This window comes from Acinetobacter sp. YH12049, from assembly GCF_013419875.1.
GTDB classification, from domain to species: domain Bacteria; phylum Pseudomonadota; class Gammaproteobacteria; order Pseudomonadales; family Moraxellaceae; genus Acinetobacter; species Acinetobacter amyesii.
In genome coordinates, this window is sequence record NZ_VOZH01000022.1 from 1 (window position 1) to 57,671 (window position 57,671).

52 protein-coding genes (1 of these 52 running past the window's edge) are annotated in these 57,671 nt (G+C 40.2%); 32 read left to right on the forward strand and 20 right to left on the reverse strand.

The window, feature by feature from the left end; all coding sequences use genetic code 11:
- Positions 1–182 precede the first annotated feature (182 nt).
- Entirely contained in the window at positions 183–962 is a 780-nt protein-coding gene (locus FTU05_RS10900; RefSeq protein WP_180165308.1) for a ferredoxin--NADP reductase, read from the reverse strand.
- A gap of 106 nt (positions 963–1,068) precedes the next feature.
- On the opposite strand from FTU05_RS10900, the gene tsaA reads away from it, so the two are divergent.
- The 5 genes from tsaA to FTU05_RS10925 all read left to right on the forward strand — a co-directional run bounded on the left by tsaA (position 1,069) and on the right by FTU05_RS10925 (position 6,383).
- Positions 1,069–1,779 (forward strand): tRNA (N6-threonylcarbamoyladenosine(37)-N6)-methyltransferase TrmO, encoded by a 711-nt coding sequence (gene tsaA, locus FTU05_RS10905; protein ID WP_180165310.1) that lies wholly within the window; start codon positions 1,069–1,071, stop codon positions 1,777–1,779.
- Between the two features lie 252 nt (positions 1,780–2,031).
- Positions 2,032–3,789 (forward strand): GspE/PulE family protein, encoded by a 1,758-nt coding sequence (locus FTU05_RS10910; RefSeq protein ID WP_180027311.1) that lies wholly within the window; start codon positions 2,032–2,034, stop codon positions 3,787–3,789.
- 105 nt (positions 3,790–3,894) lie between these two features.
- The gene (locus tag FTU05_RS10915) at positions 3,895–4,257 is read left to right on the forward strand and encodes a NirD/YgiW/YdeI family stress tolerance protein (protein ID WP_168379331.1); all 363 of its coding nucleotides are present in this window, start codon (positions 3,895–3,897) and stop codon (positions 4,255–4,257) included.
- Positions 4,258–4,390: 133 nt separating this feature from the next.
- On the forward strand, positions 4,391–5,059 hold the full coding sequence (locus tag FTU05_RS10920) for a response regulator transcription factor (protein ID WP_180064109.1): 669 nt from the start codon (positions 4,391–4,393) through the stop codon (positions 5,057–5,059).
- A gap of 4 nt (positions 5,060–5,063) precedes the next feature.
- Entirely contained in the window at positions 5,064–6,383 is a 1,320-nt protein-coding gene (locus tag FTU05_RS10925; RefSeq protein WP_180165312.1) for a HAMP domain-containing sensor histidine kinase, read from the forward strand.
- Positions 6,384–6,558: 175 nt separating this feature from the next.
- On the opposite strand, the gene hemP is transcribed toward FTU05_RS10925, so the two are convergent.
- Complete coding sequence (hemP, locus tag FTU05_RS10930; RefSeq protein WP_078189103.1) at positions 6,559–6,729, reverse strand: hemin uptake protein HemP; 171 nt, start codon at positions 6,727–6,729, stop codon at positions 6,559–6,561.
- Between the two features lie 147 nt (positions 6,730–6,876).
- On the opposite strand from hemP, the gene FTU05_RS10935 reads away from it, so the two are divergent.
- The gene (locus FTU05_RS10935; RefSeq protein WP_180165315.1) at positions 6,877–7,776 is read left to right on the forward strand and encodes an NUDIX domain-containing protein; all 900 of its coding nucleotides are present in this window, start codon (positions 6,877–6,879) and stop codon (positions 7,774–7,776) included.
- A 445-nt stretch (positions 7,777–8,221) separates the two neighbouring features.
- Here FTU05_RS10935 and FTU05_RS10940 read toward each other — a convergent pair whose 3' ends face one another.
- Both FTU05_RS10940 and mrcB read right to left on the reverse strand, forming a co-directional pair.
- On the reverse strand, positions 8,222–8,743 hold the full coding sequence (locus FTU05_RS10940) for a tetratricopeptide repeat protein (RefSeq protein WP_257230116.1): 522 nt from the start codon (positions 8,741–8,743) through the stop codon (positions 8,222–8,224).
- 37 nt (positions 8,744–8,780) lie between these two features.
- Positions 8,781–11,174: a penicillin-binding protein 1B gene (gene mrcB, locus FTU05_RS10945; RefSeq protein WP_180005249.1), complete on the reverse strand. Its 2,394-nt coding sequence runs from the start codon at positions 11,172–11,174 to the stop codon at positions 8,781–8,783.
- 152 nt (positions 11,175–11,326) lie between these two features.
- Here mrcB and FTU05_RS10950 point away from each other — a divergent pair, with 152 nt between their 5' ends.
- Both FTU05_RS10950 and FTU05_RS10955 read left to right on the forward strand, forming a co-directional pair.
- Complete coding sequence (locus tag FTU05_RS10950) at positions 11,327–12,265, forward strand: NAD(+) kinase (protein ID WP_078189100.1); 939 nt, start codon at positions 11,327–11,329, stop codon at positions 12,263–12,265.
- 2 nt (positions 12,266–12,267) lie between these two features.
- Positions 12,268–12,534 (forward strand): YeaC family protein, encoded by a 267-nt coding sequence (locus FTU05_RS10955; RefSeq protein ID WP_078189099.1) that lies wholly within the window; start codon positions 12,268–12,270, stop codon positions 12,532–12,534.
- A 51-nt stretch (positions 12,535–12,585) separates the two neighbouring features.
- Here the strand turns inward: FTU05_RS10955 and FTU05_RS10960 are convergent, their stop codons facing one another.
- Positions 12,586–13,890: an IS4 family transposase gene (locus tag FTU05_RS10960; RefSeq protein WP_168379863.1), complete on the reverse strand. Its 1,305-nt coding sequence runs from the start codon at positions 13,888–13,890 to the stop codon at positions 12,586–12,588.
- A 136-nt stretch (positions 13,891–14,026) separates the two neighbouring features.
- Positions 14,027–15,025 carry a glycosyl transferase family protein gene (locus tag FTU05_RS10965; RefSeq protein ID WP_180095084.1) on the reverse strand — a complete coding sequence of 333 codons (999 nt, stop codon included), beginning with the start codon at positions 15,023–15,025 and terminating at the stop codon, positions 14,027–14,029.
- A 408-nt stretch (positions 15,026–15,433) separates the two neighbouring features.
- On the opposite strand from FTU05_RS10965, the gene FTU05_RS10970 reads away from it, so the two are divergent.
- Positions 15,434–16,780, forward strand: coding sequence for a dicarboxylate/amino acid:cation symporter (locus FTU05_RS10970; RefSeq protein WP_180009487.1), 1,347 nt, complete (start codon positions 15,434–15,436; stop codon positions 16,778–16,780).
- Positions 16,781–16,950: 170 nt separating this feature from the next.
- On the forward strand, positions 16,951–18,093 hold the full coding sequence (locus FTU05_RS10975; RefSeq protein ID WP_180165317.1) for an acyl-CoA dehydrogenase family protein: 1,143 nt from the start codon (positions 16,951–16,953) through the stop codon (positions 18,091–18,093).
- 145 nt (positions 18,094–18,238) lie between these two features.
- Here FTU05_RS10975 and FTU05_RS10980 read toward each other — a convergent pair whose 3' ends face one another.
- A complete protein-coding gene (locus tag FTU05_RS10980) occupies positions 18,239–18,769 on the reverse strand; it encodes a DJ-1/PfpI family protein (protein WP_180041486.1) in 531 nt (176 codons plus the stop codon).
- Between the two features lie 572 nt (positions 18,770–19,341).
- Here FTU05_RS10980 and pheA point away from each other — a divergent pair.
- The 4 genes from pheA to FTU05_RS11000 all read left to right on the forward strand — a co-directional run bounded on the left by pheA (position 19,342) and on the right by FTU05_RS11000 (position 24,349).
- Positions 19,342–20,451: a prephenate dehydratase gene (gene pheA / locus FTU05_RS10985; RefSeq protein WP_180165319.1), complete on the forward strand. Its 1,110-nt coding sequence runs from the start codon at positions 19,342–19,344 to the stop codon at positions 20,449–20,451.
- A 69-nt stretch (positions 20,452–20,520) separates the two neighbouring features.
- Positions 20,521–21,612: a histidinol-phosphate transaminase gene (gene hisC, locus FTU05_RS10990; protein ID WP_180165321.1), complete on the forward strand. Its 1,092-nt coding sequence runs from the start codon at positions 20,521–20,523 to the stop codon at positions 21,610–21,612.
- Between the two features lie 3 nt (positions 21,613–21,615).
- A complete protein-coding gene (locus FTU05_RS10995) occupies positions 21,616–23,865 on the forward strand; it encodes a bifunctional prephenate dehydrogenase/3-phosphoshikimate 1-carboxyvinyltransferase (RefSeq protein ID WP_180165323.1) in 2,250 nt (749 codons plus the stop codon).
- A 112-nt stretch (positions 23,866–23,977) separates the two neighbouring features.
- A complete protein-coding gene (locus FTU05_RS11000) occupies positions 23,978–24,349 on the forward strand; it encodes a hypothetical protein (protein ID WP_180106863.1) in 372 nt (123 codons plus the stop codon).
- A gap of 84 nt (positions 24,350–24,433) precedes the next feature.
- Here FTU05_RS11000 and FTU05_RS11005 read toward each other — a convergent pair whose 3' ends face one another.
- A complete protein-coding gene (locus tag FTU05_RS11005) occupies positions 24,434–24,958 on the reverse strand; it encodes a hypothetical protein (protein ID WP_180005241.1) in 525 nt (174 codons plus the stop codon).
- A gap of 284 nt (positions 24,959–25,242) precedes the next feature.
- Entirely contained in the window at positions 25,243–25,869 is a 627-nt protein-coding gene (locus tag FTU05_RS11010) for an alpha/beta hydrolase (protein WP_078189088.1), read from the reverse strand.
- Between the two features lie 124 nt (positions 25,870–25,993).
- On the opposite strand from FTU05_RS11010, the gene yaaA reads away from it, so the two are divergent.
- The 4 genes from yaaA to FTU05_RS11030 all read left to right on the forward strand — a co-directional run bounded on the left by yaaA (position 25,994) and on the right by FTU05_RS11030 (position 30,555).
- Positions 25,994–26,776, forward strand: a complete 783-nt coding sequence (gene yaaA, locus FTU05_RS11015) for a peroxide stress protein YaaA (protein WP_078189087.1) — start codon at positions 25,994–25,996, stop codon at positions 26,774–26,776.
- Between the two features lie 957 nt (positions 26,777–27,733).
- Complete coding sequence (locus tag FTU05_RS11020) at positions 27,734–29,056, forward strand: NCS2 family permease (RefSeq protein WP_078189086.1); 1,323 nt, start codon at positions 27,734–27,736, stop codon at positions 29,054–29,056.
- 66 nt (positions 29,057–29,122) lie between these two features.
- Positions 29,123–30,124 (forward strand): adenosine deaminase, encoded by a 1,002-nt coding sequence (locus tag FTU05_RS11025; protein ID WP_180165324.1) that lies wholly within the window; start codon positions 29,123–29,125, stop codon positions 30,122–30,124.
- Between the two features lie 56 nt (positions 30,125–30,180).
- Positions 30,181–30,555 carry a hypothetical protein gene (locus tag FTU05_RS11030; protein WP_180163659.1) on the forward strand — a complete coding sequence of 125 codons (375 nt, stop codon included), beginning with the start codon at positions 30,181–30,183 and terminating at the stop codon, positions 30,553–30,555.
- Positions 30,556–30,607: 52 nt separating this feature from the next.
- Here FTU05_RS11030 and FTU05_RS11035 read toward each other — a convergent pair whose 3' ends face one another.
- On the reverse strand, positions 30,608–31,165 hold the full coding sequence (locus tag FTU05_RS11035) for a cytochrome b (RefSeq protein WP_180009411.1): 558 nt from the start codon (positions 31,163–31,165) through the stop codon (positions 30,608–30,610).
- A gap of 212 nt (positions 31,166–31,377) precedes the next feature.
- On the opposite strand from FTU05_RS11035, the gene FTU05_RS11040 reads away from it, so the two are divergent.
- Both FTU05_RS11040 and rnhB read left to right on the forward strand, forming a co-directional pair.
- Positions 31,378–31,764 carry a hypothetical protein gene (locus FTU05_RS11040; protein WP_168379346.1) on the forward strand — a complete coding sequence of 129 codons (387 nt, stop codon included), beginning with the start codon at positions 31,378–31,380 and terminating at the stop codon, positions 31,762–31,764.
- A 93-nt stretch (positions 31,765–31,857) separates the two neighbouring features.
- Positions 31,858–32,427, forward strand: coding sequence for a ribonuclease HII (gene rnhB, locus FTU05_RS11045; protein WP_180165326.1), 570 nt, complete (start codon positions 31,858–31,860; stop codon positions 32,425–32,427).
- A gap of 91 nt (positions 32,428–32,518) precedes the next feature.
- On the opposite strand, the gene csrA is transcribed toward rnhB, so the two are convergent.
- The 3 genes from csrA to alaS form a co-directional block, all read right to left on the reverse strand.
- A complete protein-coding gene (csrA, locus tag FTU05_RS11050) occupies positions 32,519–32,773 on the reverse strand; it encodes a carbon storage regulator CsrA (protein WP_078189080.1) in 255 nt (84 codons plus the stop codon).
- Positions 32,774–33,021: 248 nt separating this feature from the next.
- A complete protein-coding gene (locus tag FTU05_RS11055; RefSeq protein WP_078194395.1) occupies positions 33,022–34,302 on the reverse strand; it encodes an aspartate kinase in 1,281 nt (426 codons plus the stop codon).
- Between the two features lie 346 nt (positions 34,303–34,648).
- Entirely contained in the window at positions 34,649–37,342 is a 2,694-nt protein-coding gene (gene alaS / locus FTU05_RS11060; RefSeq protein WP_180165328.1) for an alanine--tRNA ligase, read from the reverse strand.
- 576 nt (positions 37,343–37,918) lie between these two features.
- On the opposite strand from alaS, the gene FTU05_RS11065 reads away from it, so the two are divergent.
- Positions 37,919–38,947 carry a type I glyceraldehyde-3-phosphate dehydrogenase gene (locus FTU05_RS11065; protein ID WP_180165330.1) on the forward strand — a complete coding sequence of 343 codons (1,029 nt, stop codon included), beginning with the start codon at positions 37,919–37,921 and terminating at the stop codon, positions 38,945–38,947.
- Between the two features lie 200 nt (positions 38,948–39,147).
- Positions 39,148–39,450 (forward strand): hypothetical protein, encoded by a 303-nt coding sequence (locus FTU05_RS11070; protein ID WP_168379360.1) that lies wholly within the window; start codon positions 39,148–39,150, stop codon positions 39,448–39,450.
- Positions 39,451–39,608: 158 nt separating this feature from the next.
- Here the strand turns inward: FTU05_RS11070 and FTU05_RS11075 are convergent, their stop codons facing one another.
- Both FTU05_RS11075 and FTU05_RS11080 read right to left on the reverse strand, forming a co-directional pair.
- On the reverse strand, positions 39,609–39,908 hold the full coding sequence (locus FTU05_RS11075) for an AzlD family protein (protein WP_180003989.1): 300 nt from the start codon (positions 39,906–39,908) through the stop codon (positions 39,609–39,611).
- Positions 39,905–40,651: an AzlC family ABC transporter permease gene (locus FTU05_RS11080; protein ID WP_180165331.1), complete on the reverse strand. Its 747-nt coding sequence runs from the start codon at positions 40,649–40,651 to the stop codon at positions 39,905–39,907. Before FTU05_RS11080 ends, FTU05_RS11075 begins: the two co-directional genes overlap by 4 nt.
- A 142-nt stretch (positions 40,652–40,793) precedes the next feature.
- Here FTU05_RS11080 and FTU05_RS11085 point away from each other — a divergent pair, with 142 nt between their 5' ends.
- The 6 genes from FTU05_RS11085 (at position 40,794) to FTU05_RS11110 (ending at position 46,417) form a co-directional block, all read left to right on the forward strand.
- Positions 40,794–41,249, forward strand: a complete 456-nt coding sequence (locus tag FTU05_RS11085; protein ID WP_180020870.1) for an Lrp/AsnC family transcriptional regulator — start codon at positions 40,794–40,796, stop codon at positions 41,247–41,249.
- Positions 41,250–41,570: 321 nt separating this feature from the next.
- Positions 41,571–42,737: an ATP phosphoribosyltransferase regulatory subunit gene (locus tag FTU05_RS11090; protein ID WP_078189072.1), complete on the forward strand. Its 1,167-nt coding sequence runs from the start codon at positions 41,571–41,573 to the stop codon at positions 42,735–42,737.
- Between the two features lie 66 nt (positions 42,738–42,803).
- On the forward strand, positions 42,804–44,123 hold the full coding sequence (locus FTU05_RS11095; RefSeq protein WP_078189071.1) for an adenylosuccinate synthase: 1,320 nt from the start codon (positions 42,804–42,806) through the stop codon (positions 44,121–44,123).
- Positions 44,124–44,315: 192 nt separating this feature from the next.
- A complete protein-coding gene (locus tag FTU05_RS11100; RefSeq protein WP_078194387.1) occupies positions 44,316–45,119 on the forward strand; it encodes a M48 family metallopeptidase in 804 nt (267 codons plus the stop codon).
- A 97-nt stretch (positions 45,120–45,216) separates the two neighbouring features.
- Positions 45,217–45,525 (forward strand): hypothetical protein, encoded by a 309-nt coding sequence (locus FTU05_RS11105; RefSeq protein ID WP_078194385.1) that lies wholly within the window; start codon positions 45,217–45,219, stop codon positions 45,523–45,525.
- A 112-nt stretch (positions 45,526–45,637) separates the two neighbouring features.
- Positions 45,638–46,417: a M48 family metallopeptidase gene (locus FTU05_RS11110; RefSeq protein WP_111885895.1), complete on the forward strand. Its 780-nt coding sequence runs from the start codon at positions 45,638–45,640 to the stop codon at positions 46,415–46,417.
- 156 nt (positions 46,418–46,573) lie between these two features.
- Here the strand turns inward: FTU05_RS11110 and FTU05_RS11115 are convergent, their stop codons facing one another.
- From FTU05_RS11115 to FTU05_RS11125, 3 genes are all read right to left on the reverse strand, one after another.
- The gene (locus tag FTU05_RS11115; RefSeq protein WP_078194383.1) at positions 46,574–47,056 is read right to left on the reverse strand and encodes a peptidylprolyl isomerase; all 483 of its coding nucleotides are present in this window, start codon (positions 47,054–47,056) and stop codon (positions 46,574–46,576) included.
- A 136-nt stretch (positions 47,057–47,192) separates the two neighbouring features.
- Positions 47,193–48,494 carry an NAD(P)/FAD-dependent oxidoreductase gene (locus FTU05_RS11120; protein ID WP_180165333.1) on the reverse strand — a complete coding sequence of 434 codons (1,302 nt, stop codon included), beginning with the start codon at positions 48,492–48,494 and terminating at the stop codon, positions 47,193–47,195.
- A gap of 104 nt (positions 48,495–48,598) precedes the next feature.
- The gene (locus tag FTU05_RS11125; protein WP_180165335.1) at positions 48,599–49,912 is read right to left on the reverse strand and encodes a D-alanyl-D-alanine carboxypeptidase PBP6B; all 1,314 of its coding nucleotides are present in this window, start codon (positions 49,910–49,912) and stop codon (positions 48,599–48,601) included.
- Between the two features lie 180 nt (positions 49,913–50,092).
- On the opposite strand from FTU05_RS11125, the gene FTU05_RS11130 reads away from it, so the two are divergent.
- The 4 genes from FTU05_RS11130 to codA all read left to right on the forward strand — a co-directional run bounded on the left by FTU05_RS11130 (position 50,093) and on the right by codA (position 55,846).
- Positions 50,093–51,796, forward strand: coding sequence for a M61 family metallopeptidase (locus FTU05_RS11130; RefSeq protein ID WP_078194379.1), 1,704 nt, complete (start codon positions 50,093–50,095; stop codon positions 51,794–51,796).
- A gap of 219 nt (positions 51,797–52,015) precedes the next feature.
- On the forward strand, positions 52,016–53,302 hold the full coding sequence (gene codB, locus FTU05_RS11135; RefSeq protein WP_257230114.1) for a cytosine permease: 1,287 nt from the start codon (positions 52,016–52,018) through the stop codon (positions 53,300–53,302).
- A gap of 3 nt (positions 53,303–53,305) precedes the next feature.
- Complete coding sequence (locus FTU05_RS11140; protein ID WP_180165337.1) at positions 53,306–54,517, forward strand: PucR family transcriptional regulator; 1,212 nt, start codon at positions 53,306–53,308, stop codon at positions 54,515–54,517.
- A gap of 30 nt (positions 54,518–54,547) precedes the next feature.
- Positions 54,548–55,846 carry a cytosine deaminase gene (gene codA / locus FTU05_RS11145; RefSeq protein WP_180042324.1) on the forward strand — a complete coding sequence of 433 codons (1,299 nt, stop codon included), beginning with the start codon at positions 54,548–54,550 and terminating at the stop codon, positions 55,844–55,846.
- 48 nt (positions 55,847–55,894) lie between these two features.
- On the opposite strand, the gene FTU05_RS17935 is transcribed toward codA, so the two are convergent.
- Both FTU05_RS17935 and FTU05_RS11155 read right to left on the reverse strand, forming a co-directional pair.
- Positions 55,895–56,296: a hypothetical protein gene (locus FTU05_RS17935; RefSeq protein ID WP_180184048.1), complete on the reverse strand. Its 402-nt coding sequence runs from the start codon at positions 56,294–56,296 to the stop codon at positions 55,895–55,897.
- A gap of 445 nt (positions 56,297–56,741) precedes the next feature.
- Positions 56,742–57,671, reverse strand: the 3' portion of a protein-coding gene (locus FTU05_RS11155) for an ELM1/GtrOC1 family putative glycosyltransferase (protein ID WP_180165339.1). The gene runs 99 nt beyond the window's last position; 930 of the gene's 1,029 nt are visible here — the last part of the coding sequence; its start codon lies beyond the right edge, outside the window — the gene reads right to left on this strand; the stop codon is at positions 56,742–56,744.

Sequence of the window (57,671 nt, forward strand, 5' to 3'; positions counted from 1 at the left end):
TACTTCATGTACAACCATCATTTTAAAGGCGAAGCTATAATCACGTTGTGTGCGTTTAACTCGTTGTTCTTGTGCATGTTCCATAAAATAAGTCTCTTAAGGTGTAAACTTATTTCAGGACGGGACAGCATATAGATAAAAAAAAAGCGCATGATGACATGCGCTTTTTAATTTTCAGCTAATTATTTTTCAACGAATGCACGTTCAAACACGTAGTCGCCTAGAACGCCCATCTTAGGAGATTCTTTCAGACCGTGCTGGTCAAGTAGTGCAGCAACGTCGTCTAGGAATGCAGGTGAACCGCAAAGCATTGCGCGGTCAGTTTCAGGGTTGAAACGTGGAAGCCCAATTTTTTCGAAAAGTTGTCCAGATTCAATGGCAGTTGTTACACGGCCTTGAGTATGGAATTCTTCACGAGTTACCGTAGGGTAGTAAACCAATTTTTCTTTCGCGCCTAATTCACCAAAGAATTCGTGGTTAGGAATTTCATCTAAGATTAAATCTTGATAAGCCAATTCCGAAATGAAACGTGTACCATGTACAACGATGATTTTTTCAAAACGTTCGTAAGTTTCAGGGTCACGAATTACAGAAAGGAACGGTGCAAGACCTGTACCTGAAGAAAGTAGGTATAAGTTTTTACCAGGGTTTAAGTCATCTAGAACCAACGTACCTGTAGGTTTTTTAGATACTAAAATTTCATCGCCAACTTTTACTTTTTGTAAAATAGACGTTAAAGGACCATCTGGAACTTTAATAGAGAAAAACTCTAATTCTTCTTCATAGTTTGCGCTTGCAATAGAATAAGCGCGCATTAAAGGCTTACCATTTACTTCAAGGCCGATCATCACAAATTGACCGTTTTTAAAACGTAACGCAGTATCGCGAGTGGTTTTAAAAGAGAATAAAGTGTCATTCCAATGGTGGACGTGAGTAATCTTTTCGACGTTAAAAGCAGCCATTAAAGGTCTCAATAAAATTATCAAATTAGAACAGCTTACTATTCTAATCTAAAATCATTCTCGATAAACTGAATATATTTAATTGAACTTATCAGAAAAAGTGATTATGTCTGAGCTTAAAATGCCAATTATCGGGTATATGAAATCTCCCTACCGAGAAAAATTTGGTATTCCACGTCAGCCGAATTTGGTGCAAGTCGAATCTTATATTGAAATGGTGGAACCTTATAACGATTTATTGGCTTTCGAAGGGATTGATGATTTTAGTCATCTTTGGCTGATTTGGCAGTTTCATGAAAATAAAAATGCAGATTCGACAAAATTTCGTCCGCAAGTTCGCCCACCACGTTTAGGTGGTAATCAAAAAATCGGGGTATTTGCGACACGAAGTATGTACCGACCGTCACCAATGGGCTTGTCGGTTGTGCAGCTCAAAGCGGTGAAAAAAATTGGTAAATCGGTTCGCGTCTATGTTGTCGGTAGCGATTTGTTGGATGGAACACCAATTTTAGATATCAAACCGTATATTCAATATTCAGATGCAGTGATGGATGCGCAAAGTGGTTATGCGCAGGATGAGCCAGAAAGAAAATCTGTGATTTGGTCAGAGCACGCTGAGCAACAAAAACAGGTATTTTTGAATAATGGCAATTTAACCGAACAATTAACAGCAGAACTGGAACAAGTATTGAGTTTAGATCCACGTCCTGCTTATCAGCATGATGATGAACGTGTGTATGGCATGTTATTTGGTGGATTGAATGTAAAATTTCAGGTCTGTGATCTACAAATTCTGATTATTGATATATCTCAATAAAAAAAGGAGCTTTTAGCTCCTTTCAATTGCCTTTTGCATTTTTTAGGACTTCATCTTGGATTTCATCAGCCATGCTGTATTCTAGGTCTTTCAGATGGCGTTCAACTTCGTAATATTGTCCTTTTAATTCAGCATAGCCGAGCGTTACATCTTATTTACGTTCTAGGCAATTACACACCTGCTGCGCCCAATTTATCTAATGTGATGTCAAAAACTTGCTATAGTAGTTTTATGTTTGGGGAACATAGAACAATGACTTTTAATTTTGAAATTGACACTTCTTGGTGTTTAGACCAATTACAAAAAGATGGACGTATTACTGAACGGGACAAAATACTGATTCAAACCACGCACCGTCAGCGTGAGCAGTTGAAATGGCATCCTCTACAATGGATTGCCAATTTTAATTTAGTCGATCAGAGTCATCCGCAGTCTACCTTAACATTGAATAGACTTTGCCAATGGTTGGCAGAAAAGTCTGGAGTACCGTTTTATATTATCGATCCTCTAAAAGCTGATGTGCCTGCTTTGACAGCCATTATGTCTCAGGAATTTGCAGTACGAAATCGCATTTTAGCGGTTGAATTACAAAATGAGCATGTGCTGATTGCAACGGATCAACCTTATAAAAATGAATGGATTGCCAATTTAGAGAGAACGGTATTACCACGCAAGATTCAGCGTGTATTACTCAGTCCAGATCAACTACAGCGATATTTGGTTGAATATTACCAAGTGAGTCGTGCGGTCAGTAATTCGCAAAAATCATCGAGTTATGACCGTGAAAATAAAGGCGTTGAAGCGCTATTACAATTAGGTGATACACAAAATCCAGATGCCAATGATCAGCATATTGTGAAGCTTGTGGATTGGGTCTTACAGTTTGCCTTCGAACAAGGTGCAAGTGATATTCACCTCGAGCCGCGTAAAGATACAGGAAAGGTGCGTTTTCGTATCGATGGGGTATTACATACCATCTACAACATGCCCGCAAATACCCTGACAGCCGTGGTCTCGCGAATTAAGATCTTAGGTCGGATGAATGTGGCTGAAAAACGTAAACCGCAAGATGGACGTTTAAAAACCCGTACACCCAAAGGCCAAGAAACAGAGCTACGTTTATCGACGCTGCCAACAGCCTTTGGTGAAAAGTTAGTCATGCGTATTTTTGACCCTGAAGTCTTGGTACGTAGTTTCCAACAGCTCGGTTTTGAAGGGCGTCTGTTGGATGATTGGAAAGCATTAACCAGTCATAGTCACGGTATTATTTTAGTGACCGGTCCGACGGGTTCGGGTAAAACCACCACGCTTTATTCATCGCTCAAGCAATTGGCAACTGAAGAAGTGAATGTCTGTACGATTGAAGACCCGATTGAGATGTTAGAGCCGAGCTTTAACCAAATGCAGGTGAATACAGGGATTGATTTGGGCTTTGCTGATGGTGTACGGGCTTTAATGCGTCAAGACCCTGACATTATCATGGTCGGGGAGATACGAGATCATGATACGGCAAATATGGCGATCCAAGCTGCATTAACAGGTCATTTGGTGCTTTCAACTTTACATACCAATGATGCACCATCGAGTTTGACGCGATTACATGACCTAGGTATTCAGCCTTTTTTAACCGCAGCGACCATATTAGGGGTTTTGGCACAACGTCTAGTTCGTCAACTCTGTCCACATTGTAAGCGTGAGACTTTTATCAATGAACAAGAGTGGAAACATCTGACCTTTGAATATGCGATTCAAATGCCTGATTTTGTTTACGAGGCGGTGGGCTGTGATGAATGCCGTCAAACGGGTTATAAAGGCCGTGTGGGAATTTATGAATTTATGCCACTCAGTATTGAAACCAAGCAATTGATTGGTGCTAATGCAGATCTAACCCAACTACGTACACAGGCTCGTAAAGAGCATGTCGAGCCATTACGAATTGCCGGTGCGCGTAAAGTACTTGCAGGGGTAACCACTTTAGAAGAAGTCCTGCGTGTCGTGCCGCTCAACTAATGGTTCGATCAAAGTAAATAAAAACGTCTTTGCAGCTTAAGATTCGACTCATCTTGCTTTGTTTAAATAGCGCTATCGAAATAGACAAAGTAAGAGAGACCGAAGATGAAAACATTCACTCAATTGGTATGTGGTTTAGCATTTGCAGGTGTGGCATCGGTTGCAGTCGCGAATACAGCCGTTAATCAAACAGCAGTTGCACCGATGAAAACCACATCTGTGAAACATGCCTTAGGCTTAAAAGATGATAGTAAAGTTCAATTGAAAGGTTATGTTGTGAAATCGATGGGCGATGAAAAATATCAGTTCCGCGATAGCACAGGCAGCATTACAGTGGATATTGATGATGAACTTTGGCAAGGCAAAGCGATTTCAGCTAAAACACCGGTAACGCTCATTGGAGAAATCGACATTGATTACAAACCAACAAAACGTGTTGAAGTGGATGTCGATCAAGTAAAATTTTAATTTAGCCTGTCATTCAATACAGTGCTGCGCCATGAAAAAAACCACAGCAAGCTGTGGTTTTTTTATGATATGAGTAGATATGAGCAAAAGTTCGATACACTGAAGTCGGAACCATAGAAATAGGGTAGGTAAGATGCGAATTTTATTGGCAGAAGATGATGCATCCCAAGCAGACAGTATAAAAACATGGCTTGAAATGGATGGCTATAGTGTCGATTGGGTTGAGCGAGGCGATCACGCTATTTTGGCTTTAGAACAACATCAATATGATTGCATACTTTTAGATCGTGGCTTACCAAAAGTAACTGGTGATGAAATTTTAAAACGTATCGTACAGTTGCATCCGCTTACACCAGTTTTATTCATTACTGCTCGTGACAGTATTGCAGATCGTGTTGAAGGTTTAGATCTGGGAGCCCATGATTATTTGGTGAAACCTTTTAGCTTGGAAGAGTTGTCAGCAAGGGTACGTGCCCAATTACGTTTGCATCATCAGCAGCGTGATAATTCTCTGACTTTCGGGGAATTAAGTTTAGATGTACTAGCCAAAACGCTGCGTAAAAATGCGGAATTGATTACGCTGACATCGCGTGAATATCAAATTTTGCATAAGATGATGTTGAATCCTGAGCATATTATGACGCGTAGCCAACTCGAAGAATCGCTCTATGCATGGGGCGATGAAGTGGAAAGTAATGCGATCGAAGTTTTTATTTACCAATTGCGTAAGAAGATTGGCAGTGATTACATTAAAACCTTAAGGGGCTTGGGTTATCGCATGAATCTTCCTCAACAAAGTTAAGTCTATGAGTGATAAAAAAAGCATTTCCTTGCAGTCGCAACTGATTAAAACTTCACTGCTCAGTGCAATTTGGGCGGGAGCAATCTCTCTGTGTCTGATGTTGGGATTTGGTCTGTATCACATCATGAGTGTACATGATGCCCTGATGGACGAAGTGGCTGACATGCTCACTGCTACTGATCTCACGCTGAAGCAAGACGAACAAATAGATGAGTTGAGTGAAGAGTTTGATATGCAATATCAACTCATACAAGGGTCGCAAGTCTTAACCACGTCGGAACAACATACAGCATTTGAACATCAGTCCAATATAAAACAAGGATTACATTATCAATGGAGAGACGGCGCGCTTTGGCGTAGCTATGCACTTCAGGAGGATGGATTAACCGTACAAATCGTTCAACCGATGAAAACACGGCTGAGAGAAACGCTGCAAAGCGTACTAGGCTATGCAGGGATTCTGTTGATTGTCTGGTTGATCCAATGGCTATTACTACATATTTTGATTAAACGTCAATTGAAAGTTTTACAGCTATTTTCAAAACAAATCGCTGAAAAAAATGTAGATGACTTACAAGCCATCGTCTTAGCTGAACCTGTATTACAAGAACTAGAGCCGATCCAAACACAGCTGAATTTTTTATTAAGCCGATTAGATCAAGCCTTAGAGGCGGAACAGCGTTTTACCTCCGATGCCTCACATGAATTACGCTCACCGCTGTCTGCGATTCAAATGCGACTTCAGGTATTAAAACGAAAATATCCCGACATTCAGCAGGATTTATTGAGCATACAGCACGATGTTAATCGAGGAACACGGGTTTTAGAAAATCTACTGATTTTGGCGCGGCTCGACCCGACGCAATCGGAGCAATTAGATAAAAAACAGAACGACTTAGAACAGCTGAGTTTACAAGTCCTTGATGCTTTACAGCCTTTTATTGAAGAAAAGCAGATCGAATTGAAGCTACAGAGTCACACTGTACGGTTTGCTATGAATGCCGAATTGATGTTTAGCTGTCTGCGAAACTTAGTCGATAACGCCATCCGCTATAGTCCTGAGCAAGGACAGGTCAAGATTGATTTAACGGCTTCAGCGCAGCAAGCGACTTGGACGATCGAAAATCAAGGTGCAGGACTGACAGCCGCAGAATTGCAACGCATTGGCGAACGGTTTTACCGCGTATTAGGAACAAAGACACAAGGTTCAGGTTTAGGCATTTCAATTGCACAAAAAATTGTACAGTTACATCAAGGTCATTTAAGTGTGGATGCCTCTGAACTGGGCGGCTTAAAGGTACAACTCACTTTTCCAATCCGCTAAAAACACGATTTGCTCTATTGAATTTGAGCGAAAGAGTGTTGTGAGAGGAAGATGAGTGTTGCGATTTAAATTAAGTTTGAGTAGCTATAAAACTTAAAAAGCAGTAAGCGGATGGCTTACTGCTTGTGTCCACGATTATTTTTATTGCGCTGATAATTATTATTTTTATCAGAAATTATTTGGTCAAAATAAGGCGATTATTTCGTGTTAAACGTAGTCGATATTCTTCACCTGCATGCATAATTCGAATTTCACGTCCTAAGGCAAAAAGGTTGTTTGAATGTAGCATTGGCAGTGAGTGGTGTGCTTCATTGCTACGAGTAAAAAGGCTAAATGGTGCGTTCATTCCGTCGACTCCGTGGTGTATTTCTGAATGGTTTAAATGATAATCATTATCGAATAGGCCTGTCAACGGTAATTTTAGGATTTTATAAAAAAGATAAATTTGCTTACACTTGGATATCAATTGGAACAGAGTAGAGAGCAGGGAACTATGTCGAAACCGCAAATCGATGTCGCCATTGCGATTTTATTGCATCAAGACAAAGTACTGGTGGGTTGGCGTGAAGCAAAACAACATCAGGGCAATAAACATGAGTTTCCGGGTGGTAAAGTCGAGCAGGGTGAAAGTCCTGAACAAGCTTGTCGTCGTGAAATTTTTGAAGAAGTTGGCATTGGTTTACATGACTGGCATGCTTTTGATTTTATTCAGCATGAATATGATGATGTCATTGTGAAATTACATTTATTTCATGCCACTGTCCCGCATGCGTTGCTGAATGAAATCCAAAAGCCATGGGCCTGGTATTCACGTCAACAACTGATGAGCTTGAATTTTCCAAAGGCCAATCAAGCTATTTTGCAGCGTTTATATTGGCAGCAACAGATCAAAATCACTGCTGATCTACCAACATTTGAAACGCTTCAAGAGACGCTGTTGTATTATTGGCGAGTCGATGCCAGCGCAGAAAATGCAGAGGCATTAAATCAATTACCAACAGTGATTTTAAAACAACTGATGATTAATGAAGATCTATGGTCATTGCTCTCTACAGAGGTGCAAGCACATATTTCGGCTTTACATCTTAAGCAGTACCAATTGCTGAAAAAAAATAAAGGTGATTTACAGCTTGGGAAGCGCTATATCGCCGCTTGTCATGATCAAGTTTCTACGTTGCATGCGCAAAAAATTGGCTGTGATGCCATCTTTATTAGCCCAGTTCTGGCGACACAAAGTCATTCAGAGGCGCAAGGAATGGGATGGGCGCATTTTTCTGAGATTGCACGAAGCATAGAGATCCCTGTTTTTGCTTTAGGTGGAATGCGTCCTGAATTGCTAACTATTGCACAGCAACATCATGCTTATGGGGTGGCAGGTATTCGTAGTTTTTAAATTAAAAACTGATGTTACGCAGTAACATAAGACGCACAGTTTGCTTCAGATAAAAGAATGATACGTGGTAAGGTCATCCGCAAGTGTTTGAGACAGGACTCCTTCTAATCAAAAATGGTTTTGCGATACTTTGAATAATTTGACGCTAGTGAACGAGTTTTGCGGTGAGGAGCATTGTTTTGTAAGAGTACCTCCAGCCGAAGGCTAATCCCTTTATTCAAACCCTAGATGTAAGACTCCGTTGAATAGACTTAAAAACCATTTTTAATATGCGAAATTACTTTTAGGTGCGTAACATCAGTTAAAAATACGTGCATTGAATTAAATTTGTATTTGAAAGTCGATATTCAGATTTAAAATAACTTTTAGAAATAAACTTACTTTTAGTATGTAATGAATAAAAAAGCCTGATCTCAATTAAGATCAGGCTTTTTTATGGGGGTGCTTAAAGAGCTTTAATGGCTTGTTGTGCTTTTTGAATGGTGCTGCTTTTCTTTTGCATTTGACCGGCTTTTAAAACAACATTCCAAAGCTGTTGTTTCATCGGCTTGGTTTGAGCATAGCTTAATCCACGCAGTGCCAACGATTCTGCATTCGCAGGCTGATTTTTTCGATTGGCGATCATTGCCAAATATAAAAAAGTTTCCGCAGATTGCGGTGCCAAACGCTGTGCTTGAGTTGCCGCACTTTCAGCTTCATTCCATTTTCCATTGGCATAAGCGGTTTGCGTACTTTTCATCAATTTTTTGAATGCAGGCAAGTCGCGGCCATCATCAAATTTTTGAATTTGGGTTTTCTGCTCAGGAATAACGATGCGTTGACGTTTAATTTCTGGATGGTCATATGGCGTAATAATGACCCCAGAAGAGTCATGGATATCTGCCTTTTTTTCAGGTGGAGCAGGCGGCTTTTGCTCAGGTTCGACTATGGTTTGGCAACCAGCCAAAATGATCGTCAAAACGCTCAGAATACTGAACGTTTTTAAAACTTTAATGTTTTGCAATTTAATTTGTATACTCTCCACTTGAGATGATGCGAGGTTGATCAGATGAACCCTGATCATTATCGACATCACTTTCACGAATGTAGTCACCTAAACTATCATTTTGTTCCTGAGTTGGCTGCGTCTCTTCAGTATCAACTGTGTAAGGTTCTACTTCATATTGTGTCGAACCACATGCCGTAGCCTGATTTGGAATAGAGTTGCGCGACAGAGGAATATACATCGCACCTGTACAATGCTGTGCAGATAAATTACCTGAATAACGGTCTAACCAATGCCACTGTACGCTGTCTGGTTGACGTAAATTAACTGGTTTTTGACGTAACTGCTTCATGACATTGGTCCAAACAGGAAGTGCTCCTGACGAACCAGTTAAGCCTGTGACTTTGTTGTTGTCTAAACCTAACCAAACCACACTTAAGTAATTACCTGAATAACCTGCAAACCATGAGTCACGCGTATCATTGGTTGTTCCTGATTTACCTGCAAGTTTAAGTGAAGCCGGTAATGATGCATAAGCAGAACGGCCTGTCCCTGAACTCATCACTTGTTGTAAACCGTAGTTCAAGATAAAGGCTGCATCAGGTGCAATAGTCGGTTGTACCGTTAAGCTATAACGATCTAATAAACGACCATTGGCATCGACCACTGAACGAATAGCTTTCACTGGATATTTGAAGCCACCGGTTGCAAAGTTTCCATAGACACTCATGACTTCCATCGGTGACATATCGATAGCACCGAGGTAAATCGAAGGGTAGCTTGGAATATTAGAAGTCACACCAAACTTTTTCAGATGGTTAATAAAAGTCGACATACCGAACTCTTGACCTAAGCGTACCGCAGAGAGGTTATACGAGTTTGATAGGGCATCGACCATTGGTACGACACCATGTGCGCCACCACTATAGTTTTTCGGTGTCCAAGCTTTGCCATCACTTTGAATGCTGATAGGACTGTCTTCGATTTGACTCGCCCAGTTATAACGGTTGGATTCTATCGCACTGAGGTAAATCACAGGTTTTAGCAATGAACCGACTTGACGTTTAGCATCCATTGTACGGTTAAAGCCGGTAAAGTCCTGCGTTGAACCGACTGCTGAAACCAATTCACCATTTTCAGGATGAGACACCAATACCGCGCCTTGTAATTCTTTTAAGCGTGCTGGATTGGCATTGCTTAAACGGGCCACAGATTCTTTAAATGCAGTTTGTACACGGGTTTGTGCAATCGGGTCCATCGCGGTGAAAATACGCAGACCTTGATTGGTCAAATCGCTTTCTTGGTATTCAGTACGCAGTTGACGACGCACGATATCCATATAGTCTGGGAAGCGAGAAGGGCCCAATGTTGGTTTTGTAATGACATTTAATGGACGTGCAGACTCAGTTTCATATTGTTCCTGAGTTAAATAGCCCATCACCACCATATTGTTCAACACAATATTACGGCGTTTAATCGCACTTTCAGGGTTTTTCCACGGATTAAATAGAGTTGGACCTTGAACCAAACCGACTAAATACGCCTGCTGAGCAATATTTAGTTCACGTAGGGGTAAACCAAAATAGAATTGTGAGGCTAAACCATAACCATTGATGGAATAGTTACCGTTTTGACCTAAGTTCACTTCGTTTAAATAAGCTTCAAGAATTTCATCTTTGTCATAGTGAAGTTCAATCAGCATGGCCATTAAGGCTTCGTTGGCCTTACGCTTAATGGTTCTCTCAGGCGATAAATAAAAATTTTTCACCAATTGCTGAGTGAGGGTCGAACCACCTTGACGTTTTCCGCCTGTGACATTACTCACAATGGCACGTGCTGTACCACGAATCGAAATACCATGATGTTGATAGAAATTGCGGTCTTCGGTAGCAATTAAAGCTTGGATTAAAGGCTTAGGCACTTTATCAAGTTTGATCAGCACACGGTCTTCATTGTGCTGAGGATAAATACCACCAATTAACATCGGCTCTAAGCGGGCAATACCACTACTTGAAGGCTTGGTTGCACTCACTTCAGTGATTTGATCTTCACCAAAGGTCACTTTAAGGACTTGTTCAGGGTCGACACTATCACCAAAGTCAAAACCACGCGTATGGATATAGGTCACATTGCCAGAAGTAACGTAACTCCCTGTTTTCGCATAGCTATCTTGAGCGTTATAGCCCAAAAGTTTCAGTTCTTGGTTGAGGTCTGCTTGGCTTACAGGCGCATTGGTATAAATTTCTAAAGGACGAGCAAATACCTTGGCTGGAATATCCCAACGTTGACCTTCGAATTTATCCCGTACAATATTATCTAGACGAATAAGATAAATGCTGAACACGAGAAATCCGCCGATAATCAACAGCGAAAAAATCAGTGCAATTATGCCTATGCCACGTTCAGACTTCATAAATAGTGATAATACCCTGAGAAATTTTGCTAATCATGCGAAGCTTTTCAGTATTTTGCAATATTTAAACTGTTATATGTATGCAAAATATTGGAAGCTACTTCACTAAAGTCGAAACTTTAAAGTTTTTTTAAATCATTTCTGTTAGTGATATGATACCAATGAGGCGAAGCGGAGCAAAAGCGCAGGTGCAAATTTCACATAAATCATTTCGAAACATTGGGTTGATTGGTCGTCCAGACAAATCATCAGTGATCGAAACCCTATGTTTGATCCACGATCATATTTTGAGTTTGGGATTACATCCTGTATTTGATACGCAAACAGCGCAGCTGGTTCCCTACAATAATACTCAGACGGTCAGCCGTAATTTATTGGGTGAAGTTGTCGATTTGGTGATCGTTGTCGGAGGTGATGGTTCATTGCTTCATGCCGCACGTGCCTTGGTGAAATATAATACCCCTGTGATTGGGGTGAACCGTGGTCGTTTGGGCTTCCTGACCGATATCAAACCGACAGAAGTGATTTTCAAGTTAGATCAAGTGCTCAAAGGTGAGTTTCAGCTAGACCGACGTTTCTTGTTGGAAATGGAAATTCGCTCGAAAGGCGAGTCGATTTATGATGCTGTAGCTTTAAATGATATTGTGCTGCACTCGGGTAAATCGGTACACATGATCGACTTTGAACTGAATATTGATGGGCAATATGTATACCGCCAACACAGTGACGGTTTAATTGTTTCGACACCAACCGGCTCTACAGCTTATGCATTATCTGGTGGTGGTCCGATTGTCCACCCAAGTATGGATGCGATTGCCTTAGTGCCAATGCATCCACATACTTTGTCGTCACGGCCGATTGTCGTCGGCGGACAAAGCGAAATTAAAATTTTGATTCGTGAAAATCGTGTTCTACCAATGGTCAGTGCCGATGGTCAACACAGTGTATCATTGGGTGTAGGCGATAGTTTACATATCCGCAAACATCCATTTAAGCTCAACTTATTACATCCACCTGGTTATGACTTCTATATGGCATGTCGTACCAAGCTAGGCTGGAACCAAGATTTTGACTCATTAAAGCAGGATTAATTATGAATATTGAACAGATGCTTGCCGTACTCGATCCTGAAATTGTTGGTCGATTAAAAACGGCAATTGAAATTGGTAAATGGCCAAATGGCGTAGCGCTGACTCAAGAACAACGTCAAATTTGTATGCAAGCGGTGTATGCATGGGAAATTAAACATTTGCCAGAAGATGAGCGTAGTGGTTATATCGACCGCGGGACCAAAGAAGAAGATGAGCATTGCGACTCGCATGTGGAAGAACCTGAGTTCAAGCCGATTCGTTTCGTTTAATCCGTTTTCTGTCTGATTGAAAAAGCCAGCTTAATGCTTAATGCCAGTCAGTTAAGAGATTGACTGGCTTTTTCTTGGGTATTTTTGAGGTTTTCCTTTTACAACCCTTGGATAACTCCTCACTCTTCTCTCAGGTATAACATACCGATTAGATTTCTCCATTAAACTTTCCAGATGTTTGGGGAGATTACCTGCAGAAGCCAAAGAGTCGAATCTGAGTAAATTAAGAAGGGCAATAGATGCAATATGAAAACTGATTCTCAAAGGACTTACTTTAGCTCGTTGAGCCATATGTTTCATTTGTCGTCTCAGAACATTATAGGCAATCAAGACACCCCATAATTCTTGATAAATTAAGTCTGGTTGCTTGCTTCTTAAGAGCTTACCTTTCTGCAAATTGCTTTTAATTTCTCGGTAACACATTTCAATTTCCCAACGCTGAGCATATAACTTTGCCAAGGCTATAAGTGGGTATGTCTTTGAATCTAATAATGAAGTAATGTAACGTCTGATTTTTCCTGCCTGCTCAACTTCAATCAAACGTGCCTCCCAATAATCCCCTAACGTTGGGTTAAGCTTCTTGGCTCTAGGTGATATTGGCATCCTGATATGAAAATCATGTGGGGAATTCCGTTTAATAATTTCATAACGTAAATTATCTTTTGCTCGCATCAGCCAATGACTTGATTCTGCACGTGTTTGCCACCCTATTAGAAAATCAGCAGAGAAATAAGCTCGATCAAATAATGTAATACTTTGTGCTGGAGGAGATAATTGATTTGCTAATGTGAGTTCACCCTGATCCATACTGCCTATTTGGGCATCTATGATTTCATGGGTATTGGTATTGACTAGGCACGTGGCTCTCACTTGTGGGTAAGGTGCTACAGCAGTTTTACCTTTAGATGAGCCAAAATGATTAAAGTTCTCTTCGGTCAGCGGCATAGACCAAACCACCCCATCAACAGCACATATGCTAAGTCCTTGAAAGCTTGAATATTGTTGCTGTGTTTCATCAAACCATGCTTGGCTGAGCAGAGAGAATAAGGTACTTAAAGGCTCTTGTCCTAAACGTTGTCGTGCTTGGACTGCTGCACTAGGAACACAATATTCTGTTGTACCAAACACGAGGTTTAATTGCTCTACAACATAGCTGATGGGTTGATTTCGAAACAAGGCAAGCCCAATAACAAGCCAAACCACATGCTCAGCAGGTAATTTTCTCCTTCTGATTGATGCCTTACCTGTTTGATGCAGGCTTGTTTCAATCCAATTTAAATCAATAAGTTCACAAAAATGGTTGAGTGATGGGAGAGAATGTTCAAGAGTGGATTCTAAATGTTCAGATAAAGACATAAAAAAATGAGCGTATTTACATACACTCATTTTTACTACATTTTACTAAAATTTGCTTAACTGACTGGCATTAAGCTTAATGCTGGCTTTTTATTGGCTTGATGCATGCCTAAATTTTTTGCTTCATACTGCTTATTTAAGCGTGACGATTTGCCCACATGGTTTTGGCAGTTTGCATTGCATCATCAAAACTTGCGACGGCGCCCATGGTATACAGTGCGATTCCCATGGTTTCGGTCACTGCGATTTCACCATATTCATGTGTCTGCTGACCGTCCCAAACGGCTTTAAAAACGGCCAAATCAAGTTCTTCTTCGACTGGACTACGGTTGTCCGTCAGTTTAGGCAACTCATGTTCATACATTTCACCATCCTTGATGCCACAAATTAAGGTTTTTGCATCGGGGTTACGTTCGAATTCACCACCTTCACCCTTAATGACAGCACTATTTTGATAACCCAATTGGAATGCCGCACGTTGGTGTGATCCACGATAGGCTGGATGGAAAATCGCTTGCATGGTGGCTTTGGCATTAAATGGATTTATCAGACGCGCAAGGGTGTGAATTGGGGAACGTAAGCCCATGACATTGCGTAGTGAAATTAAATCACTGAGTATTGGTGAAATGACGTCGAGCGGAATATAAGCAAAATGACGTTGTATAAGCTGCTGTTCCACATCTGTATCATTTTGGCAAATAGGAAAACCCAAATACTCTAATACTTGTTCTGTATAAAGGCGGTTAATGGTATGACCTGAAGCGCCATGCATTACGACATTGTAGCCGTGTTTTGCCAGCGTTAATGCGGCCAATAAAAACCAAGGATAATGTTTGCGTTTACCTGCATAAGATGACCAATCTAAATCGACATCAAGCTTTTTAAACTTGAGCTGATCACGTGTGGCTTGGACAAAGCCTGTCAGTTCATCGACAGATTCTTCTTTTACACGCAATAACATCAAGAAAGCGCCCAATTGAACGTCTAAAACCTCATCTTTTAAGATCATGCTGAACGCTTGGTAGGCTTCATCATAAGTGAGAGAACGTGCGCCATTTTTACCTTTACCCACGATACGGACAAATTGCGCAAAAGGATGTTCAAAATCTTTGTAAATATTTCGTTTATTGTTCATGCAAATACTGGGCTTAAAATTAGGACTTAAGGATAGTTTACTTCTATAGTTGGTATTTTTCAGCCTGATAACAGGTTTAAAAAAGGATGTCTTTAGACTATCGTCTAATAAACTCGGTCTATTATTTAACCGAAATTAACATTTGTGGCAGAACAAGCCATTAAAAAACAGGTAAAATTTAACCTACTTTAGTATGTGTTTCATCTCCTGATCAATGCGCTGATTTTATATCAGGTTCTGATGTGATTATTTAATCACCATACATATTTCGTTTTTCTGTATTTGGCTAAGTCAAATACCTTTGGTGCTCTTTTGTCGAAGACAAAGGGGTTTTGGGCTGTTTATTTTTTGAAAATAGACAAAAACTGAATATTTCTTTGAAGCAGAAATATATCGTGAAGTAATGTCATGGCTAAAAAACCAATTTATAAGTCACTATATTTTCAAGTGATCGTTGCCATTATTGCGGGTGTATTGGTGGGGCATTTCTCACCAAGTGGCACACAAATTATCAATGGTACCGAGCAATACGTAAAAGGCTGGGGTGAATTGTTCTATCCACTAGGACAAGGTTTCATCAAGCTTATTAAAATGATTATTGCACCTGTGATCTTCTGTACCGTGGTGAGTGGTATTGCAGGTATGGAAAGCATGAAATCTGTGGGTAAAACAGGTGGTGTCGCTTTACTATACTTCGAAATTGTTTCGACCATCGCACTCATCATTGGTCTTGCAGTAATTAATATTGCAAAACCAGGTGTAGGCATGAACGTAGATCCAGCATCTTTAGATACTTCAGGTATTTCTAAATATGTTGAATCTGGTGCAGCACAATCTACCCAAGATTTCTTTATGAATATCATCCCAAACACCGTTGTTGGTGCGTTTGCTGAGGGTGAGATTCTTCAAGTTCTATTATTTGCCTTATTATTTGGTTTTGCATTACATAAACTTGGTGATGCAGGTAAGCCTGTATTGAAGTTTATTGATCAAATTGCACATGTATTCTTTAACATTGTAAACATGATCATGAAGCTTGCGCCAATTGGTGCCTTCGGTGCGATGGCTTATACCATTGGTAAATATGGTATCGGTAGTTTGGCGCAATTGGGTCAGTTGATCATCTGCTTCTATATTACCTGTTTGCTGTTTATTTTCCTTGTACTTGGCTCAATTGCACGTATTTGCGGTTTCAGTATCCTCAAAATGATTCGTATGATTCGCGAAGAACTCTTGATCGTACTAGGTACGTCATCTTCAGAATCTGTACTGCCACGTATGTTGAAAAAACTCGAACTTGCTGGTGCAGAAAAATCTGTAGTGGGTCTTGTTATTCCAACAGGTTATTCATTTAACCTAGATGGTACGTCTATTTACCTAACCATGGCAGCAATCTTTATTGCACAAGCGACCAATACACCGCTTGATATTTCGCATCAGATTACTTTGTTATTGGTTCTACTCATTTCATCTAAGGGTGCTGCGGGTGTGACAGGTTCAGGCTTTATTGTCATGGCTGCAACACTGTCTGCTGTGGGTCATATTCCTGTTGCTGGTTTGGCATTGATTCTTGGTATTGACCGTTTCATGTCAGAAGCACGTGCATTAACAAACCTTGTAGGTAACTCATTGGCAACGATTGTGGTTGCAAAATGGGTGGGTCAATTAGACAAAGAAAAACTGGATTTTGCTTTGGCAAACCCTGAAGAAATTGACCGTCAGATGCAAGAAGAAGGTAATGCACATCATGCCTAAGGCTGATGCTGTGATGTAAAAGATGTAATTAAAAAGGAAGCTTCGGCTTCCTTTTTTAATGCAAGGTCAAAGCCAAATTTGAACGCTTTAGTTTTTAGGCATGACGGCTGTTCTAAACTGCAATAGGATGGAGCTCAACAAAATAACAAACTCAACCAAGGAAGAAACACATGCTAGCTTATGATGCAGACTTAGAATTATTTCGAGATAACTTTCGCCGCTTTATGGCAGAGCATGTCGCACCACATTATGAGCAATGGGAACGTGAAGGCATTATGCCGCGTTCAGTATGGAATGCTTTGGGTGAAAATGGCTTTTTATGTGTAGATGTACCTGAAGAATATGGCGGCTATGGCGTCCCAACGCATTATTCACTGATGCTAGTCGAAGAATCTGCGCGAGCAGGTTTTAGTGCATTATCGACAGGTATTTCATGCCATTCTGAAATTGCGGCGCCTTATATTTTGCACATTGGTTCAGAAGAACAAAAACAATATTGGTTACCGAAAATGGTCACAGGTGAGGTGGTCGGTGCTATTGGTATGACAGAGCCGGGAGCAGGTTCGGACTTGCAGTCTATGCGCAGTAGTGCAATTTTGCAGGGCGATTATTATCTACTCAATGGCTCGAAAACTTTTATTTCAAATGGTCAACATGCAGACCTTGTGGTATTGGCTGCGAAAACTGATCCACAAGCACGTGCCAAAGGTGTGTCATTACTTTTAGTCGATACACATTTGGATGGATTTAAGAAAGGTACCAACCTCTACAAAATTGGTCTGCATGCGCAAGACACGTCAGAGTTGTTTTATGACAACGTCAAAGTGCCAAAAGAGCAACTTTTGGGTCAAGCTGGACAAGGCTTTGCTTACTTGATGCAAGAGTTACCGCGTGAACGTACCGCAATTGCCTCGACTGCAATTGGTGCGATTCGCGGTTCCATTGATGTGGCAACGCAGTATGTTAAAGAGCGACAAGCGTTCGGACAGGCGATCGGACAGTTCCAAAATACTCGTTTTGTCTTGGCACAGGCTAAGATTGACGAATTGGCTACAGCGGCATTTTATAATCATAATGTTGAACTTTATATGCAAGGCAAACTTGATGTTGAAACTGCAGCAGCACTCAAGAGCTTCTCTACCGATATGCAAATGAAAGTGGCCCATAATCTACTTCAATTATTTGGTGGCTATGGTTATATGACCGAATATCCAATTTCACGTTTCTTTGTCGATGCACGTATTCAGCAAATCTACGGTGGCACCAATGAAATTATGAAAGAAATCGTGGCACGAAGTATTTTAGGTCGATAAACAATTTATCAGGCTGAAATTAAAATAGCGAAGTGAAGACTTCGCTATTTTTTTGACAATGTATTTCTATAGTGACGATGTATTTCTATAGATTTACGTGTTTGAATTAGATTATGCAGTTGAGTGTAAGTGAATATATTGAGATCTATGATAATGACGGTTGCCCCAAAACTTGTAGACAGACTTCAATAAATTCAGGCGTATCTAAAGTACTGCGAGACGATATATACAAGTTATTATCATTCACGACCGATTGATCCGACACCACCACACCTGCGTTTAATAAAGCGGATTTCAGCGTTTCAGATTGGGCGAAATGACGACCTTGTATGACACCAGCTTCTAATAACAGCTGTGGACCATGGCAACTGCTCAAAATCGGCTTTTGGCTATCTGCAAAATTACGAACAAAATAGATAAAACGGTCATCTAAAGCGAGTTTCTCGGGTGAATAACCGCCGGGGATAAACAAGGCATCAAAATCGTGCACAGAGGCATCGTCGATACTTTGGTCAATGGTGATCTGGGAACGGCGTTTCATGCCGTAAACAATTTTTCCAACCTGATCTTCGATATTGATAATGCTGTGCCGAGCGGCTCGAAAGGCCTCCACAGGCTCAAGGTACTCAATATCTTCAAAATCGTAGGTCACTAACACTGCAATTTTCTTGTGCATACTTGTACCTATGGGTCTGTTATTTTTTTTCTGATATTTAGACTACAAAGCCATGATAAAAATTACCTGTGTCTTTTGTAATAAATGCGTCAATGACTGTAAACACTAGATGAAAGTGCCTATTAAGTCACTGAAAAAACGATCAATGACCAAGTGTTTATACAGATCATCTTTAAGTTTCAAATTATTTCTATGCCATGAAAGCCAAGTTTTGAAATTTTTATTTTGCTTCAAGTATTGAGAGCAAAATTTAAAAATGAAACGACCAATGAAACAAATTGATTGATGGGCTTGTACAAGGGGATGGATCTGATGCAAATTTGGAGGAAAAGAGAAGGTCTATTTATTGTTCTAGTTAAGATGAATGATCAATAAAGCTGTCAAAAGGTAAGATTTGCCTTAATTATGGCTTTACCTATCAGTTTGGCTGTTTTGGCTCTTAAGTTAAGCTGATGAAGCTTTAATCAACTGTATGTTTTTAAGGCTGAAACCATCAAAGTCGTATTGCGCAACATTTGAAAGCTAACTATTGTTATACTGTTTGCAAAATTTTTTTGAAGGGCGACATAACAATGATCAACGATGATCAAAACACTCCGACTTCTCTGGACTTAGCTCAAATTCGTGAAGATATCGACTCTGTTGATATGCAGATTCAACAACTTATCAACCGTCGTGCGAAACTAGCTGAAGCTGTGGCAAAAGCAAAATTTGCTGCAGAAGAGAATCCATTGTTTTATCGTCCTGAACGTGAGGCGCAAGTTTTACGTAAAGTTATGGATCGTAACGAAGGCCCATTGTCTGATGTGACAATGGCACGTTTATTCCGTGAGATCATGTCGGCTTGTTTAGCCCTGGAAGCGCCGCAAAGTATTGCGTTTTTAGGTCCAGTCGGAACTTATACGCATTCGGCTGTTTTAAAACATTTCGGTCAAGACGCTGTTGTTCGCCCTCTTCCAACGATTGATGAAGTATTCCGCGAAGTAGAAGCAAGCAGCGCACACTATGGTTTAGTGCCTGTTGAAAACTCATCTGAAGGGGTGGTGAACCATACTTTAGATTGCTTTAAATCTTCACATCTCAATGTTATTGGTGAAGTTGAACTGCGTATTCATCACCAGTTCCTAGTGTCTGAAAACACACGTAAAGACAGCATTAAACAAATTTATGCACATCAACAAACTTTGGCGCAATGCCGTGGTTGGTTAGATGCACATTATCCGGGTGTAGAACGTGTTGCACTCAGTTCAAATGCAGAAGCGGCACGCCGTATTCGTAATGAATGGCACTCTGCGGCAATTGCTTCTGAAGTCGCTGCGAACATCTACAACCTCGAGATTTTGCATAGCAATATTGAAGACAATCCTGAAAACACCACACGTTTCTTGGTGATTGGTCGTGAAAAAGTGCCACCATCTGGCAATGATAAAACATCATTGTTGATTTCAGCGCATGACCGTGCGGGGGCGTTGCTTGAAATTCTTGCACCGTTTGCCAAGCATAATATTAGCTTAACAAGTATCGAAACACGTCCTGCATTACCAGAAAAATGGGCTTATGTATTCTTTGTGGACTTGGAAGGTCATGTTGAGCAAGAAAACGTGAAAGCGGCAATTGAAGAAATTCGTCCGTTAGTAAAAGAAATTCGTGTATTGGGTTCATATCCGATTGCTGTTCTTTAAGATCACAACTGTGATCAATTCCATCAGGAGTTGATCACCTTCATCATTTGAAAAAACTGGAAGTGTAAAATGACGTTTGTCCCAGCCAATGAAGGCATTGCAAAGCTAAAGCCTTACCAACCAGGTAAACCAATTAGTGAACTTGAGCGTGAGTTGGGTATTACAGATATCGTAAAACTCGCATCAAATGAAAACCCATTGGGTTGTTCTGACAAAGTGAAAGAAGCTGTTGCTGCTGAACTTGCAGAAATTGGTCGATATCCGGATGGTGGCGGTTTTATTTTGAAAGACCAAGTTGAAAAACAATTTGGTATTGCACATGACCGCATTACGTTGGGTAATGGTTCAAACGATCTTCTAGAAATTTTTGCTCGTGCTTTTGTTTCAGAGCAAGACTCTGTGGTGTATAGCCAACACGCATTTGCTGTGTATGGTCTGGTGACTCAAGCGATTAATGCTGAAGCGATTGAAGTGCCTGCAAAAGGTTTTTCACATGACCTAGATGCAATGGCTGCGGCAATTAAAGACAATACTAAATTGATTTTTATTGCGAACCCAAATAATCCAACAGGTACATGGTTTGAAGAAGCTGAATTTGAAGCGTTCATGCAAAAAGTACCTGCAAATGTGATCGTGGTTTTAGATGAAGCTTATGTGGAATATTTCCCAGAAAACTTCAACAGCTTAAAATTCTTAGATCAATACGCAAACTTAATTGTGAGCCGCACCATGTCTAAGTGCTATGGCCTGGCTGCACTACGTGTTGGGTTTGCTTTGGCTTCAGTTGAAGTGACGGATTTCCTCAATCGTATTCGTCAACCATTTAACGTGAACCATCTTGCGATGGTGGCTGCTGTTGCGGCACTCAAAGATGAAGCGTTTATTGAAAAATCACGTGTAGTCAATAAAGCGGGTATGGCGCAACTTGAGTCTGGTTTTAATGCTCTAGGTTTAGCGTATGTGCCTTCACGTGCGAACTTCATTTTAGTAAATGTAAAAGCAGATCCTGCACAGACTTTCAATGCTTTATTAAAAGAAGGTGTGATTGTTCGTCCAGTTGGTATCCCTGAGCATTTACGTGTATCAATTGGGACTGAAGCTGAAAATGCTAAATTCTTAGCTGCCTTGGCTAAAGTTTTGGGCTTAGAGGCTAAAGCTTAAGTCATGTCTGTGCCACTATTTGAAAAAGTTGCTTTTATTGGGCTTGGTCTGATTGGCTCAAGCCTAGCTCGCGTCATGATTGCTGAAGGTTTGGCTAAGGAAATTGTAGCGTCTACGCGTTCACAAAAAACTTTAGAAGATGCAAAAGCTTTAGGGCTTATTCAGCAGGGTTATAGCGATCCTGCTGAAGCGGTCAAAGGTGCAGATCTTGTTGTTTTGGCTTTACCTGTTCGTGCGACACAAAAAGTCCTTGAAGCGATCAAACCTTATCTATCCGAACAGACGATTATTACCGATGTTGGAAGTACCAAAGGCAATGTTGTTGATGCAGCTAAAGCGGTTTATGGTGAGCAATTACCTGCTGGTTTTGTACCGGGGCATCCGATTGCGGGGGCTGAACTAACAGGTGTGCATGCCGGTAAAGTGGATTTATTTGCTAATCACAAAGTGATTTTGACACCTTTACCAAGCAGTGCAGATTGGGCTGTAGAGAAACTAATTCAATTGTGGCAAGCTGCCAAAGCGGAAGTAATTTGCATGGATGTGGAAAAACACGATGAAGTGTTGGCCCATACCAGTCATCTTCCGCATTTGATGGCATTTAACTTGGTTGAGCAACTCGCGAACCGAGAAGACAATTTAGATATTTTCCGTTATGCCGCTGGCGGTTTTCGTGATTTCTCACGCATTGCTGCAAGCGACCCACATATGTGGCATGACATCTTTTTTGCCAATAAAAAGGCAATTTTAAATGCGGTAGATGGCTTTGAAAAACAATTGGCTATTCTTCGCAAACTGATTGAAGATGAAAACTCACAAGCGTTGATGGGACTGTTGGGACATGCACAAGCAGCACGTCAACATTTCAATCACATGCTCTCAAAGAAACCACTGATGGAGAAAAATAAAGTGACGACACAGCAATTCAAAATTTTACCGGGTCCAAAGCAATTCCAAGGTAAATTTACTGTGCCAGGTGATAAATCTGTGTCACATCGCTCTATCATGTTTGGTGCTATTGCAGAAGGTACAACGCACGTCACTGGTTTCCTTGAAGGTGAAGATGCCTTGGCAACCCTCCAAGCATTCCGCGATATGGGTGTAAGTATTGAAGGCCCTAAAAATGGTGAAGTCACCATTCATGGTGTAGGCATGCATGGTTTAAAAGCACCGGCAGGCGCTTTGTATATGGGTAACTCAGGCACTTCAATGCGTTTGCTTTCAGGTATGTTGTCGGCACAGAAGTTTGATTCGGTGATGACGGGTGATGCGTCATTATCAAAACGTCCAATGGAACGTATTGCCAAACCATTACGTGAAATGGGTGCGCAAATTCAAACTACAGGTGAGCGTGGTACGCCGCCCGTGTCTATTTCTGGAAGTCAAAACCTGAAAGGTATTCATTACGACTTACCAATGGCATCTGCACAAGTAAAATCAGGTATTTTGTTGGCTGGTCTTTGGGCGGAAGGTGAGACTGTTGTCACTGAACCAGAACCGACACGTGACCATTCTGAACGTATGCTTCGCGCATTTGGTTATGACGTGAAAACAGAAGGTAACCGAATTTCACTTCAAGGTGGCGGCAAGTTAGTCGGTACAGACATTCAAGTACCCTCTGACATTTCATCTGCAGCATTCTTTATGGTGGGTGCAGCGATTACCGAAGGTTCAGATGTCACTCTCGAAGCGGTCGGCATTAATCCAACCCGTACAGGTGTGATTGAAATTTTAAAACAGATGGGCGCTGACCTGACTGTTGAAAATGAACGTATCGCTGGCGGTGAGCCGATTGCAGATATTCGTATTCGTGGTTCACGTACACTCAAAGGCATTCATATGCCAGAAGATCAAGTGCCATTGGCGATTGATGAATTCCCAGCGTTATTTATTGCTGCTGCATGTGCAGAGGGTCAAACCATTTTGACTGGTGCAGCTGAACTTCGAGTGAAAGAGTCGGATCGTATTCAAGTGATGGCAGATGGCCTAAAAATTATGGGTATCGATTGTACGCCAACCGAGGACGGCATTATCATTGAAGGTCAAGGCAAAGCGGGTGAGTGGGGTGCAATCTTCACAGGTGGTCAAATCGAATCACATCATGACCACCGTATTGCAATGAGCTTCTCAATGGCAGGTTTACGTACTTCGGGTGAAATTAATATCGTGGGTACAGAAACTGTTGCGACCAGCTTCCCGACATTTACAGAGCTAGCGACTCAAGCCGGTTTAACGATTGCGGTAAGTGAATAAATAATTCACTAAATTTGTATATTTATTCAACAACAGCCAAGCAAATGCTTGGCTGTTTGGTTTTAATTGCTTATGCTAAAACCATACAACAAGAATGTCTTTGGATAGATACATGAGAAAACTACAATTCACCGCCCATAGCGATTCAAATCGAGTTGAAAGCAGTGCTGATACGCAAACTCAGGTTGCTGAATTATTGGCAAATAAATTAGAGCATTATGGCTTTCAAACGTTATCGCAAAGTGGTGATCAGATTGCAGTCAGTGTCGATCAACATGAATTGCCACTTTCAGTGACATGTCAGGGGCAGGATGAATCAGGTCGTCTAGTCTGTGAAATTACCTCTTATCCAGATGAAGACCAAGATTGGTTAGATCGTATTACTGAGCAAAGTTTGTTGAATCAATTGGCTCAAGCGGTCGAAAACAGTTTAAAAGAAGAAGACTCGTATAGTGAGTTTCAATGGAAACAAATGACGAAATGAACTGAAAAATTGAATTAAAAATCATCTATAAAAAAGCAGCATAGTGCTGCTTTTTTATTTTTTAACAGAATGTATTGAACAAGGTTATAGACATTCAATATTGATTGGATTAATGGTTCGATTGCTCTTTTTCACATAGTCACACATTTTTTCTGACTCTTGTTCATTGAGTCCCCAAAACACGATCACACCACGTTGATCAGTCAATTTACTATCGCTTAAATAAATATAATGGGTGTCATGATAGTTTTTATCGAGCATATCTTTATATTTTTGATCGGTAAAAGGTGAACAAGATGAAATTTCAGCTTCTTTACACACCGAGTCACTCGAACAGCGTTGCTTAAAGGTTGAAATCATATTCATGGTGTCTGTGCTGTTGAGCTGGGCTTCACACACTTGGCTATTGGGAAAGTCGTAGACCATCTTTAAGCTAAAATCACGACCATCGACATTCATCTTGTATGACGCTGTCAAATAGGCTTTGGGACCATCGTTCGCAGCAACCGTAGATGCTGGAAAATTCGTTGTTGTGGAAGGCGTTGAATTAAAATAATAGACCAAAGCTGCAATGCCTAGACTTAAAATCACAGCAACAATAAATTTCATTTTTCCCTCTAAATTTTATCTTAATTTTTCTGGGTATTATTTCTGTAGTTGATTATTTAAACAAGTAAATTATTGGTTTTTAGATAAAAAATTGAGGCGTAATCAAAATTAAACGAGCATCGGCTTAGGTCATTACATGTTGAATAGATAATGATCACCAATGTATTTAAATGATGGATAAATCGAAAAGCGAGTAGTTCAGTTTATCTGAAATATTGGGGGAATAGAGCGTTCGCTAGGCAAAAAAAATGAGCCAGTTAAGCTGACTCATTTTTTTGTATTTTTTATACTAAAAAGCGTGAAATCGCGATACGAAGCTGTTTTAGATAACCTGTAAAGAAGTGGTTTGCACCTGGCAAAACCGTGATTAAATGGCGCTGTGGTTTGGCCCACTGAATCAAGTCAGATAACAGTGTGACATTATCTTCTTCACCATGAATAAATAAAATATCACCCTTAATATGCGGAGTCACATAGTGACGCACACCTGCAACTGTTGTGGTTGGTAGGCCACATAAAATAGTTTGTACAGGCTGCAATTCTACTGGCAATAGGGCATAGCATTTAGTCATGACATTTGCACCAAAACTAAAACCGCCTGCATAAAATGGCAGGTTCGGATGTTGGTTGCGAGCAAATTCAATGACTTGCATAGTGTCTTTGGTTTCACCATTGCCTTCGTCATGTATTCCTGCACTTTGGCCAGAACCACGGAAACTTGGGCGATAGACTACATAGCCACGTTCTAAGAACATTTGCGCTAAAAGCACAGGGACTTTGTGCTGTGGTGTACCACCTTGCAATGGGTGAGGGTGTGTAACTACCGCGAATCCTTTCACTTCACCCTGTGGATAATCAACAAAAATTTCAAGTTGACCCATCGGCCCTTGAATGAACATTTGTTCTGACATAATGACTAAAATGTGAAAGCGGGAGAGTCTATAGTTTACAGATTAATATTATCTAAAACACAGATTGGATTTAAAAATACTCTACTGTTATAGTTTGTTTAATTAAAAATTAATCAGGATGTTTATGCTCGCTTTAATTTCTCCAGCAAAAACTTTAGATTACGAAACCGCTTTACCGACTGAAAAATTCACTCAACCACGGCTATTAGATCATTCTGAAGAATTGATCTCAGTCGCACGTAAATTGTCGGCAAGTGAAATTTCAAGCTTGATGAGTGTCAGTGAGAAAATTGCGACTTTAAATGTTGAGCGCTTCCGAGATTGGCAGCCTGATTTTGATTTTGCCAATGCACGTCAAGCAATTTTTGCCTTTAAAGGTGACGTGTATACCGGTTTAGATGCTTATCAACTTGCAAATACTGACCTTCAATACGCACAAACCCATTTGCGTATGCTCTCGGGTCTCTACGGTTTATTGCGTCCACTGGATTTAATGATGCCATATCGTTTAGAGATGGGGACCAAGTTGCAAAACCCACGTGGACATAACTTGTACGAGTTTTGGGATAATACAATCACCAATCTCATCAATGACGATTTGGAAAAAGCCGGCTCTGAACTTTTGGTCAACATCGCTTCAGATGAATACTATAAGTCGGTCAAAGAATCAAAAATTAAAGCCGAAATCATCAAACCTGTTTTTCTGGATCAAAAGAACGGCAAATATAAAGTCATCAGCTTCTATGCCAAAAAAGCACGTGGCCTAATGGCGCGTTATTTGTTGGAAAATAAAATTGAACGTATTGAAGATATCAAGTCGTTCAATACCGATGGTTATTATTTCGATGCAGAGAGTAGCTTAAAGGGCGAATTGGTCTTTAAGCGAGATGAGCAACAAGCCGCTTAAGTTCAAGATTGAAAATTTTGAATCTGTAAAAAATATGTATAGCCGCTGTTTTTAAGTCAGCGGCTTTTTTATCTTCTTCACTCGAGATGTAATGGTGGGCCTGTGAAATTGATCGTGCTTTAAATTTCGTATATGAAATGATCTACGATTTGATGCTTTTTACGGAAAAGGATTCGAAAAATCATTCAGCGATTATCTTGTCTATCAGTCTAAAATATATTACAAAATTAACATTGATCGAACAAATAGCTTATTAAATGACTTAATAATATATAAAATTGTGAAATACGCCACTTTTTTGTTTAAATTTTTTGTTATTATAGCCAAATATTTAAACATGAATAAAATTTTGTTATGAAAAAAATACTGATACCAATTTTTATACTCAGCATTTTATTTTTAGGATTTAGTGTTTATAAAAATGCTGAGTTAAAGCGACAGCAAGAAATTAATCAGGTGTTCAATGATGATTTGAACGCATCACCTTATATGCGCTAAAAAAAATCAATCTTGCTGCTTCTGCATTGAGCTCAAGCATGGTCTTGAAGTGTTCGTTTAAATATTGATATTTTATTTTTATATATAATAATTTGAAACTTTATAAAGAAAACAATGTCTTAAATTTACTAAATTGAAAAGCGATGAAAATGTGGAAACATTAAAAAATCAATGTGTTATAATTTGCCGAAATTAATTTGATCAGTATTTATTGATATTAAATACGAATTAAATGACATAAATAGAGGAGCTGCATAGGTTTATGCAGCTTTTTTGTTTGCAAATTTCAACATTTGTACCGTGTTGTATGTTGTTGAAAATAGGATTTTTTAAAGCCTACAATCTGCCGAATTGGCATATTCGTTGCTTAGGCATACACAAAATTAATGATGAATACATGACATGATTAATTTTGTGGAATGCTTATATGCATAAAGTTTACTTCATAGGGGCTAGGTCATGACGACTCCTAATCCATCTTCCGAGAACATGCTTGAACGTCTGTTTAAACTGAGCGAAAACAAAACCAGTTTCAAAACAGAAGTCATTGCAGGTGTAACTACTTTCTTGACAATGTGTTACATCATTATTGTCAATCCAATGATTTTGTCCGAAACGGGTATGGATCATGGCGCTGTTTTTGTCGCAACCTGTCTAGCAGCAGCCATTGGCTGTTTGGTGATGGGGCTTGTTGCTAACTATCCAATTGCCTTAGCACCCGGTATGGGCTTAAACGCTTACTTTACCTATTCTGTATGTTTGGGTATGGGCGTGGAATGGCAAACTGCTTTAGCAGCTGTTTTTGTCTCTGGCCTTGTTTTTATCGCTATCAGCATGTTCAAAATCCGTGAAGCGATTGTCAATGCGATTCCAATGTCGCTTAAACTGGCGATCGGCGGCGGTATTGGTTTATTCCTTGCACTGGTTTCTTTGAAAAATGCCGGCATTATTGTTGATAACCCTGCAACATTGGTTAGTCTGGGTGATTTAAAACAGCCGTCTGTCTTGTTGGCTTTACTTGGCTTCTTGATGGTTGTGGTTATGCATCACTTCAAAGTACGTGGTGCAATCATCATCAGTATTTTGGTGATTACTGCAATTTCAACCCTACTGGGCTTCAACGAATTTAAAGGTGTTGTAGGTGCTATTCCTTCAATCGCTCCAACATTCATGCAAATGAACTTCGAAGGTCTATTCACAGCAAGTTTGATTGGCGTAATCTTTGTATTCTTCTTGGTTGATTTATTTGACTCTACAGGTACATTGGTCGGTGTATCACACCGTGCAGGCTTATTAAAAGACGGTAAATTACCACGTTTGAAGAAAGCATTATTTGCTGACTCATCTGCAATTGTTGCGGGTGCGGCATTGGGTACGTCTTCGACTACGCCTTATATTGAATCATCAGCAGGTGTTGCTGCCGGTGGTCGTACAGGTTTAACTGCAGTTGTAGTTGCTGTATTGTTTATTTTGGCATTGTTCTTAGCACCACTTGCTCAGTCTGTACCAGGTTTTGCAACTGCGCCAGCATTATTGTTTGTTGGTGTGTTGATGATTCAAGGTATCGTTCATATTGAGTGGGATGATATTACTGAAGCAGTCCCAGCATTCTTAACAATTGTATTTATGCCGTTTACGTATTCAATTGCAGACGGTATTGCAATGGGCTTCATTAGCTATGCATTGGTTAAATTGCTGACAGGTAAAGCGAAAACTGTACCGTATATGGTTTGGATTATTGCTGTACTTTGGGCATTGAAATTTGCTGCATTTGGCGGTTAATACTGTCAAATAGCGAAAGGGTGTAAACTCAGTTTGCACCCTTTTTTATTTTTATGAGGATAAGAGATGGATCAACTTGAGCTGATTCGCGCTTTGCCAAAAGCAGAGCTACATGTGCATATTGAAGGGACATTTGAGCCTGAACTCATGTTTGCAATTGCCCAACGCAACAATATTGCAATCCCTTATCAATCAGTCGAAGAATTAAAAGAAGCGTATAACTTTCATAATTTACAGTCTTTTTTAGACATTTATTATGCAGGTGCAAATGTACTGATTCATGAGCAAGATTTTTATGATTTAGCATGGGCATACTTTGAAAAATGTGCAGAAGATCATGTGGTTCATACCGAAATGTTCTTCGACCCACAAACTCATACAGACCGTGGGGTTGCTTTTGAAACTGTCTTGAATGGCTTACAACGCGCTTGTGATGATGCCAAAGCAAAACTGGGCATTAGCTCACATCTGATTATGTGCTTCTTGCGTCATTTATCTGAAGATGCAGCATTTGCAACATTAGAACAAGCTTTACCATATAAAGATCAAATTATTGGTGTCGGTTTAGATTCGAGTGAAGTGGGTCATCCACCATCAAAATTCGAACGTGTTTTTGCTAAAGCACGTGAAGCAGGTTTTCTTATCGTTGCGCATGCAGGGGAAGAAGGTCCAGCAGAATACGTATGGGAAGCCTTGGATTTGCTGAAAGTAAATCGTGTTGACCATGGTGTACGTTCAGAAGAAGATCCTGCTTTGATGCAACGTTTAATTGCAGAAAAAATGCCATTAACCGTTTGCCCGCTAAGCAATTTAAAGCTCTGTGTGGTCAATAATATGGCTGATCATAATATTCGCCGTCTATTGCAACAAGGTGTGCATGTGACCGTCAATTCAGATGATCCATCGTACTTTGGTGGTTATATGAATGATAACTTCATTGCGATCACCAAAGCACTTGATTTAAGCAATGCAGAGTTAAAGCAACTGGCAATCAACTCTTTTGAAGCATCATTTATTTCAGATGCTGAAAAACAAGCTTGGATTAAAAAGATTGAAGCGTTGAATTAATAATCAGCGTATAATCTCAGGCAGTGAATATTCACTGCCTTTTTTATGTTTAAATCATGCTTTTATCTCATTCAAATCGCTCTATATTTGCCTCATCGATTACATTTTTAGCCGCAGTATTGATTTCTTCGGCTGCTATTGCAGATAAATCAAGTTTAAGTCAGCGTATGCTAAAGCCCGTGATTGAATATCAATGCTCGCAAGAATTAAATACTTCTAAAATTTGGAAAGGTGCTGCGTTGTTTATGAGTGCTCAACAGAAAAAAGACAATCAAGCTGCGATTTGTCAGTGCGTGAGTGAGCATGCTATGGATGATATCGGTGCGAAAGATCTGATGACTGCTGCAGTGAATGAAACTGAAAAGAATAAACTGATTTCTAAAGCGGTTTTAAATAGTATGCGCGGTTGTGCTCAGCAAGTACTGAATTAAAAGATAATGCTTAAAATAAAAGCCACATGATGTGGCTTTTATTTTGTCTTTATTAGGGTTTTGGTTGTCGTGTCATGCTTTTGAGCACATGGTCTTTATCAATGAAATGATGTTTCAGCGCTGCCACAATATGACCCACTAAGAGCAAGCCTGCTGCCCAAGAAATCCAAATATGTAGAGGTTTCACGATGGCCAATAATTCAGGATTATCTTGTACCAAGCGTGGTATTTCAAACAAATACAATACAGGGGCAGGGTGACCTGCACTCCAACTAAATAAGCAACCCGTGATCGGTAAAGCCAGTAGTACAAAATACAGTGCTAAATGACCCAAATGTGCCAAGGTTTTCATGCCGGATGACATACTGTCAGGTAATTCTGGTGCGGGGTGGGTATAGCGCCAAAAGATTCGTATCACCACCAAAAAAATAATCGTAGTCGCAATATTTTTATGGAGGGTAATGACTTGTCCTTTAAAGCTGCCATCGACGTCATAACTCAGAAAATTGCCACTATAAAAGCCAATTAACCATGCCACGATGAATATGATCGCCATCAGCCAATGTAAGACCTGAGCTGTTCGAGTGTAGTATTGTGTGTTATTGCTCATGTTGATTATTTAAGCGTTCAATCTTATGCAGATTCTAATACAGACCACAAAAATATGCGTCGTTTAAAATCGGTACACAGTGTTGTGAATATGCAACACAGGCTTTGATGATTAACTACACAATTACCGAATTTATTTTAAATAGTCATATCAGATGGTGTGTGATTTGGGGCACAATATGCGCGTTAATTAACAGAACAAAGGAAATATTCGTGAAAAAATTAGTTGCTGTTCTAGCGCCATTAGCGCTTGTTCTTTCTGCATGTGCTGCGACTGGTACAACAGGTACAAGTTCTACAGGTACAACTTCAGCAAACAGCTTGGCAATGATGGCGGTTAAAGTGGGTGTTCAAGCGAAATGCGTGACTGAGCTTAATAACAACAGCTACTGGAAAACAGGTTCAAAATTATTAACAGAAACTCAAAAATCTGAACTACAAACTGAAGTGTGTTCATGTGTAGGCGAGAAAGCGACAACTAGCGTGACTGCAACGGATTTGGTTGTAGCAGCAATGGATAAAACTTCACAAGCAAATCTTGCGGCTAAAATCGTGACAAATACTTTAAATGCTTGCGTGATTGAAACATTTAAAAACTAAGATTTAGAACATTTTATACGACCCTGACAATGGTTTTGCTGAGTATCAGTAAATCCAAATGAAGGGTCGTATTTTATTTTGAGTGAGAGATATATGAAAATTGCTGGTGCAGATGAAGCGGGTCGCGGTCCATTGGTGGGTTCGGTTGTTGCGGCAGCTGTCATTTTAGATCCAAATAACCCGATTGAAGGTTTAAACGATTCTAAAAAACTCAGTGAAAAAAAACGTGAAAAGTTATTTATTGAGATTCAAGAAAAAGCCTTGGCTTGGGCGATTGCTGAAAGTTCTGCACAAGAAATTGATGAGATCAATATTTTGCAAGCATCATTACTTGCAATGCGTCGTGCAGTGGAAAAACTCAATGTACAGCCAGAACACGTGTTGGTCGATGGTAATAAAGTCCCAACCGGTTTAGCAATGAGCTGTGATGCAATCGTGGGCGGTGATGCGATTCATCCAGAGATTTCGGCTGCGAGTATTTTGGCAAAAGTGACTCGAGACCACGAAATGGTTGAACTGGATGCAAAATATCCACAGTATGGTTTTGCGAAACACAAGGGCTATCCAACCAAAGCGCACTTCGAAGCGATTGCACAGTATGGGGTGATTGATGAACATCGCCGCAGTTTTGGCCCCGTACGTAAAGTTCTAGAAGGGCAGTAATTAAGCTCAGTTGAACTTATATAGTAAACGCATGTTCTAGATAAATTTAAAGCGGCCTAATGAGCCGCTTTATCATTTAACAACTTAAATCTTAGCGATTATAGTTGTTTTGTGAATAATCAGTTTCTTCAAAAGATGGCTGATATTCTTGATCAATGTTTTGGAGATGTTCGTGCATTGCGCGTTCATGTTGAATTCGTTGGTAAATTTCTTCACGATGAACAGATACTTCTTTTGGAGCATTCACGCCAATACGAACCTGATTACCTTTAACACCAAGTACAGTCACGCTAACTTGGTCTCCAATCATTAATGTTTCTCCGACACGACGAGTCAGAATCAGCATGTTTCTCTCCTTGCAAAATGCAAAACCTGCAAATGATCTGTTATGTAAAATTCATAACTTGTAAAAGCAAAAAATTTAGCAGTGCATCTGAAACAATCATTGTGACAGTCGCAAACTGAGTAAATTTTAAAATCCTTAGGTTTAATATAACAGAGCCACTATAAAAAAAACTATAGTGGCTCTGAATTTTTACGATGTTTTTCAAAATCTGTCTAACAATGACAAATTTTGACACACAGCAAGGTTAATTAAGCACGTGCGCTTGATTCACCTGTTTCACGGTCTAGACCGAATGCAGTGTGTAGAGCACGTACAGCAAGCTCTAAGTATTTCTCATCAATAATCACTGAAATTTTGATTTCAGAAGTCGAAATCATCAAAATATTAATGCCTTCTTTTGCAAGAGCAGTAAACATTTTGCTTGCAACACCTGCGTGTGAGCGCATACCAACACCAACAATCGATACTTTTACGATGTCTGCGCGAGTTGCAACTTCACGTGCACCAATTTCTTGAGCAGTCGCTTCAAGAATGGCTTTCGCTTTTGATAATTCACTACGGTTAACTGTAAATGTGAAATCAGTTGTGCCGTCTTCTTCAACGTTTTGGATAATCATATCCACTTCAACATTGGCATCACCAATTGGTGAAAGGATGTTTGAAGCGATACCTGGTTTATCCGGTACACCAAGAATAGTTAATTTAGCTTCATCACGGTTGAACGCGATACCTGAGATGATTGGTTGTTCCATGTTGTCTTCCGCTTCAGTGGTGATTAGTGTCCCGACGTTTTGTTTAAAGTTTTCGTCGAATGCGCCATCATCGTCATTATCAAAACTTGATAATACGCGTAAAGGCACTTGGTATTTACCGGCAAATTCTACAGAGCGAATTTGAAGGACTTTAGAACCAAGTGATGCCATTTCAAGCATTTCTTCAAAAGAAATACGATCAACTTTTTTCGCTTTTGGAGCGACACGAGGGTCAGTGGTGTAAACACCATCAACGTCTGTGTAAATCTGACATTCGTCAGCTTTAAGTGCAGCAGCCAATGCAACACCTGAAGTGTCAGAACCACCACGACCTAGAGTCGTTGTGTTACCTTCAGCATCAAAGCCTTGGAAACCTGCCACAACAATGACACGTCCAGCGTCAAGGTTTGAAGTCAATACATCTGTATCAATCGCTTCAATACGCGCCTTGGTAAATGCGCTGTCGGTTTTAATACCAACTTGACGACCTGTAAGTGATTTAGCTTCAACACCAATAGAGTTAAGTGCCATTGCTAACATAGAAATCGTTACCTGTTCACCCGTAGACACCATTTGGTCTAATTCGCGTGGATCAGGTGTTTCGGTAATGGCTTTCGCTAAAGCAAGTAGACGATTGGTTTCGCCACTCATTGCAGATACAACAACCACAACTTTGTGACCGTGATCATGCCAACGCTTTACACGACGAGCAACATTTAAAATGCGCTCTGGAGTACCCATTGAGGTACCGCCATATTTTTGAACGATTAATGCCATAACTATCCTTACCAAGTAAATAAGTCTAAAGACTTAAAGCACTTACACATATTTTAAGACCGCACTTGAGCGCGATTTTAATATACCACGTAGCTCATGAACTCCAAGGTAGGAGGAGTTCAAATAGATACTTTGTGTCTGCAGGGGATTCACATGAACCCAGCCTTTTAGACTCCATTTTCATCATTTAGCCAGAGGTTGAATATTGGTTTCAACATGATGATTGAGTTTGCGCTTTCGCGCATCAACAGTGTTTAAGCAGGATCCAGCATTAAAAAACACACTGCTTAAACCTGTTGATTTGCTCAAAGGAGGTGAGTCACTTTGAGCTATAGGACTTTTGGTCTTATTTTGCAGTTAACCATGCAACGAGGTCAGTCATTACTGCTTCAAGTTTGTCGCTATAAGGCGCACCACCTTGAGCCATATCAGGTTTACCACCACCTTTACCACCAAGCTCTTGACCAAGGTGTTTGATGATGTCACCTGCTTTTACAGCAGCAGTGTATTCTTTAGCAACCGAAGCAATCAGGCTCACTTTGTCGGCATCAACCGCTGCGATCACGATCACAGCATTGTCTAACTTAGATTTCACACCATCGTGCAAGTTGCGAAGTGATTTCGCATCTACACCTTGAACGGTAGTGATTAATGTTTTGCGGCCAGCAATCTCTTGAACTTGACTTAATAACTCAGCTGCTTGGAAGCTTGCTAATTTTTGGTTCAATTGTTCAATTTGTTTTTGCAGGCTAGACGCAGTGTGAGATAAAGCTTCAACTTTTTCTAAAGTTTGATCTTTTTGCGCTTTCAGCAAGTCATTAATTGCATGAATGTCACGATCAGCTTTTTGCGCAGCTTCAACAGCTTTAGTGCCTGTAACGGCTTCAATACGGCGTACGCCTGCAGCAACACCGCCTTCAGAAGTGATCTTGAATAGGCCGATGTCGCCTGTGCGTTTTACGTGAATACCGCCACAAAGTTCGATAGAGAAGTTTTTCTCATCTTTGGTTGTACCCATTGAAAGTACACGTACTTCGTCACCGTATTTCTCACCGAACAACATCATTGCACCTTTTTCTTTGGCCGCATCGATGTCTAAAAGTTCAGTTGAAACAGCAGTATTGGCAATCACTTCGGCATTGACAATGCGTTCAATTTCTTGAAGCTGTTCAAATGAAACAGGTTGGTCATTAGCAAAGTCAAAACGTAAAAGCTCGCTTGCAACCAATGAACCTTTTTGCTGTACGTGCGTACCCAAAACTTGGCGAAGTGCTGCATGTAATAGGTGAGTTGCAGAGTGGTTGCGTGAAGTTGCTTCACGGATATCCGCTTTAACAATAGCCTCAACTGCTTGAGCTGCTTTTAAGTTACCCATGGTCACGATGCCTTGGTGTACAAAAGCGCCGCCTGATTTTTTGGTGTCTTGAACTTCAAAAATACCAGTTTCGTTTTTGAAGATACCTGTATCGCCAACTTGACCGCCGCTTTCTGCATAGAACGGAGTTTGGTTTAGAACGATCAGTGCTTCATCGCCCTCAAAAACTTCATCAACTTGTTCGCCATCTTTGTAGATTGCAACAATTTGACCTTGGCCTTGAGTTGCGTCATAGCCGTCAAATTGAGTCTCGCCTTCAACTTTGACAATGCTGTTGTAGTCGATGGCGAATTTACCTGCATCACGTGCACGTTGACGTTGAGCCGCCATTTCGACTTCGAAACCAGCTTCATCAATCGTTAAATCACGTTCACGTGCAATGTCTGCTGTTAAGTCAGTCGGGAAGCCGTAAGTATCGTAAAGTTTAAATACTGTTTCACCTGGAATCACTGAACCTTTAAGTTGAGCCAATTCGCCTTCAAGCAATTTCAAACCTTGCTCTAAAGTTTTTGCAAATTGTTCTTCTTCTTTTAAAAGCTGAGCTTCGATACGTGCTTGCTGTGCAGCAAGTTCAGGGTAAGCAGCACCCATCACGTCGATCAGTGGCTGCAACATTTTATGGAAGAATGAACCTGTTGCACCCAATTTGTTACCATGACGTACTGCACGACGGATAATACGGCGAAGTACATAGCCACGGCCTTCATTAGACGGGTTAACACCGTCTGCAATCAAGAAGCAGCAAGAACGGGCATGGTCAGCCACAACTTTAAGTGAAGCAGGGTATTCAACCGGTTTGGTTTCTGCTTGCGCTTTTGCTTCAAGTTCAGTGGTATCTAAACCGATGATTTCTGCAGCAGCTTTAAGTAGGTTTTGGAATAGGTCGATTTCGTAGTTTGAGTTTACATGCTGTAAAACTGCAGAAATACGCTCAAGGCCCATACCTGTATCTACAGAAGGTGCAGGAAGGGCATGCAGCACACCATCAGCAGTACGGTTGAACTGCATGAATACGTTGTTCCAAATTTCGATGAAACGATCGCCATCTTCTTCAGGAGTGCCCGGTAAGCCGCCCCAAATGTGGTCACCATGGTCAAAGAAGATTTCAGAACATGGACCACAAGGACCTGTATCGCCCATTGCCCAGAAGTTATCTGAAGCGTATTTTTCGCCTTTGTTGTCACCGATACGGATAATGCGTGAAGCGTCTAGACCAATTTCTTTGTTCCAGATATCAAATGCTTCGTCATCTGTATGGTAAACAGTGGCATAAAGTTTATCTTTTGGCAGACCTAACCATTTTTCGTTGGTTAAGAAATCCCAAGCAAATGTGATGGCATCACGTTTGAAGTAGTCACCAAATGAGAAGTTACCCAACATTTCAAAGAACGTGTGGTGACGTGCTGTATAACCAACGTTGTCTAAGTCGTTGTGTTTACCGCCGGCACGGACACATTTTTGTGAAGAAGTTGCACGAACGTAGTCACGTTTTTCAAGACCGAGGAAGCAGTCTTTAAACTGGTTCATACCAGCATTTGTGAACAATAGTGTTGGGTCGTTGGCAGGTACCAGAGAACTCGACGCGACACGTGTATGCCCTTGCGATTCAAAGTAGCTTAAAAAAGCTTCGCGAATTTCAGCTGATGTCATAAAACGAGTACTCACAACCAAGTCTCTCCTAATTTCGATTTGGTAATAGCATATCAAGCAAGTCTTACAAAATTTTAAAGCTGGCTTGAGATGCTGACATAAAATTTAAAAACGCTAAATTATAACGGAAAAAGGTGTAGTGACCAATGATTTTCGGCTATCTCTATGACTTTTTATATGTTTTAAATTTGGCACCTATATTTTTAGATTTTTAAACCTTTGGAACGCTGAAAGTATTCATTGATTAATCTAGTGAGCGCACTGTTGCTGCGTTTCATTTATATGTTTTGAAAAGTTTTTAATGTTCAAAGTCAGCATGTTGATGAATGCTCTACATGAAGGTGCTTTGCATTTATATTTTTTAGTTCATTGTGAAAATTGCATGTTTGAATCCATTTTATTTAAGAGTGATTAGACTTGATCTTGGTGCTATACATGTTCAGTAAAGCTAATATTTGGATCTATGTTGGTGCTAACGAGTTATAAAAATAAAGCCCAATAAGCATTAAACGAATAAATGATAACGTTTTCATGTTGAAATCCATTAACATACTAGATGCTTTATTTTTGTTTCAAAACGAAGGATTGGTCATGCAGCGAGTGGCAATTAATGGATTTGGTCGAATCGGACGCAATGTATTACGCGCATGGTTTGAAAATCCAAAAGAATTTCATTATGAAATTGTTGCCATAAATGATGTCGCTGATGTGGAAACCATGGTGCATTTGTTTAAATATGACACCACGCATGGTCGTTTTGCAGGCCAAGTCGAAATCATTGAACAAGATGGCGCTATTTTTCTAGATATCTCTTGTGCTCAAACACACCTAAAAGTGCAAGTGTTGAATGAGCCACAGCCAAGTCTTTTACCTTGGCAACGACTGAATGTCGATGTGGTACTCGAATGCACAGGTTTATTTCGATCGAGAGAGGCAGCCACACAGCATATTGGTGCAGGTGCTAAACGTGTGATTATTGGTGCTGCACCGTTTGATAGTGTTGATGCTGCGATTGTGTATGGCGTTAATCATCATGAAGTCAAAGCGACTGATCAAATTATTTCGAGTGTGTCGTGTACCACGCAGGCTTTAGTGCCTTTAGTCAAAATTATTGATGATGCCTTTGGTATAGACACCGCACTCATGACAGAAATTCATGCTGTGACTGCGGATCAATCTGTATTGGATCATGCACATCGTGACTTGCGTCGTGCCCGAGCTTCGGGTCAAAATATTATTCCAACGACCTCTTCAGCTCTGGGTGCGTTGAAACGGGTCATGCCGAAAATGGAAGATCGAATCGATGGCTATTCGATTCGTGTGCCGACTATCAATGTTGCTGCAATCGATTTAAGTTTTGTGTCTCAATCAGTTATCACCAAGCATGAGTTAAATGCAGTGTTAAGCAAAGCTGCACGTTTTGATTATCATGAAATTATGTCAGTAACCGATGAGCCCTTGGTCTCAAGTGATTTTAATCATTCACCTTATTCATTGATTGTCGATTTGAATCAAACCATGGTGGTAGGAAAGCAAGCAAAAGTTTTCGCATGGTATGACAATGAATGGGGCTATGCGAACCGCTTGCTCGATTTATGTGAAAGTTTTCACTCTTTATAAAAATTCAAACTTATCCAATATAGAAAACATCTACTAGCTTGTAGGTGTTTTTTTATTTTCTAAAATTAGATGAAAAATCATGCGTAATGTCGTTGATGTATCTCGAAAATATTGAAAAACTTTAAAAAATATTCAAGCACAGCCGATTTATTGTTTAAGATGAAAGTCAAAGAAATATATAAAGAGTATTGAGCATGATGTTGATGTTACTTTGGGGATTTATTTTATTATTGGCGCTGGCGGTTATATTTTTAATTTGGCTACAGTTTAATCGTGACGTATCGCAATCTACCGCGCATGAAACCTTGCCACTTGAAGAAAAAGTGGTGCATCTAGAAGCCAACCTGAAAAAGACCTTGGAAATTATGCAAGACCTTGCAAAGAAAATGCATATCCAGCAAGAAGTATTAGATCAAACCACTCACAAATTACAGCAAGTTGAATTGCAAAATGCAGAATTGGTGAACATTTTGGCAAAAGTGGTCAAAACCGATCAAAGCTAATCGAAAGATAAAGAAGACTGCCCATAGCTCGATATCTGCATGAAGCATGTAATCTCAAGGTATGGGTATTTTTTTATCCAATAAGATGATTCTCAATATTTATTGTCATTGGGTTCAAATCGTAGTTCACGCGTTTTTCAACATATGATCGTATGGGACTAAATCAAAATTTGTCTTAACACGGCTGCTGAAAGCATGCTAATCACAACGGTAGGCAATAATGAAAAACGTGATGCTGCAAATAGGGTAATGGCCATCACGATCAAATCAGCAGGATTATCTTTAACAAAATAAGGCGCGATCACTGAGATCAACACACAGCCGGGAACAACTTCCATAATTTGACGTTGTTTGTTGGTGAGGCTACGGTTTTTCAGTAACACATAACCCAAGATACGGGTCAGGTAAGTGGTTAAGGCAATAAATAGAATCGCGATCAGGGTGCTAGAGTGGATCATACATCATCTCCAATTAGGAAAAATGCAGAAGCAATACCCGTAACTGCGCCAATCGGAACATACCAGCCCGCAGGGAGATACAAATAAGCCAGAGATGCGGCAATCAAACTGACCAGCCATGGACGCGCCGCTTTAAAGCCTTTCCACATGCCACGTAGTAAAACAAGAAATACAGCAGGGAAGGCCATATCAAAACCAAGTCGACTAATATCGCCAAGTATCGGTCCGATCATTGCTCCTAAAGTGGTAAAGCCGACCCACATCAAATATAGAGCACAGCATAAGCCTGCATAGAACATTAAACTAAAGGCGCGCTGAATTCCCAAAGCATTAGATTTTTTTTGCGCATCGGCCAAACCTACGGCCCAACTTTCATCGCACATAAAAAATAAAGCGGTATAAACCGTGCGATTCGGGAGATGTCGTAAATACGGGACAAGGCTCGCCCCCATTAATAGGTGCCGACTATTCACTAAAAACGTAATAAACATCAGCATGAGAATATTAGGGGGATTGGTCCAAACTTCCAAAATGGCAAATTCAGAACCACCGGCAAAGTTAAGGCCAGTCAAAAGCGGAACTTCTAAACTAGAAAAGCCTTTATGTGTTGCCTGAGCACCCAAAACTAATGCAAAAGGAATAATGCCCAGCAGCATTGGAATAGATGTTTTTAGACCTCGTTTAAACTCAATAGAATGCTGTGAGTGGGTGTGATTGAGTGTACTTTGTCTAAACATCAACATGACGTTTTCCATGAAGCGAGATCGAAAGCAATATTTTATGGATATCTGAGCAGCATTTGGCAGCTATTTTATGGAAGATTGCTTTTATTGTGCAATAAAATTGCTAAAATAAAGATTATTGTGAAATTTAGTGCCTTTATTGATGGATCAGATAGATAAACGCATTTTGCAAGCATTACAGCAAAATGGAAAACTACAAAATAATGAATTGGCCCAACTAGTTGGTTTATCACCTTCGCCGTGTTTGAGGCGGGTTAGGCAACTAGAAGATGAAGGCTATATTGAGAAATATGTGGCTTTACTGAATCAGTCAAAAATGAATTTAAGTTTAACGGTATTTGCGCGGATTTGGCTAAAAGGTCAAGATGCAAAAACCGTGAATGATTTTGTCGCAGCGATTCAAACGATGCCTGAGGTGGTTGAATGTCAACTCATGGCAGGGGATTGTGACTTTTTCTTACGTATCGTCGTGGCAGATTTAGAAGCCTATCGAAAGTTTCAGATTCATCATTTAACGCAGATTGCCAGTGTGCAAAATGTAAAAACAGAGATACCGTTACAGGCCGTTAAACAAACTACAGCGCTTCCATTGGATTGATGTTCGTGTCTTAAATTAAGTTATTGAGCCTGATCATATTTTATAACTTTGTTTAAAACTTCATCTATAGAAAGTAGGACGCTTATTATTTTTTATCAAATGGTTAAAAAATAACGTTCATAGGATTTTAAAATATAAGCATAAACATAGATTTAGTTGTAAGAGTTAAAGCTGTAGATGAAGTAATGAATGCTGAAGCATCTTTTATGAAAAAGTCGTGTGCAAGCGTAAAACTATCGTGCTAAACTAGGAGAAATCGGGTGTGCTCCCGATTTTTTTATGCGGATTTGTTCCGCGCTGACAAGAATTTAGGTTTACAACATGCCCATTTCAGAGACATGGTTATTACCTGATGGTGTAGCTGATGTACTGCCAGAACAGGCGCAAGTGATTGAATCTTTGCGTCGTGAAGCATTAGATTTCCTCGCATCTCGAGGTTATCAGTTGGTGTACACGCCATTCATTGAATACATCGAATCTCTATCTTCTCTTTCAGAATCGAATCAAGATTTAGACTTAGCCACTTTTAAAGTGATCGATCAACTTTCAGGTCGTTTGCTTGGTGTGCGTGCCGATATGACACCACAAGTGGCTCGTATTGATGCGCATGTACATCCTGTCGAAGGTGTAGCTCGTTATTGCTACGCTGGTACAGTACTACATACTAAACCACAGGGTTTTAATACCACACGTGCACCTTTACAGTTAGGTGCAGAATTATTTGGTTCAGACAGCATTGATGCTGACGTTGAACTGATTGATGTCATGATCAACTTGCTTGCTAAAGCAGGTCATGCAGATGGTATCCATCTTGATTTAGGGCATGTCGGTTTATTCCGCAGCATGGTAAAACAAGCTGGCTTGAGTAAAGCGGTTGAACGTCAGTTATCTGACTTGTATCAACGTAAAGCGCTACCTGAACTTGCTGAATTCACACAAAGCATTCCAAATGGTGCTGACTTCTATACATTAGGTCGTTTTGCAAGTGACTTAGATGCATTGCAAGCCAATTTAACGGCTGATGTATTGGCAAATGAAGCATTTAAACTGGCTTTTGATGCTGTGAAATCGACTCAAGCGGCAATCCAAGCCCGTTGGCCAGACTTACACATTGGTATAGATGTGGTTGAACTTCGTTCATACCATTATCACACTGGTTTAATGTATGCCGTATATGCACCAAACCGTGCTGCGCCTTTGGCTCAAGGCGGTCGCTATGACGGTATTGGTGAACACTTCGGTCGTGCGCGTCCAGCAACAGGTTTCTCTTGTGACTTATATGCATTAACTGCTGGTCAAGTTCAGAAAAGCCAAGTTTTGGTTGCACCAAAAGGCATCGAAGCAGATTTATTAAAGGCAATTGAGGCAGCACGTACTGAAGGGTTCAGTGTGGTTCAATTGTTAGGTAATGATGATTTAAGCTCAGCACCGTATGCAACGCACCAGTTGGTGAATGCAAATGGCGAGTGGACAATCAAACAAATTTAATCGCGGATGTGCCTGCGGGCACACACGTTTTTTCCAATTTTAACAGCATGATGCAATGAGGCTATTATGGGCAAGAATGTTGTGGTACTTGGTACCCAATGGGGCGACGAAGGTAAAGGTAAGATCGTCGACCTGCTCACAGATCAAGCGGCTGCGGTAGTTCGCTATCAAGGCGGACACAACGCAGGTCATACACTTGTGGTTGGTGGTAAGAAAACTGTATTACACCTCATTCCATCTGGTATTTTACGTGACAACGTATTGTGCTTAATTGGTAATGGTGTTGTTTTATCACCTGAAGCTTTAATCCATGAAATGGAAGTTTTAGAAAAAGAAGGCGTGCCTGTACGTGAACGTCTACGTATTTCTCCAAACTGTCCGTTGATCCTTCCACACCATATCGCACTTGACCAAGCACGTGAGAAAAAACGTGGCAATGCGAAAATTGGTACTACAGGTCGTGGTATCGGTCCTGCATACGAAGACAAAGTGGCTCGTCGTGCAATCCGTGTTGCTGACTTGGTTCGTGGTGGTGCTCATCTTAAAGCTCAACTTGAAGAGCTTCTTGAATACCATAACTTCCAATTGACTCAATTCTTCGGTGTTGAAGCAGTTAAAGTTGAAGATGTGATCGCTCTATGTGACGAATGGCGTAAAGTCATCGAACCTATGGTGATGGACGTGACTGGTGAACTTCATGCTTACCGTAAAGCAGGTAAGAAAATCATGTTTGAAGGCGCGCAAGGTTCACTTCTTGACGTTGACCACGGTACATATCCGTATGTTACATCTTCAAATACAACTGCTGGTGGCGTAAGCTCTGGTTCAGGTCTTGGTCCATTACACCTTGACTATGTATTGGGTATTACTAAAGCGTACACAACTCGTGTAGGTGCAGGTCCGTTCCCAACTGAACTTGTTTATGATGCTGCTAACGATGTTGGTGATGCGATCGGTAAACACTTGGGTACTGTAGGTTCTGAATTTGGTGCGTCTACTGGCCGTCAACGTCGTTGTGGTTGGTTCGATGCTGAAATTCTACGTCGTTCAGTAGAAGTAAACTCACTTTCTGGTATTTGCTTAACTAAACTAGACGTTCTAGATGGTTTAGAAGAAGTGAAAATCTGTGTAGGTTACGAAGCAGCTGATTCTGGTTGTGTAGGTTCTTCTGATGCGCTTGCATTTGAAACTTTAAAACCGATCTACGAAACTATGCCAGGTTGGTCTGAGTCTACTTTCGGTGCGAAATCACTAGATCAATTGCCACAAAATGCAATTAACTACGTGAAACGTTTAGAGCAATTGATTGAATGTCCAATCGACATCATTTCAACTGGTCCAGACCGAGATGAAACAATCGTATTACGTCATCCATTCGACGCATAATGTTGTTGAATTAAGATGTAAAAGCCTCGCGAAAGCGGGGCTTTTTTATATAACGAAGAATACAACTTCAAAAAAGTTGATTAAATTTAAATGATGGAAAAATAAAGATTTTGAAAAAATAAGCATAAAAATATTGAGTCAGTCAATTTTTTGTATATATTTGACACTCTTTATAAATAACTAGAGATCATGATGAATTATAAAAAATCTTTGGCATGCTTTGCCGTAGCAGCTTCTTTATCAGGTTGTACCACGATTGCTGATCTTGCAGGTGCTGATTCTGCATCTTTGAACTTACAGGCAACACAGTCTTATAACGCAATGCTGAAAGACGCTCAGACCAAACAAGTGCTCGATACCAAGTCTGCGACTTATCAAAAAGTAAACCGTGTTTTCTGGAAAATGAAACCATTTGCAGATCAGATGAATCAAACGGGTCAGGCTTTTGATTGGAAAGTTGCCGTGATCAAGTCTAAAGAAATCAATGCCTATGTTGCACCCGGCGGGAAAGTTGTTTTCTATACAGGAATCGTCGAAACCCTCAAACTCACGGATGATGAAGTCGCAGCAATCATGGGTCACGAAATGGTTCATGCTTTAGAAGAACATGCAAAAAATAAAATTGGCGCTTCAGCACTGACCAATCTTGCGGTGAGTATCGGTTCACAATATGTAGGCAATGCTGCAGGCGGCTATGGTGCAACCTTGCTTGATTTGGGTAGTCAGTTCGGTGTGGGCTTACCGTATTCACGTAATTTGGAAAGCCGCGCGGATAAAGGTGGCCTAGTGATGATGGCAAAAGCTGGATACAACCCAGAAGCAGCGATCTCGTTGTGGAAAAAAATGAATGCAAATGACAACAGTGGCAATGATGCACTGAGCAAATTTATGTCTACACACCCAAGCAATAATGACCGTATTGCTGCTATGCAAAAAATGATGCCAGAAGCACAGCAATATTATAAAAATGCGACACCTTCGAGTGTGCGTCGTTAATATCGGCTGTTTTCAAGACTAAAGTTGCATTTTAGTACGCTATACACATTGTGTTGAGTTGCTAAAATGCAATTTGAATTAGGAAGAGAAGTGCAGGATGCAAAAGAATATTTCGACCACCATTTTTTATTCTTTATTATTTGCGATGGGGGGAGCACCTACCATTGCCATGATGATTATTCGTGCCCAAACTCAAGATCCACAATTAATTTATCAAGCCCTGATTGGGTTGTCGGTGATTATTGCCTGTATTCTTGTACCCATAGTTTTGATACAAAATGCTGTCTTATTTTTTAAGCGAAAAAATGTGCAGTTAGAAGAAAAAATTAAGCCATTAATGCATGTGTATTTGGGCTTGAATGTGGTTTGTTTAATCTATTGGTTGGTTCTTCAATTTTCAGCTTAAAAAAATTACATAAATACTATTATAAGTCGCTATAACTTCGTTTTAAGCTCCAAACCATAAGAATATAATATCCATAAATTCACTTATATTTTAATGGTCTGGAGTATCCTTAATGAAAAAAATAATTCTAACGAGCCTGTGTATGGCCGGTGTAATGACGATTTCGGGCTGTGCGACAGTGGCAGATATGGCAGGAGCGGATACTGCTACATTGAACGCGCAAGCAACACAAAGTTATAACAAAATGGTGGCGGATGCGCGTTCTAAAAATCAGTTAGATACTTCATCAAGTACGTATAAACGAATTAATTCAGTATTTCTCAAACTTCGCCCATTTGCAGACCAAATGAACCAAACGGGTCAAGCGTTCCAATGGCAATTGGCAGTCATGAAATCAGACCAAGTCAATGCCTTTGTCGCTCCAGGCGGTAAAGTTGTATTTTATACAGGTATCGTCAATAAACTAAATTTAACTGATGCAGAAATTGCGGCGGTTATGGGACATGAAATGGTCCATGCTCTTGAAGAACATGCAAAAAGCAAATTGGGTGCTCAAGCCTTAACGGATCTTGCGCTGAATATTGGTTTAAGTGCCGCAGGCAATAATGTCGGTCAATTGGGCACTGCTGCTGCGCAGTTAGGTAGTCAAATCGGTATAGGGTTACCGTATTCACGTTCTTTGGAAAGCCGTGCTGACCAAGGTGGTTTAATGTTAATGGCACGTGCAGGTTATAACCCACAAGCGGCGATTACACTTTGGGAAAAAATGAACAAGCTTGAAGGTGCGGGAGGTTCATCATTCCTGTCTACGCATCCATCAAACTCACAACGTATTGAAGCGATGCGTAAAAATCTACCTGCAGCGCAGCAGATTTATAACCAACGTCGTTAATTCATAAGAATTAATTATCCGTTTTAAAAAAGCAGGCCGTGGCCTGCTTTTTTGTATTTAATAGTTTGAAAAGTTCTTATATGGCATACCTATATCAGGCGCAATAAAAAAGGCAAAGTAAAAACTTTGCCTTTTTGCACTAGAGATCAGAAGATCTTAGTGGTGGTGACCGCCTGCACCGTGTACGTGACCGTGTTCAAGTTCTTCAGCAGAAGCCTCACGGATTTCAACGATTTCAACTTCGAAAGTTAAATCTTGACCAGCAAGTGGAAAGTTTGCATCAACAACAACGTTGTCGCCTTCAACAGCTTTAACTGTCACGATTTGAACGCCATCATCAGTTTGAGCTTGGAATTGCATACCTGGTTGGATGTTGTCCACGCCTTGGAACATTTGAGCAGGAACTTCTTGAACGAGATCAGGGTTGTATTCGCCATAACCTTCGGCAGCAGGTACAGTTACAGTGAATTTTTCACCAACTGTTTTGCCTAAAAGAGCTTTTTCAAGACCTGGAATGATGTTACCAGCGCCGTGCAAATATGCTAGTGGCTCACCTTGAGATTGGTCGAGAGTTTCACCCTCTGCATTAGTCAATGTGTAGTGGAAAGAAACCACAGAGTTATTTGCAATAGCAGTCATGTTATTGATCCATTCAATTTTTTAAGGGTTACATCATAAAGTGAAATTGCACTTTTGTAGACTAAATTTATCAAAAAAATGCAATTTTTAAATGTTTATGATGATTTTTTCATTAATCGGGGCAAATCTGTAAATTTCAATGCAATTTAATTTTAGGCGCAATTTTTCGTGTAACAAAATCTTTAGCCGTTAATAGTCCTGCATGTGCGTAGCCGTAAATTGTGGCTTGATGCATTCGATAAAGTGAAACGTACATTGATTTGGCAACAAAGCCTTGAACATTGACCTGACCTAAAAGTTCACCAACCGCTTTATGCTTGCTTAATGAGACTAGGGAGCCTTTGTCTGAAAATACGAACATTGGGAGTTGTTGACCACGGATACGCGCCTTTAAACAATCCACGAGAAATGACGCTTGTTGGCTAGCAACTTGAGCGCGTGGGCCGAGGACAGGCTCATCTGCACGCGGTTGGCAATGTGCACAATCACCAAACGCGAAAATATCTGGGTGTGCCTTAGTTTGTAATGTTGCATATACACTTAAACGCCCCATGCGGTCTTTTTCAAAGCCTTCAAGTTTAGAAATTACTTCTGGTGTTTTAATGCCTGCCGCCCAAACTTTTAGTTCGGCTTTAATTTTGCTTCCATCATTAAAATAAACATGTTCAGCATCGACTTTTTCCACACGTTTAGAGGTTAAGACCTCAATTTTCATGCGTTGTAATTGCTGCTGTGCATGCTCGGCCATTTTTTCAGGGAGTGCAGGCAGAATCCGATCAGCACCTTCAATCAAATTGATCTGTACGCTTTGAGAATGAATTTTATTTAAACCATATTTATAAAAATTATTTTTTGCTTCAACCAATTCTGCTGAAAGTTCAACACCCGTTGCACCTGCGCCAATAATGGCAATTTTCAACTCACGTGCTGTATTACTATTTTGTGCATCCAAATACAACTGTAAGAGATCTTGTTGGAAGATTTCAGCTTGTTGCAGGCTGTCCAAATAGTGACAATGTTCATACACGCCCGGCGTGTTGAAATCGTTGGAAACTGAGCCTAAAGCAAGAACAAGGGTGTCATAACTCAGTTGCAGTTGTTCTTGAGTAGGTTCATATTTACCTTGTTGGACTTTGCTAAGCTGAATGGTTTTTTCAGTAGGATGAACATTCTCAAACTTAGCCAAGACAAACTCATAATGATGCTTCGCAGCATGTGCATAGTAGTTAATTTCTTCTTCACTAACCGACATCGTCCCTGCGGCAATTTCATGTAAAAGGGGTTTCCAGACATGCGTGAGTTTCATATCTACGAGGGTAATGCGTGCTTTCTTTTTTTTCCCGAGTAAATCACCGAGTTGAGTGACCAGTTCTAAACCACCGGCACCACCACCGACAATGACAATATGGTGTAACTTGGAGTCATCAGCGTTATTCATTGAATTACCTATTTTATTATTGTTGAAAAAAAAGAAGATGGCACGAGTATGCCATCTTCTTTTTTGCACGAATAACGAATTGTCTTACAAGTTACATAATCACATCATTGACCTAGAGGGTAGGTTTTAACTTCTGCTGAATCCGTATTAAAGATGCTAAAAAGACCTTTGATCCACATCATGAAACGCTCAAAAATATTGGCTTCTTCAATTTGCACGTCATCTTCAATATCAAAGGTATTAATCAATTGGTTATTTTGATAAACCGTAACGGTCGCTAATTTCATCACTTCAGCTAAAGGCGCAGTGAGTTCTTTTTCATTTACTTCAACACTCAGTTTAGTCTGTGTTTCATGAAGTGGTTCAATGGCTTGAATTTGACCATTGCCGGTATTTAAAAGAATACGTTGCTGTGTAGGGTCAAAAGCTTTTAAATCGATGGCATAAGCTTGATCATAAAGTGAAGTTGTAATCAGTTTAGGTTGTTGAGTTTCTACCTTAAATATTTTCAAGGTTGATTTAACCACAGGTAATTCTGCAATTAATTGCTTATCTTTGATTGCAACTTCATTACGTGTATAGGTATAAGCCAAGTTCATGAGGTTGTGTGCTACTTCTGCACGTTTTAATCCACTTTTTGCCCCTAATACCACAACAATCAAACGACGTTCTGGCGCGTCAGGATTCGCGATCAAACGGTTGGCTGTTAAAGCTAAATTATAACCTGCAGCTTTAGTAAAACCTGTTTTTAAGCCATCAACGGTGGGATCTTGTTTTAATAAGATATTGGTTGCACGGTGGAAGCGTTGGTTATAACTAAAACTTTGTTGTTTAGAATAATTTAAATAATCAGGTGTTTCGGTAACAAGTGCTTGCCCTAAACGTGCAAGGTCAGCCGCCGATGAATAATGTTCTGGCATGGTAATACCGGCTGGATTTTGAAAATTGGTATCATTCATGCCCAAAGCTTTAGCTTCTTTGTTCATGCGTTCAATAAATTTTGGAATATCACCAGAAATGCGTTCAGCTAAAGTCACAGCGGCATCATTGGCAGACATGACCACAAGACCTGCTAAAAGCTGATCAACTGAAATTTGTTCGCCTGCTTTGAGATACATTTGTGATTCATCCCATTGAACCACTTGTACAACTGGGGTTGCGGTTAGGATTTCATTTTTCTTTAAATGACCTGCTTTAATTTCCTTTAGAGCAATATAAGCCACCATCATTTTGGTAAGCGAAGCAGGGGCACGCTGAACATGGCTATTATGTTCTGCAATCACCTGACCCGACTGAGGGTCTAAAATGGTCCAAGCTTCAGCTTCAACAGTTTCAGGGACAATATTTAAAAGGGCAGCATTTGCTATCGTGGAGCATAGAAAACTAAGCAGCGCGATGAGGTAGATCACGTGTTTCAATGAGGTTCCTTAACCAACCATTCCGTTGGTGGTAAAACGAAAAAATTTTTAGGCATGCTATGCCTTTTTTTTTCTGCTGACTAGTCATAATTGTAGACAATTGCGACAGTTCCGCATTCAGTTGTAAAAAATGTTAATCTAATTGATAAGTTATCTTTTACTAATTTTATATCGCCCATTATGTTGCATTATCAAATCGAATTTGACGATTATCGTCAGCATCTAGTCCATGTCACTGCACGTTTCTTGGCAAATCCAACACAGGTGCTTTCTTTACCAACTTGGATTCCCGGAAGTTACTTAATCCGAGAATTTTCGAAGCATATCGAAGCTGTTCGAGCTTATGATGAAGATGGGCGTTTGTTACAAATAGAGAAATTTGAAAAAAATAAATGGCGCTTATTTAATACAGATCATGAGTTGATCACGGTTGAATATGATGTATATGCCTTCGATTTGTCAGTCCGTGGTGCTTATGTTGATCAAAGCCGTTTATACGTCAATCCAGCTTGCGCATGTTTAGGTTTAGTTGACCAAGAACATACAGCCATTGAGGTTGAAGTATTCTTGCCACCCGAGTTAAAGCATTTCCAACTTGCGACAGGATTAAAGTCAAAAAGTTTAGTGAAAGGTCGTTATACCTTATATGCAGATAACTATGCTCAGTTGATTGATGCACCGTTTGAATTGGCGGAACAAACCCGTTTCAGTTTTGAAGCCAACGGCATTCCACACGAATTTGTGGTTTCGGGCAAACATGCTATGAACGCGCAGCGTATGCAGCAAGACATCGAAAAAATTTGTTCGACAGAAATTTCCATGTTTGGTTCAGCACCATTTAAAGACTATACCTTTATGACCATGGCAACGGCGAATAGCTATGGTGGTTTGGAACATCCAAACAGTACGAGTTTAATTAGCCCGCGTGATGATTTACCAAAAGCCAATGAACCTGTAGAGCCTTCGGCAGATTATCAACGTTTCTTAGGTTTATGCAGCCATGAATATTTCCATTCATGGTTAGTAAAATTTATCCGTCCAGAAAACTTTGTGAATTATGATTTGAACAAAGAAGGCTACACTTCTTTGCTTTGGATTTTTGAAGGTTTTACATCGTATTATGATGATTTGATTTTACTGCGTAGCGGTGTGATTAATCAGGATTCTTATATCAAGCTTTTAAAAGCACAAATTGATCGCTATTTGCAAAATCCGGGTCGTGAAATTCAAACCGTTGCTGAATCAAGCTTTGATGCATGGGTGAAATTCTACCGTCAGGATGAAAACTCAAATAATGCAGGTACCAGTTACTATAATAAAGGCTGCCTCGTGGCGCTGTGTTTAGATCTTGGCTTACGCCTACGTGGTTCAAGTCTTGATGCCTTAATGCGTAAGCTATATGAAAACGCACAAAACGGCATTCAAGTGAATGAACGGACTATTTTCAATTTATGCAATGAATTGACGGGTGATGATTGGTTAGAACAAATCAATCATTTGATTAATACTACGGATGAATTGCCGTTAGACCAATTATTCCCTGAGTTTGGCTTGAGCTATACGCTTAAAAATGACAAATCATTGCCATTTGGTCTAAAACTTGCTGATAAGCCTGAAGGAATGTTGGTTCAGTCCGCTCGCCGTGATGGTGCAGCTGCAAAAGCTGGCTTGTCTGCGAACGATGTGATTATTGCAATTGATGGTCTAAAAGCGACGGTTAAATTGGCAGAAAAATATGCCAAGCAAGACGGAACTTATACCGTACTAGCATTCCGCCGTGATGAGCTGATGAGCTTTGAAGTGAAGGCGGCAGGTTCAGAATTAACTGAAGTTGAACTTAAAGTGGAAGATCAGGCTAAAGCTGAGAAGTGGTTGAAGGCCTAATTTAAGCTAAAAATTGAATGACTGGAAAAAGGATGCTGAGGCATCCTTTTTTTGCCCAGCATTGAGTGCATTGCTTGTGAATGATGCACAGTTTTGTTGCGCCAATTAAGGATATACATTAAAAAATATATGCATTTTGCACATAAAATGAATGAAAAATAATGCAATTTAGCCCTTATTAAACTCGGCACAGCTTTTGCAATTGAGGCGTATTCCTTAATGAATCATTTGCAGGGTGTGCTTATGAATGAACATGATGAAAGTCCGCTGACCGAAACACCAGATACGCAGCGTAAAGGGTTCTTGCCTATCGCTTTGGTACTGTTCAGTTTTACGTTTTTTACGGGAACGATGTTTGCTGGCGGCAAAATTGGTGTCGCTTTTGAGTTTATCGATATTCTTTGGATTACTGCGATTGGTAATTTACTGCTGGCGCTGTATGCCGCATCACTGGGTCTAATTTCTGCTCGCAGCGGACTAAATACCGTACTTATGGGGCGTTTCTGCTTTGGCAATTTAGGCAGTAAATTGTCCGACTTTTTATTGGGCTTTGCGGAGCTGGGCTGGTTTGCATGGGGCACAGCAACTTTAGCTATTTCCTTAGCCAAGATTATTCATTTGCCAGAAGCATGGAATATTCCACTGATGGTGATGTTTGGCTTGGGCTTTTCTATTACTGCGCTGATTGGCTTTAAAGGCTTGGAATATCTTTCTCGAGTATCTATTCCCTTAATGTTCCTTTTATTGTTGGGTTCAATTTACCTAGCAACCAAAGAAATTGGCGGCTGGGAAGGTTTAAACAGTGTTCAACCGATGGAAAGCCTGACTTATGCGACAGCAATTACCATGGTTTTTGGCACTTTTGCTAGTGGTGCAACACAAATCACCAATTGGACACGTATGGCGAAAAGTAGCCGAGTAGCTGTTTGGGCCTGCCTGATTAGTTTTGTTATTGGCAATGGCCTAATGGTGCTAGCTGGGGCATGGATGGCAATTGTTTATCAGCAATCAGATATTGTGGAAGTGCTTATTTTGCAGGGCTTATCCCTAGCAGCCATTATTATGCTGTGTCTGAACCTCTGGACGATTCAAGGGCCAACGATTTACAACGTCTCTGCAGCAGCATGCCATTTGGTACGCAGTGAACGTCGTAAAACCATGGTTATGATTTCTGCTGTGGTCGGCATCATTCTCGCGGTGATGGGTATGTATGAGCTGCTGATTCCATTTTTATTACTGCTGGGTGCAATTATTCCGCCTGTGGGTGGCGTAATTATGGCGGACTATTGGGTGCGCTATAAGGGAAAATATCCACGTTTGGCAGAAGCTCAATTGCCTAACTTTAATTGGATTGGACTGATTGCTTACAGCTTGGGTGCAGTTTGCGCGTATACATCGCCTTGGATTGCGCCACTTGTTGGTATAGCAGTGGCATTTATATGCTATTCCGTACTGAATGCGCTCTTTCCAGTTAAGCAGGCTGTATTACAGCAGGCGGCGGAGTAAGCCATGAGCATGAGTGTGCAAGATGTGCTTAATCTGCCAGCCCTGTATGAAATGAAACTGCGGGCAGGGCAAAGCAATGTGCATAAAACCGTACGCTGGTTTTATGTTGCGGAAAATGAAAGTATTGCAGACTGGATTGAAAGTGGTGAGCTGGTTTTTGTCACAGGCATTAATTATGTGCGAGATGAAAACAACTTGCTGGCTTTGCTGGAACAGGCTTCACAGCGTAATGTTTCAGGCTTAGTGGTCATGACTGGTGCAGAGTTTATTCATGTAATTCCGCCTAGCGTGATTCAGCGCGCTGAAGAATTGCAGCTGCCTTTAATTGAACAGCCGTACAGCCTGAAAATGATTGAAGTCACGCATATCATTGGCACACGCTTAGTTCAGCTTTCTCAAGTAAAAAAATCTGCGCAGGATGTACTGACACAGCTATTAATGGGGGATTATCCCTCTTTAGAAACCATACAGCTGAGAGCCAAATATTTGGATCTGCCTGTGCTGGGTCGGCATGCTATTGCAGTCTTTAAATTAGGCAATATGCAAGCTTTGTTTCAAGGCGGTGAACAATCTCTGGAATCTCAGCTGTATCAGCGGAAGCAGCAGTGTTATGAGCAACTGGACAGTTGGTGCAAGCAGCATCAGCAGGTTTTTCCCGTTATCCGGCAAGGCGATCAATTTACTGCAGTACTGTCTTTAGAACATGACAGCCTTGAAGATTGGATGAAAGCATTATCCAGCCTCATTGAACATTTGAACACTTTAGATGCTGAGCTAAAAGTTTTTGCAGGACTGTCCAATCAAGTCAATTCCGCCGTCGCTTTTCAGCGCGGTTTTTGGGAAGCCTCGCAGGCGCAGGATATTGCTTTAGATGTGCAGGCAGAAAATGGTATTTGTCTCTACAAAAATTTAGGCATTTTGAAATTGCTCAAAGCCATTCCAAATAAATCAGTCATTCAGCAATTTATGCAGGAAACCATAGGCATGTTGCTGCTCAGTGACAAAAAACATCCTTATCTGCTGCTGGAAACCTTGGATGCCGTACTGAAAGAAAATGGCAACTTGAATGCATCTGCACAGCGTCTAGGCATTCACCGCAACACTTTAAATCAGCGCATTCAAAAAATTGAAGCACTAACAGGTCAGGCCATTAGCCATGCCAATTTTAGGCTGAATGCATCTGTTGCTTTGCTGATTTGGCACATGACCCACTAATTTATATAGATTGAAATAGGAAATACAGAGATGAATACAGCAAGCGCGAAAGTGATTAATGCAAAATTACGCCATAAAGAGGGATTGTATACAGTTGCCTATAGCAATGGAAAATTTGACCGTATTGAATTGCAAGATGGTGTGCTTCAAAGCAATGACAATCCAAACGGAGAATTTTCACAAATTATTGATGCCAAACAGCAGCTGCTTATGGCGCCAATGATTGATCCGCATATTCATCTTGATGCCGTACTGACAGCGGGTGAGCCTGAATGGAATATGTCGGGTACGCTGTTTGAAGGCATTGAGCGCTGGGGGCAACGTAAAGAAACTATTACTTTTGAAGATACTAAACTTCGTGCGAAAAAAACCGTGGATATGCTGGTGGCGCACGGTATACAGCATGTGCGGACTCATGTGGATGTTACAGATCCTGCGCTTACTGCACTGCACGCGATGCTAGAAGTGAAAGACGAAATTAAATCTAAAGTAAATCTGCAGATTGTGGCTTTTCCGCAAGAAGGAATTGAATCTTATAAAAATGGCCGCGGCTTGATGGAAGAAGCAATCAAGCTGGGTGCAGATGTGGTTGGCGGTATTCCGCACTTTGAATATACCCGTGAAAAAGGGGTGAGCTCAGTACATTTTCTGATGGATTTAGCTGAAAAATATGATCGTTTAGTCGATGTACATTGTGATGAAATTGATGATCCTGCATCGCGTTTTTTAGAAGTACTTGCTGATGAAGCGCGTGTACGCGGCATGGGGGAGCGTGTCACAGCCAGCCACACTACGGCTATGGGATCTTATGATAATGCGTATTGCTATAAGTTATTCCGCTTGCTAAAACGCTCGAAGATTAATTTTATTTCCTGCCCAACTGAAAGTATTCATTTGCAGGGCCGTTTTGATACTTATCCTAAACGCCGTGGATTAACCCGAGTTGCAGAAATTGACCGTGCAGGTATGAATATTAGTTTTGCTCAGGATTCAATTCGTGACCCGTGGTATCCAGTAGGCAATGGCAATATTCTGCGCATTTTGGATGCGGGTCTGCACATTTGCCATATGCTGGGCTATGAAGATTTACAGCGCTGCTTAGATTTTGTATCGGACAATTCTGCGAAAACACTGTGCTTGGGTAATCAATACGGGATAGAAGTTGGCCGCCCTGCAAGTTTTATTATTTTGCCGGGGCAGAATGATTATGATGTTGTCGCCAATCAAGCCAAAGCGGTGTTAAGTGTGCGGAATGGTAAAGTGATTATGCGCCGTGAAGAAGAGCAGGTACGTCTAATAGGAAATGGAAACTTCGCGAAAACAGCATAATTTGCATAAGCTATAAAAACGATGTAAAACCCATGCTTGGTATGGGTTTTATTCTAAAGATATGTATTTTTGGCAAACATGTATTATTGAAGAATCTGCATGCCTAAATTCAGTATTGAAATCATGTCGGCAATCCCTAAACTCTAAAAAGTCTATAGCATTCCATGGATAAAAATATTCTAGATAGTTTATATAGTTTTGAAGTAGTTCCCAGCTCTTATGATCAATTTTTCCTTCAAAAAGAATTTGTAATTGTTGTGCTTTTGTTCGTAAAGGAACAGCTATCTGAACCAGTTCGGAATAAATAGATTTATATTCATCCTCAGTTGTATGAATGGAGAAGCCATAAGCTAATTTGTAAATTTCTGAAGTAAATTTACTATGTAGATCCCAAACATCGGAAATCAATTTTGAAATTAAAGATAAATTATGTTGTTGTTTCCAATTCAAAACGAGTATTGCTGCAGTAACAGCGGCAAAAGTTGTAGCACTTGATGCTAAAAGAGAACTTATAAAATTTAAGTGTTCATAGTTTTTACTAAGATTAAAAAGTTTGTTACCGAAAGAAAAGTATAAATAAATAATGAATGAAGATGAAAGCGAATATTAAAAAAATTAAAATATGTGTATCGAGAATTATTTTAAAGATGCCGAATTTAATTTTTGAAAACATATTTTATAAATTACAATAGGTTGTTTTTCTTAGAGTGGCGCAAAAGTAAGAATAGTTCAATAGTTATGCATAAGGTATTCATTTAATATATTAATTTTTTAACAGCAGAACAATTATTCAGATGACCAATTTAATTGTTTAGTCTAGTAGTGCACTATTACCTATACTATTAATTAAAGCCCACATGCGTGAGCTTTAATTTCTACCGAATAAAATCTTTAATTAATAGATAACAGCTTTTTTTGCATGACATTTATAAAAGCTTAGTTCTTGGGATTTTGCCCTCAAATCTTCTGCAAGTTGTTGAGTCACGATTTGTTCAATATGCTGAGCATTTAATTTTGGCTTGATATATGCAGCTTCAGTAATCTGCCCAATAGTTTTACGTTGTATTAATTCGAGATCTAAATAATTTTGAATAATTTCATCTTTTTCAGAATATTCACGACAAATTGAAATCACAATACGACCGGTTTGGATTGATTCGGATAACATCGTTGCACTATCTTCAGTAACAAAAATATATTCACTTCGCTTTAACACATCGCAAATAGAAGTTTTAGAATAAGTATTCACAAGCTCAATATTTTTATCTTTTAACATTTGAATCACATGTTCTGATAACGCAGGTGTTCTACGAGAACATACGACTGACGCCTGAATTTGATGGTGATCTGCGAATTGAACAAATTGCTGAATCATCTCTTCAAAGTCTTGATGGGTAAAAGGGTACTCTTTTGTCGGTCCACCAATTAACAGGCATGCTTCATGATTCGACGGAATATGCGCTAAGCGAGTAATTTTAGAAGGTACAGCACCTGTAGGAATAATGATTTGTCTACCAGAATGATCTTCTGGAATCGTCGTAATAGTCCAATCAATAAGTCGCCAATTAAATTTACGTGTACCGCCTGCATAAATAAGTGGGATATTGAAACGTTGAGATAAATAAGCGGCATAAATTAAATTAGGCATACCTGAACAGACGATAACGTCGGTATGCTCTAAATTTCTTGGCAAGAATTTAAAGTATAAGCGCCCGAGTGTGCGAAATAAATTCGGGAAATGAGACAGTTTCTTAAAAACGCTCACTGTACGCTTAGGTAAAGTAGGAATTGCAAACTGCTCAGATTGTAGATAAAAGCGCTTCTC

Excerpts from the sequence above, each read along its gene's own strand:
- FTU05_RS11105 (WP_078194385.1), top strand. The coding sequence starts at position 45,217 with ATGCAAAAGAATATTTCGACCACCATTTTTTATTCTTTATTATTTGCG.
- mrcB (WP_180005249.1), bottom strand. The coding sequence starts at position 11,174 with ATGAAGTCTGAACGTGGCATAGGCATAATTGCACTGATTTTTTCGCTG.
- FTU05_RS10955 (WP_078189099.1), top strand. The coding sequence starts at position 12,268 with ATGAATATTGAACAGATGCTTGCCGTACTCGATCCTGAAATTGTTGGT.
- FTU05_RS10900 (WP_180165308.1), bottom strand. The coding sequence starts at position 962 with ATGGCTGCTTTTAACGTCGAAAAGATTACTCACGTCCACCATTGGAAT.
- FTU05_RS11100 (WP_078194387.1), top strand. The coding sequence starts at position 44,316 with ATGAATTATAAAAAATCTTTGGCATGCTTTGCCGTAGCAGCTTCTTTA.
- rnhB (WP_180165326.1), top strand. The coding sequence starts at position 31,858 with ATGAAAATTGCTGGTGCAGATGAAGCGGGTCGCGGTCCATTGGTGGGT.
- FTU05_RS10970 (WP_180009487.1), top strand. The coding sequence starts at position 15,434 with ATGGCTAAAAAACCAATTTATAAGTCACTATATTTTCAAGTGATCGTT.
- FTU05_RS10925 (WP_180165312.1), top strand. The coding sequence starts at position 5,064 with ATGAGTGATAAAAAAAGCATTTCCTTGCAGTCGCAACTGATTAAAACT.
- FTU05_RS11055 (WP_078194395.1), bottom strand. The coding sequence starts at position 34,302 with ATGGCATTAATCGTTCAAAAATATGGCGGTACCTCAATGGGTACTCCA.
- FTU05_RS11090 (WP_078189072.1), top strand. The coding sequence starts at position 41,571 with ATGCCCATTTCAGAGACATGGTTATTACCTGATGGTGTAGCTGATGTA.
- hemP (WP_078189103.1), bottom strand. The coding sequence starts at position 6,729 with ATGAACGCACCATTTAGCCTTTTTACTCGTAGCAATGAAGCACACCAC.
- FTU05_RS10965 (WP_180095084.1), bottom strand. The coding sequence starts at position 15,025 with ATGAACAATAAACGAAATATTTACAAAGATTTTGAACATCCTTTTGCG.
- FTU05_RS10910 (WP_180027311.1), top strand. The coding sequence starts at position 2,032 with ATGACTTTTAATTTTGAAATTGACACTTCTTGGTGTTTAGACCAATTA.
- FTU05_RS11080 (WP_180165331.1), bottom strand. The coding sequence starts at position 40,651 with ATGTTGATGTTTAGACAAAGTACACTCAATCACACCCACTCACAGCAT.
- FTU05_RS11085 (WP_180020870.1), top strand. The coding sequence starts at position 40,794 with ATGGATCAGATAGATAAACGCATTTTGCAAGCATTACAGCAAAATGGA.
- FTU05_RS10975 (WP_180165317.1), top strand. The coding sequence starts at position 16,951 with ATGCTAGCTTATGATGCAGACTTAGAATTATTTCGAGATAACTTTCGC.
- FTU05_RS10995 (WP_180165323.1), top strand. The coding sequence starts at position 21,616 with ATGTCTGTGCCACTATTTGAAAAAGTTGCTTTTATTGGGCTTGGTCTG.
- FTU05_RS11140 (WP_180165337.1), top strand. The coding sequence starts at position 53,306 with ATGAGCATGAGTGTGCAAGATGTGCTTAATCTGCCAGCCCTGTATGAA.
- FTU05_RS11020 (WP_078189086.1), top strand. The coding sequence starts at position 27,734 with ATGACGACTCCTAATCCATCTTCCGAGAACATGCTTGAACGTCTGTTT.
- codB (WP_257230114.1), top strand. The coding sequence starts at position 52,016 with ATGAATCATTTGCAGGGTGTGCTTATGAATGAACATGATGAAAGTCCG.
- FTU05_RS10980 (WP_180041486.1), bottom strand. The coding sequence starts at position 18,769 with ATGCACAAGAAAATTGCAGTGTTAGTGACCTACGATTTTGAAGATATT.
- FTU05_RS11065 (WP_180165330.1), top strand. The coding sequence starts at position 37,919 with ATGCAGCGAGTGGCAATTAATGGATTTGGTCGAATCGGACGCAATGTA.
- pheA (WP_180165319.1), top strand. The coding sequence starts at position 19,342 with ATGATCAACGATGATCAAAACACTCCGACTTCTCTGGACTTAGCTCAA.
- FTU05_RS11030 (WP_180163659.1), top strand. The coding sequence starts at position 30,181 with ATGCTTTTATCTCATTCAAATCGCTCTATATTTGCCTCATCGATTACA.
- FTU05_RS11025 (WP_180165324.1), top strand. The coding sequence starts at position 29,123 with ATGGATCAACTTGAGCTGATTCGCGCTTTGCCAAAAGCAGAGCTACAT.
- FTU05_RS11010 (WP_078189088.1), bottom strand. The coding sequence starts at position 25,869 with ATGTCAGAACAAATGTTCATTCAAGGGCCGATGGGTCAACTTGAAATT.
- FTU05_RS11130 (WP_078194379.1), top strand. The coding sequence starts at position 50,093 with ATGTTGCATTATCAAATCGAATTTGACGATTATCGTCAGCATCTAGTC.
- FTU05_RS11120 (WP_180165333.1), bottom strand. The coding sequence starts at position 48,494 with ATGAATAACGCTGATGACTCCAAGTTACACCATATTGTCATTGTCGGT.
- FTU05_RS10950 (WP_078189100.1), top strand. The coding sequence starts at position 11,327 with ATGATACCAATGAGGCGAAGCGGAGCAAAAGCGCAGGTGCAAATTTCA.
- csrA (WP_078189080.1), bottom strand. The coding sequence starts at position 32,773 with ATGCTGATTCTGACTCGTCGTGTCGGAGAAACATTAATGATTGGAGAC.
- FTU05_RS11075 (WP_180003989.1), bottom strand. The coding sequence starts at position 39,908 with ATGATCCACTCTAGCACCCTGATCGCGATTCTATTTATTGCCTTAACC.
- FTU05_RS10920 (WP_180064109.1), top strand. The coding sequence starts at position 4,391 with ATGCGAATTTTATTGGCAGAAGATGATGCATCCCAAGCAGACAGTATA.
- hisC (WP_180165321.1), top strand. The coding sequence starts at position 20,521 with ATGACGTTTGTCCCAGCCAATGAAGGCATTGCAAAGCTAAAGCCTTAC.
- FTU05_RS11035 (WP_180009411.1), bottom strand. The coding sequence starts at position 31,165 with ATGAGCAATAACACACAATACTACACTCGAACAGCTCAGGTCTTACAT.
- codA (WP_180042324.1), top strand. The coding sequence starts at position 54,548 with ATGAATACAGCAAGCGCGAAAGTGATTAATGCAAAATTACGCCATAAA.
- FTU05_RS11110 (WP_111885895.1), top strand. The coding sequence starts at position 45,638 with ATGAAAAAAATAATTCTAACGAGCCTGTGTATGGCCGGTGTAATGACG.
- FTU05_RS10960 (WP_168379863.1), bottom strand. The coding sequence starts at position 13,890 with ATGTCTTTATCTGAACATTTAGAATCCACTCTTGAACATTCTCTCCCA.
- FTU05_RS11095 (WP_078189071.1), top strand. The coding sequence starts at position 42,804 with ATGGGCAAGAATGTTGTGGTACTTGGTACCCAATGGGGCGACGAAGGT.
- yaaA (WP_078189087.1), top strand. The coding sequence starts at position 25,994 with ATGCTCGCTTTAATTTCTCCAGCAAAAACTTTAGATTACGAAACCGCT.
- tsaA (WP_180165310.1), top strand. The coding sequence starts at position 1,069 with ATGTCTGAGCTTAAAATGCCAATTATCGGGTATATGAAATCTCCCTAC.
- FTU05_RS11005 (WP_180005241.1), bottom strand. The coding sequence starts at position 24,958 with ATGAAATTTATTGTTGCTGTGATTTTAAGTCTAGGCATTGCAGCTTTG.
- FTU05_RS10915 (WP_168379331.1), top strand. The coding sequence starts at position 3,895 with ATGAAAACATTCACTCAATTGGTATGTGGTTTAGCATTTGCAGGTGTG.
- FTU05_RS11000 (WP_180106863.1), top strand. The coding sequence starts at position 23,978 with ATGAGAAAACTACAATTCACCGCCCATAGCGATTCAAATCGAGTTGAA.
- FTU05_RS10935 (WP_180165315.1), top strand. The coding sequence starts at position 6,877 with ATGTCGAAACCGCAAATCGATGTCGCCATTGCGATTTTATTGCATCAA.
- FTU05_RS11115 (WP_078194383.1), bottom strand. The coding sequence starts at position 47,056 with ATGACTGCTATTGCAAATAACTCTGTGGTTTCTTTCCACTACACATTG.